Genomic DNA, 44,750 nt, shown 5'->3' with positions numbered 1-44,750 from the left:
GTCCCGGGGCCGAGGCCGGAGGCCGCAGGGCTGCCGGCGCAGGCGCGGTGGGCGGTGGAACTGGTCGCCGCGGACGGGGAGTTGCTGCCCGCGGTGCGGCGGCTGCTGGACGGGATCGTCGTCGTGGAGTCGCTGGAGGAGGCCGAGGCGCTGGTCGGACGGCGTCCTGAGCTGACCGCGGTGACCGCGGAGGGTGATGTGCTGTCCGCGCACCTCGCGCAGGGCGGCTCGGCGAAGGCGCCCAGCCTGCTGGAAGTGCAGGCGCAGGTCGACGAGGCGACGGCCGAGCTGGAGCGGCTCGACGCGCGCTGTGCGGCGCTGGCGGCCGAGCAGCAGGACGCCAAGGAGCGGCGGGCGGTGGCGACGCGCGAGGTCGAGGCGCTGACGCAGCTCCGCCGCGCGGCGGAGAAGGAGAAGTCGTCGGTCGCGCAGCAGTTGGGCCGGTTCGGCGGCCAGGCCAGGGCGGCGGCGGGGGAGGCGGACCGGGCCGCCGCGGCCGTGGGCCGCTCCGAGGAGGCGCTGGCGGCGGCCCGCGAGGAGTTCGAGGAGCTGTCGTACCGGCTGAGCGAGGCCGAGGAGGAGCCCGGCGAGGAGGAGCCGGACACCTCCGTACGGGACCGGCTGTCCGCCGACGGCGCGAACGCCCGGCAGACCGAGATGGAGGCGCGGCTCCAGGTCCGTACGCACGAGGAACGGGTCAAGGGCCTTGCGGGCCGGGCCGACGGCCTGGACCGGGCGGCGCGCGCCGAGCGCGAGACCCGGGCCCGCGCCCAGCAGCGCAGGGCCCGGCTCGCCTATGAGGCGTCCGTCGCGGCGGCCGTGGCGGAGGGCGCCCGCGCGCTGCTGGACTGCGTCCAGATCTCGCTGGGCCGCGCCGAGCAGGAGCGGGCCGCCGCCGAGCGGGCGAGAGCGGAGCGCGAGGCGGAGCTGGGCCAGGAACGGCGGCGCGGCCGGGATCTGAAGAGCGAGCTGGACCGGCTGACCGGCGACGTCCACAAGGGCGAGGTGCTGGGCGCGGAGAAGCGCATGCGGATCGAGCAGTTGGAGGCCAAGGCGCTGGAGGAGCACGGCATGGAGCCCGCGGGGCTCGTCGCCGAGTACGGCCCCGACCAGCTCGTGCCGCCGTCGCCGCCCGCCGAGGGCGAGCTCCTGCCCGAGGACCCGGAGGACCCGCGCAACCAGCCGCGCCCGTACCACCGCCCCGAACAGGAGAAGCGGCTGAAGGCGGCGGAGAAGGCGTACGCGCAGCTCGGCAAGGTCAACCCGCTGGCGCTTGAGGAGTTCGCGGCGCTGGAGGAGCGGCACAAGTTCCTCACCGAGCAGTTGGAGGACCTGCGCAAGACACGGGCCGACCTGCTCCAGGTGATCAAGGACGTGGACGAGCGGGTGGAACAGGTCTTCACGGCCGCCTTCCACGACACCGCCCGCGAGTTCGAGGGCGTCTTCTCGCGGCTCTTCCCCGGCGGGGAGGGCCGGCTGCTGCTCACCGACCCGGACAACATGCTGACCACAGGTGTGGAGGTTGAGGCGCGTCCGCCCGGGAAGAAGGTCAAGCGGTTGTCGCTCCTGTCGGGCGGTGAGCGCTCGCTGACCGCGGTGGCGATGCTGGTGTCGATCTTCAAGGCCCGGCCGAGTCCGTTCTACGTGATGGACGAGGTCGAGGCCGCGCTGGACGACACCAATCTCCAGCGGCTCATCCGGATCATGGAGGAGCTCCAGGAGAGTTCGCAGCTCATCGTGATCACGCACCAGAAGCGGACGATGGAGGTCGCTGATGCCCTGTACGGCGTATCGATGCAGGGTGACGGTGTGTCCAAGGTGATCAGCCAGCGGCTGCGGAACGGCAAGCAGCCGACCGCGTAGGGCTCCGGGTCACGCCCGGTTCCCGAGTGGTGGCGACCGGCGCGTCGGCTGACACTCGAAGATCCAGACCCTCATGTGAGGGCTCACCGCCGAGCCCGAGGAGCCATCTTGACCAGCACCCCACGATCCTCCGCGCCGGCAGACCACAACGCACTGCCGGAACACCTCGGCCACATCATCTTCATCACGGCCGCCGCCGCCATGGGCGGCTTTCTCTTCGGCTACGACAGCTCCGTCATCAACGGCGCCGTCGAGGCCATCCGTGACAAGTACGACATCGGCTCCGGCACGCTCGCGCAGGTCATCGCCATCGCCCTGATCGGCTGTGCCATCGGCGCGGCGACCGCGGGCCGGATCGCCGACCGGATCGGCCGAATCCGCTGCATGCAGATCGCCTCCGTCATGTTCACCGTCAGCGCCGTCGGCTCGGCACTGCCCTTCGCGCTGTGGGACCTGGCCCTGTGGCGGATCATCGGCGGTTTCGCGATCGGCATGGCCTCGGTCATCGGCCCGGCCTACATCGCCGAGGTCTCGCCGCCCGCCTACCGCGGCAGGCTCGCCTCGTTCCAGCAGGCCGCCATCGTGCTCGGCATCGCCGTCTCGCAGCTCGTCAACTACGCCATCCTCAAGGGCGCCCACGGCGACCAGCGCGGCCACATCATCGGCCTTGAGGCGTGGCAGATCATGCTCGGCGTGATGGTCATCCCCGCGGTGATCTACGGGATGCTGTCGTTCGCGATCCCCGAGTCGCCGCGCTTCCTGATCTCCGTGAACCGGGAGAAGGACGCCAAGGCCGTACTCGCCGACATCGAGGGCGCGGACACCGACCTGGACGCCCGTGTCGCCGAGATCCAGACCGCCATGCGCCGCGAGCACAAGTCGACCTTCAAGGACCTGCTCGGCTCGCGCGGGGGCTTCCTGCCGATCGTCTGGATCGGCATCGGCCTGTCCATGTTCCAGCAACTCGTCGGCATCAACGTGGCGTTCTACTACTCGTCCACGCTGTGGCAGTCCGTCGGCATCGACCCCAGCAGCTCGTTCTTCTACTCCTTCACCACGTCGATCGTGAACATCATCGGCACGGTGATCGCGATGATCTTCGTGGACCGGATCGGCCGCAAGCCGCTGGCCCTGATCGGCTCCACGGGCATGGCCGTCGCGCTCGCCCTGGAGGCGTGGGCCTTCTCGGCCAAGTCCGGCGCCACCCTGCCGAACACCGAGGGCACGGTCGCCCTGATCGCCGCCCACTGCTTCGTGCTCTTCTTCGCCCTGTCGTGGGGTGTCATCGTCTGGGTCTTCCTCGGCGAGATGTTCCCCAACAAGATCCGGGCCGCGGCGCTCGGCGTCGCCGCCTCCGCGCAGTGGATCGCCAACTGGGCCATCACCGCGAGCTTCCCGAGCCTGGCGGACTGGAATCTGTCGGGCACGTACGTCATCTACGCGTGCTTCGCGGTGGCCTCCATCCCGTTCGTACTGCTGTTCGTGAAGGAGACGAAGGGCAAGACGCTGGAGGAGATGGGGTGACGCCGCACCCGGCGTCCGCGACGCGTCACGCGGCCAGCTTGGGGAGCACCTGTTCCGCCAGCAGCCGCAGGCTCCGCCAGCCCTCGTCGACGGGCATGCCCCCGCACAGCGGGTGCAGCACCAGGCTCGCCTGGTCACCGCCCGCCTCGGCGAGGGCGACGCACTGCGCCGGTGTGACGATCCGGTAGACGCCCTCCGCGCGCAGTTCCGCCACGCCCGACGCGGCCGAGCGGACCGCCGAGTGGATGTCGCCCGACTGCCAGGACGCGTACGTGCGCGCCTCGTGCAGCAGGTGCCCGCCGTACTCGGCCCAGGCCCGGTCCGGGTCCTCCGCGATGTGCAGCAGCGGCACGTCGGCCGGGGGCATCAGGCACCAGCCCTCCGTGCCGTACGCGGCCAGCCGCTCCTCGTAGTACGCCGCCAGTTCCGGCAGGTGCGCGCTGGGGAAGAACGGCAGGCCGAGCCGGGCCGCCCTGCGGGCCGCGGCCCGTGAGCTGCCGCCGATCAGCAGCGGCGGATGCGGCCGGGAGTACGGGCGGGGCGTGACGCGTACGGTACGGCCGCGGTAGTCGAAGGGCTCGCCGGTCCAGGCCGCGATCAGCGTGTCGAGCACCTCGTCCTGGAGGGCGCCGCGCCGGTGCCAGTCCTGGCCGAAGGCCGCGTACTCCTCCGGGCGGTAGCCGATCCCGGCCACCGTGACCAGCCGCCCGCCGCTGACCAGGTCCAGTACGGCCAGGTCCTCCGCGAGCCGCAGCGGGTCGTGCAGCGGCCCGATCAGCGCGGACACGGTCACCGAGATCCGGCTGGTGGCGCCGAGCACGGCCCCCGCGAAGGCCAGCGGCGCCGAGAGCCAGTTGTTCTCCGCGCCGTGGTGCTCCTCGGTCTGCACGGTGGTGACACCGTGCTCGTCGGCGTACCTGGCCATCTCCAGGGCCGCCCGGTACCGGGCTCCGAGTGCCTTCGGTTCGGCCCCCGGATCGATCAGATTCATGCGCACGACGGTCACGGTCATGGCGGACGGCCCCCTTCGCCGGATGCGGGCGACCGGAGATTAGCTGACGTAGCGTCAGATTCACAGGGCTGTGGCGGGCCGGGCCGGGCCGGACCTGGCAGGGGAAAGCCGCCGTCCGTCGCTCGCGCGGCGCGGATACGGGCGCGGATACGGGCGCGGGTCCTGGGCGGACGGGGGGTTTCCCGTACGGTTGACGTGCGCGTGTGCCTGACCGAGCCGTGACGCCTCGGTGGTCCCGAGGGTCGGTGGGCTAGCATGCACACGCCCTGACCTGGTGAAAGGCTCCGAAAGAAACCATGGAAATCGTCGTCCTTGCCGTAGTCATCGCCCTGGTCGTGATCCTCGGCGCCGGTGGACTGGTCGTCGGCAGCCGCCGCAAGAAGCGGCAGCTCCCGCCGACGCCGCCGAGCAGCCCGTCCGTCACCGCGCCTCCCGCGGAACCGCACGTCGGTGACGAGGCCGAGACCCCGCGGGAGGAGCCCCGCAGGACCATCGAAGAGGTCGAGCTGCCCGGCGCGACCGCCGCGCCCGACGCCGTGGAGGAGGTGCAGGTCCCCCAGGCGCCGGTGATCGAACAGCCGGAGCCCACGGCGGGACGCCTCGTCCGGCTGCGCTCACGGCTGTCGCGCTCGCAGAATTCGCTGGGCAAGGGCCTGCTCACGCTGCTCTCCCGTGAACGGCTCGACGAGGACACCTGGGAGGAGATCGAGGAGATCCTGCTCACCGCCGACGTCGGCGTCGCGCCCACCCAGGAGCTGGTCGAGCGGCTGCGGACCCGCGTGCGGGTGCTCGGCACCCGGACGCCGGACGAGCTGCGCGGGCTGCTCCGCGAAGAGCTGATCACGCTCCTCGACCCGGAGCTGGACCGCACCCTGCGCACCGAGAGCCACGAGGAGTCCCCGGCCGTCCTGATGGTCGTCGGCGTCAACGGCACCGGCAAGACCACCACCACGGGCAAGCTCGCCCGCGTGCTGGTCGCCGACGGCCACAGCGTCGTGCTCGGCGCGGCCGACACCTTCCGCGCCGCCGCCGCCGACCAGCTCCAGACCTGGGGCGAGCGCGTCGGGGCGCGTACGGTACGCGGCCCCGAGGGCGGCGACCCCGCCTCCATCGCCTTCGACGCGGTCAAGGAAGGCATCGCCGAGGGCGCCGACGCGGTGCTCATCGACACCGCGGGCCGCCTGCACACCAAGACCGGCCTGATGGACGAGCTGGGCAAGGTCAAGCGGGTCGTCGAGAAGCACGGCCCGGTCGACGAGGTGCTGCTCGTCCTCGACGCCACCACCGGCCAGAACGGCCTCGTCCAGGCCCGCGTCTTCGCCGAGGTCGTCGACATCACCGGCATCGTCCTCACCAAGCTCGACGGCACGGCCAAGGGCGGCATCGTCGTCGCCGTCCAGCGCGACCTGGGCGTCCCGGTCAAGCTCATCGGCCTCGGTGAGGGCGCCGACGACCTGGCCCCGTTTGAGCCGGGCGCTTTCGTAGACGCGCTCATCGGGGACTGAACGGGGACTCATCGGGGACTAGGCCCCGTCGTACGGCTGCGGTAAGGGGCGCTCACCCAGGTGAGCGCCCCTTACTCGTACCTGGTTGTGTACGGCAGGCGGCAGGCGGCAGGCGGCAGGCGGCAGGCGGCAGGCGGCAGGCGGCAGCGGCAGCGGCAGCGGCAGGGCTCAGGCGAAGGCGCTGTCGCGGTGGCTGACGTACGCCAGAGTGCCGAGCAGGAGGCGGGCCTCGGGGGGCTGGGCGGCCGAGTCGAGGACCGGCTCGCGGAGCCAGCGGACCGGGCCGTGGCCGCCGAGGTCGGACGGGGGAGCGGTCACATGGTCGCCGGGGCCCAGGCACCACAGGTCGAGGCGCGCGTCGTCCCAGCCCATCCGGTAGAGCAGGTGCGGCAGTTCGGCGGCGGCGCCCGGCGCGACGAAGAACTGCGCGCGCCCCGTCGGCGTCAGCAGGACCGGGCCCAGCCGCAGCCCCATCCGCTCCAGCCGTACCAGCGCCCCGCGCCCGGACGCCTCGGCCACGTCGAGCACGTCGAAGGACCGCCCCGCGGGCAGCAGCACCGCGGCCCCCGGCACCTGTGACCAGGCATGGGCGGCCCGCTCAAGCGTGGTCCCCGCCGGGATCTCGTCGGCGAAGGGCAGCGGATGCGCGCCGGGCTCCTTGCAGTCGTCCGCGCCGCACGAGCACGAACCGCCGCCGCGCGAGGCCCGCGCACCGGGCACCACGGCCCAGCCGCACAAGCCCGTGTACTCCGCGACAGTGGTGCACACGGCGGCGCGCGTTCGCCGGCGCGCGCCGGGCCGAACCCCGGACCGCCCTCCGGTCCGCTGCTGCCGGATCTCCCGCATGCTGCCGATCGTGAACACCATGACACCTCCAACGGATCGCCGCGCCCGATGGTTACGCACCCGCCTGACCTCGTCCGACCGGCATGTGTCAAGTGAATCGCCTGTCGCCATAGTCGAGTTCATTCGAAGGGGTGGCGAATGGTGGCGTTTCCGCAACAACGGTCGCGGACGGGTGATCGTAGGATTACTTTCGGTTCGTAGGCCGACGAGGGCCGCCCGCACGCCTGCTCGGTTATGCCGGAGGCATGCGTACGGCGGTGCGTGCGGTGTCGACAGGACTCAACCAGCCCTGGTATCCAAAGGGTTGAGCTAGTTCGGATGGGGGCTTGACCGTGGGCGGCACACAAGAGAAGCAGCCCAACGCGCAGTTGACCTCTTGGTTCGTGCGCAGTGGCTGGTCCAAGGGCGAGCTGGCCCGTCAGGTGAACCGCAGGGCACGGCAGTTGGGCGCCCACCACGTCAGCACCGACACCTCACGCGTGCGCCGCTGGCTCGACGGCGAGCAGCCCCGCGAGCCCATCCCGCGCATCCTGTCCGAGCTGTTCTCCGAGCGCTTCGGCTGCGTGGTGCCCGTCGAGGACCTGGGGCTGCGCTCCGCGCACCAGCCCGCCGCGGGCGGCGACGTGGACCTGCCGTGGGCGGGCCCGCAGACCGTCCAGTTGATCAACGAGTTCTCCCGCAGCGACCTGATGCTCGGCCGCCGCGGCTTCCTCGGCGCCTCGCTCGCGCTGTCCGCGGGCCCCGCGCTCGTCGAGCCCATGCAGCGCTGGCTGGTGCCCACCGGCACCGCCGCGGCCGGCCCGCAGGGCCCCGCACCCGCCGACGGCCCGCTGCTCACCGCGCCCCGCGACGCCGCGGGGCGCCCCTCACGGCTGTCGGAACAGGAGTTGCAGCTCCTGGAGTCCACCACCGTGATGTTCCGCGAGTGGGACAACCAGTGCGGCGGCGGTCTGCGCCGCAAAGCCGTCGTCGGCCAGCTCCACGAGGTCACCGACCTGCTCCAGGAACCGCAGCCCGAGGCCGTGGCCCGCAGGCTGTACCGGATCACCGCCGACCTCGCCGCGCTCGCCGGATGGATGAGCTACGACGTCGGACTCCAGCCCACCGCCCAGAAATACCTGGTGCTCGCGCTGCACGCCGCAAAAGAAGCGGGCGACCGGCCGCTCGGCGCCTTCATCCTGTCCTCGATGAGCCGTCAGATGATCCACCTGGACCGGCCGGACGACGCCCTGGAGCTCATCCACCTCGCCCAGTACGGCAGTCGGGATTCGGCCACCGCCACCACCCAGGCGATGCTGCACTCGCTGGAGGCCCGCGCGTACGCCAACATGGGCCAGGTCAACAAGTGCCACCGCGCCGTCCGGATGGCCGAGGACACCTGGAGCGACTCCCGCCCGGCCGAGGACCCGTCCTGGATCAGCTTCTTCAACGAGGCCGAACTGAACGCGGAGAACGCGCACTCCTACCGCGACCTCGCCTACATCGCGGGCCGCAGCCCCACGTACGCCTCCCTCGCGCACCCCGTCATGGAGCGCGCCGTCGAGCTGTTCAGCAACGACCCGGTGCACCAACGCGCGTACGCGCTCAACCTGGTGGGCCTGGCCACCGTGCACCTGCTCCAGCAGAACCCCGAGCAGGCGGCCCACTGCACCGAGGACGCCATCACCGTCGCCAAGCGGGTCCGCTCCGAGCGCGTCAACACCCGCATCCGCAAGACCACCCAGTCCGCGGTACGCGACTACGGCGGTGTCGCCGAGGTCGTCGCGCTCTCCGACCGGCTCTCGGTGGAACTCCCGGAAGTCGCCGCGTCCGCGTAAACGTCGGCGCGGCCGTCCCCGTGACGCGGCAATACCGTCACGCCTGTCCCGGCCGTCCCGTATACCGACGGGTATCCGACCGGCTTCCCTGACTCGTGGCCGGTCCGTATCCGCTTCGTATCCCATCCCACGTCACACGCGTATACAGCCTTCCGGTCACGTACGGCCGGTTCACCTTTACGTAACACGCGCGACTTCTTCGTCACGGCGCCGAAACACCGTGCGGCATCGTCGGAAACCCGCCTGAGCGAATCTCTTGGCGAAAACCGGCCCAACCCTTGCACCGCCCGCACGGGCCGTTCGGATGACGAGGAGACGCCGATGGCACCAGCCATCATCACGCTGGCCGCGGATGCGCCCAAGCTCGATACCGGAAGTACGGCGTTCATGCTGATCAGCGCCGCCCTAGTGATGGTGATGACCCCAGGTCTCGCCTTCTTCTACGGCGGCATGGTGCGCGTCAAGAGCGCCCTGAACATGCTGATGATGAGTTTTATCAGTCTGGGCATCATCACCATTCTCTGGACGCTGTACGGATTCAGTTTCGCCTTCGACAGCGGTAGCGGCTTCATGGGCGGCACCGACTGGGTGGGCATGCGCGGTATCGGTATCTCGGAGCTCTGGCCGGGATACGGGATCCCGGTCTATGTCTTCGCCGTCTTCCAGCTCATGTTCGCGATCATCACACCGGCGCTCATCAGCGGCGCCCTCGCCGACCGCGTCAAGTTCACCGCATGGGCGCTGTTCATCACCCTGTGGGCCACGGTCGTCTACTTCCCGGTCGCGCACTGGGTGTGGGCCTCCGACGGCTGGCTGTTCAAGAAGGGTGTCATCGACTTCGCCGGTGGTACCGCGGTGCACATCAACGCCGGCGCCGCGGCCCTCGGAGTCATCCTTGTGATCGGCAAGCGCAACGGGTTCAAGAAGGACCCGATGCGCCCGCACAGCCTCCCGCTGGTCATGCTCGGCTGCGGCCTGCTGTGGTTCGGCTGGTTCGGCTTCAACGCGGGCTCCTGGCTCGGCTCCGACGGCGTCGCCGCCGTGGCCTTCACCAACACCCAGGTCGCCACCGCCGCCGCGATGCTCGGCTGGCTGATCTACGAGCGGATCAGGCACGGCTCCTTCACCACCCTGGGCGCCGCGTCCGGCGCGGTCTCCGGCCTGGTCGCGATCACCCCGGCCTGCGGCTCGGTCTCCCCGCTCGGCGCCATCGCCGTCGGTGTGATCGCCGGTGTCGCCTGCGCCGCGGCCGTCGGCCTGAAGTACCGCTTCAACTACGACGACTCGCTCGACGTCGTCGGCGTCCACATGGTCGGCGGCATCGTCGGCTCCCTGCTGATCGGCTTCTTCGCCACCGGCGGCGTCGGCCAGACCGCCAAGGGCGTCTTCTACGGGGGCGGCTGGCACCAGCTCGGCCTCCAGTTCATCGGTGTCGGCGCGGTCCTCGGCTACTCCCTGGTGGGCGCCGCGGTCCTCGCCAAGCTCATCGACGTCACCATGGGCTTCCGGGTCACCGACGACGAAGAGGTCACCGGCGTCGACCAGGTCCTGCACGCCGAGACCGCGTACGACTTCGCGGGTGTCGGCGGCCGGTCCTCCGTTCCCGCCCCCGGTGCGACCAGCGAGGCGGACGCCGCCAGCAAGAAGGTGGACGCGTGAAGCTCATCACCGCCGTCGTGAAGCCCCACCGGCTCGACGAGATCAAGGAAGCGCTCCAGGCGTTCGGCGTCCACGGCCTCACGGTCACCGAGGCCAGCGGCTACGGTCGGCAGCGTGGACACACCGAGGTCTACCGGGGCGCGGAGTACACCGTCGACCTGGTGCCGAAGATCCGCATAGAGGTGCTGGCGGAGGACGCGGACGCCGACCAGCTCATCGAAGTGATCGTGAAAGCGGCCAGAACCGGCAAGATCGGTGACGGCAAGGTGTGGAGTCTGCCGGTCGACACGGCCGTCAGGGTCCGCACCGGCGAGCGCGGCCCGGACGCGCTCTAGACCGACGGGCGCGGCCCCGACGCGCTCCAGGACCATTCCATTGGCCCCCAGCGTGGAGAACGAGTGACCGACAGCGTCGAAGCGCAGGACAGCAGTTACGCGGCGGCCCGGCTGCGCCTCCTCACCGAGGAGGCGCGGTCCGGGCCGCCGCGCCGTGCGGCCCTGGCCGCCCTCACCGACCAGTGGCTCGCGCAGCTCGCCACCGAGGCCGCGGCGGCCACCGGCACCACGGGCTTCGCCCTGCTGGCCGTCGGCGGCTACGGGCGCGGCGAGCTGTCACCGCGCAGCGACCTCGACCTGGTGCTGCTGCACGACTCGCAGAAGACCGTCGCGGCCCTCGCCGACCGCCTCTGGTACCCGGTCTGGGACCTCGGCCTGGCCCTGGACCACTCGGTACGCACCCCGGCGGAGGCCCGGCAGACCGCGGCGGAGGACCTCAAGGTCCAGCTCGGCCTGCTCGACGCCCGGCACATCGCGGGCGACTCCGCGCTCACCGCGGCCCTGCGCAGCAGCGTCCTGGCCGACTGGCGCAATCAGGCACCCAAACGGCTGCCCGCGCTGCACGAGATGTGCCAGGAGCGCGCCGAACGCCAGGGCGAGCTGTCGTACCTGCTGGAACCCGACCTCAAGGAGGCCCGCGGCGGCCTGCGCGACGCCACCGCCCTGCGGGCCGTCGCCGCCTCCTGGCTCGCCGACGCGCCCCGCGAGGGCCTCGAAGAGGCCCGCACCACCCTGCTGGACGCCCGCGACGCCCTGCACCTGGCCACCGGCCGCGCCACCGACCGGCTCGCCCTCCAGGAGCAGGACCAGGTCGCCGACGCGCTCGGCCTGCTCGACGCCGACGCACTGCTGCGCCAGGTCTACGAGGCGGCCCGGCGGATCGCGTACGCCTCCGACGTCACCTGGCGCGAGGTCGGCCGCGTCCTGCGCTCACGCCAGCAGCGGCCCCGCCGCCGCGGACTGCTCGGCCGCGGCCGTACCTCCCCCAGAGCCTCCGGCCCGGGAGGCGCCCCCGCCGCCGTCCACACCCCCGAGCGCGTACCGCTGGCCGACGGCGTCGTGGAGCAGGAGGGCGAGGCCGTGCTGGCACTGGCCGCCAGACCCGACCGCGACCCCGTACTGGCCCTGCGCGCGGCGGCGGCAGCGGCCCAGGCCGGGCTGCCGCTGTCGCTGCACGCCGTCCGCAGGCTCGCCGCGTCGGCCAAGCCGCTGCCCGTGCCGTGGCCGGGGGAGGCCCGCGAACAGTTCGTGACACTGCTGGACGCCGGCGAGTCCACCGTCCAGGTCTGGGAGGCGCTGGAGGCCGAAGGGCTGATCACCCGGCTGCTGCCCGACTGGGAGCGGGTCCGCTGCCGCCCGCAGCGCAACGCCGTACACCGCTTCACCGTCGACCGGCACCTGGTGGAGACCGCCGTGCAGGCCGCCGGGCTGACCCGCCGCGTCGGCCGCCCCGACCTGCTGCTGACCGCCGCGCTGCTGCACGACATCGGCAAGGGCTGGCCCGGCGACCACAGCGAGGCGGGCGAGGTCATCGCCCGCGACGTCGCCACCCGGATCGGCTTCCACGAGGCCGACGTCGACACCCTCGCCCTGCTGGTCCGCCACCACCTGCTGCTCATCGACACCGCGACCCGCCGCGACCTCGACGACCCCGAGACCATCCGGTCGGTCGCCGAGACCGTACGGGACACCTCCACCCTGGAACTGCTCGCCGCCCTCACCGAGGCCGACGCGCTGGCCACCGGGCCCGCCGCCTGGAGCACCTGGCGGGCCTCGCTCCTGGCCGACCTGGTGGACCGGGTCGCCGGGGCCCTCGACAGCGGCGCGCTCCCGCAGGTCGCCGAGCGCGAGCCCACCGCCGAGGAGGAACGCCTGGTCATCGAGGCCGCCCGCACCGGCGGCCCGGTGCTGGCGCTGCACGCCCACACCGAACCCGAGGCCGAGGGCGACGCCCAGGACGAGGCGCTGGGCGTGGAACTCGTCCTCGCCGTCCCCGACCGGCCCGGCCTGGTCGCCCAGGCCGCGGGCGTCCTCGCCCTGCACCGGCTCACCGTCAGGGCCGCAGACCTGCGCGCCGTCGACCCCATCGACGAGGGCCCGATCGCGCTGCTGACCTGGCGGGTCTCCGCCGAGTACGGCGCGCTGCCCGAGGCCGCCAGGCTCCGCGCGGACCTCGCCCGCGCCTTCGAGGGCACCCTGGACATCGAGGCCAGGCTCGCCGAGCGGGAGGCCGCCTATCCGCGGCGGCGCGGCATCACCCCGCCGCCGCCCCGCGTCTCCGTCGCCCCCGGCGGCACCTCGCAGACCGCCACCGTCCTCGAAGTCCGCGCCCACGACGCCCCCGGCCTGCTGCACCGCATCGGCCTCGCCCTGACCGCCGCCGCCGTCACCGTCCGCTCCGCGCGGATCTCCACCCTGGGCGCCAACGCGGTCGACGCCTTCTACGTCGTCGGCAAGGACGGCGATCCGCTGCCCCCCGCCCGCGCGGCCGAGGTGGCCCGACAGGTCGAGAAGGCGCTGAGGTGAGTCGAGAAGGCGCCGCGGTGAGGGGGCGGCCGGGGCGGCGACTATGAATCCGGGGCGAACCGAACGGGGGTCGGCCAAGTACCCTTGAGGACGACCACCGCCCACCCCCGACGCGAGGATCCACGACCGACGTGTTCGATACCCTCTCCGACCGCCTTGCAGCAACCTTCAAAAACCTCCGGGGCAAAGGCCGTCTGTCCGAGGCGGATATCGATGCCACCGCGCGCGAGATCCGGATCGCGCTGCTCGAAGCCGACGTCGCCCTCCCCGCCGTGCGCTCCTTCATCGCGAACGTCAAGGAGCGCGCCCTGGGCGCGGAGGTCTCCAAGGCGCTCAATCCCGCGCAGCAGATCGTCAAGATCGTCAACGAGGAACTGGTCGGCATCCTCGGCGGCGAGACCCGCCGCCTGAGGTTCGCCAAGCAGCCGCCGACCGTGATCATGCTCGCGGGCCTCCAGGGCGCCGGCAAGACGACGCTCGCCGGAAAGCTCGGCAAGTGGCTCCAGGGCCAGGGACACACCCCGCTACTGGTCGCCTGCGACCTCCAGCGCCCCAACGCCGTCAACCAGCTCAGCGTCGTCGCCGAGCGCGCGGGCGTCGCCGTCTACGCGCCCGAGCCGGGCAACGGGGTGGGCGACCCGGTCAAGGTCGCCGGGGACTCCCTGGAGTTCGCGAAGACCCAGCAGTACGACATCGTCGTGATCGACACCGCGGGCCGCCTCGGTGTCGACGAGGAGCTGATGCGGCAGGCCGCGGACATCCGCGACGCCGTACGCCCCGACGAGATCCTCTTCGTCGTCGACGCGATGATCGGCCAGGACGCGGTCAACACCGCGGAGGCGTTCCGCGACGGCGTCGGCTTCGACGGCGTGGTGCTGTCCAAGCTGGACGGCGACGCCCGGGGCGGCGCCGCGCTGTCGATCGCGCACGTCACCGGCAAGCAGATCATGTTCGCGTCGAACGGCGAGAAGCTGGACGACTTCGACGCGTTCCACCCGGACCGGATGGCCTCCCGGATCCTGGGCATGGGCGACATGCTGTCGCTGATCGAGAAGGCCGAGCAGACCTTCAGCCAGGCCGAGGCCGAGAAGATGGCCGCCAAGCTGCAGAGCAGCAAGGGCGGCAAGGACTTCACGCTGGACGACTTCCTGGCCCAGATGGAGCAGGTCCGCAAGATGGGCTCCATCTCCAAGCTGCTCGGCATGCTGCCGGGGATGGGCCAGATCAAGGACCAGATCAACAATCTGGACGAGAAGGACGTCGACCGCACCGCCGCGATCATCAAGTCGATGACGCCCGGCGAGCGGCAGGACCCGCACCTCATCAACGGCTCGCGCCGCGCCCGTATCGCCAAGGGCTCCGGCGTCGAGGTCAGCGCGGTCAAGGGCCTGGTGGAGCGGTTCTTCGAGGCGCGCAAGATGATGTCGCGGATGGCCCAGGGCGGCGGCATGCCGGGAATGCCGGGGATGCCGGGCATGGGCGGCGGCCCGGGGCGGCAGAAGAAGCAGCAGAAGCAGGCCAAGGGCAAGCGGCAGAGCGGCAACCCGATGAAGCGCAAGGCGGAGGCCGAGGCTGCCGCCGCCCGCCGCGAGCAGCAGGGCCAGGGGCAGGAGGGCGACAGCCCGTTCGGTCTGCCCCCGGGCGGCGAGAACTTCGAACTGCCCGACGAGTTCAAGAAGTTCATGGGCTGAGCCCGGCGACGGGACCCGGCGGCGTGCGCATCCCGCGGGCGCGCACGCCGTACGGGAGGCGATGATGGGCCTATGCGCGTTTCCATTCGAGAGCCCAGGCCCGCAGACGCCGAAGCACACCGCGCGGCGGTGCTGCGCTCAGCGGAACACCTCAGGCCGTGGAATCCGGTGGACCCGGACGGTTTCCACGAGCTGCTGCGGCAGCAGGGCGGCGAGCTGCGGACCTTCCTCATCTTCAACGACGAGGACGGCGGCCTGGTCGGCAAGTGCAATGTCGCCAACATCGTGCGGGCCCGGTTCCGCAACGCCGCGCTGGGCTATGACAGTTACCTGCCGTACAACGGCACCGGCCGGATGAGCGAGGGGCTGCGGCTGGTGGTGGACCGCTGCTTCACCAGCTATCCGAACGGCCTCGGGCTGCACCGCCTGGAGATCAACGTCCAGCCGGACAACGGCCGTTCGGTGGCGATGGCCAGGCGGCTCGGCTTCCGTCACGAGGGCTTCTCCCCGCGCATGCTCTTCATCAACGACGCGTGGCGCGACCACGAGCGGTTCGCGCTCACCGCCGAGGAGTGGCCGGGTCTGCCGGCCGACTGACGTATCCGACAGGGTGCGCATCCCTCAGGCCAGCAGCCCGCGCAGTCCTCCGGCCCGTGCCAGCGCCTCCAGTTCGTCCAGCGCGCGGACGGCCCGCCCCGCGGCCTCGGGGTCGGTGCCAGGCAGGCCGCTCGCCGCGAACTCGTCCTCGTCCAGGCGCAGTACGGCCGTGCCGTCGGCGGACACCCACAGGTCGAGGTCCAGATCCTCGACGGTGAGGCCGTCGGCGGCCACGAGCGCGGGCCTGGCGATGTCGCAGTACCAGCCCTTGAGCGAGCCGCGCCCGTCGCGCACCTCCTTCACGGCGTACCAGCGGTCGCGCCAGTAGGTCTCGGTGAACACGTCACCGGGCTCGAAGCGGACGAAGCCGAAGTCCCTGGCCTCGGGCGCCGCCCAGTCGGCGCGTACGGTCACGCGTACGCCGTCGTCGTGCAGCACGGTCGCGGGATAGCGGCGCTTCTCGCGGCCGGCCTTCGTCAGACGGACGGTGGTCGGGGCGGCGGCCGGGAGCGCTGGGGAGGTGTCGGGCACGCTGCCGACCCTGTCCGACGCGCGGCGGGGCGGTCCACCGAATTTCCGCGGGCCGCCTGGTTTTCCGCGGGCCGCGTGCGCCGTTTCGTATACGACGCCGCCGCGGGATCAGATGCCGGCCCGTTGCCGGAGCGGGGCAAGATTTTACCTACGCCCGCCTGCCCGCGCCTGCCCGCGCCCACCTGTGCCCGCCCGCGCCCGGCCTGCCCGCCGGGCCGGTTTCCCTCCGGTCACCGCGCGTCAGAGGCGTCTCACGCGCGGACGATCAGATACCGGAAGACGTTTTCCATCCGCACCGAGCCGTCCGGCCGCCGGTACGGGTGCAGCGCCTCGGCGATCTCCTTGTCGACCTGCTGCCGGTCGGTGGCCTCGACCGCCGCGTCGAAGAGCCCGGTGGAGAGCAGACCGCGCACCGCGCTCGGCAGATCCGGGTAGCCGAAGGGGCAGGACACCCGCCCCGAGCCGTCAGGGCGCAGCCCCGCGGCGAGTGCCAGATGCTCCAGGTCGTCCCGGCCGCTGAGCCGCACCTCCCGGGCGGCGGGCCCGCGCGGCTCCGCCAGCCGGGTCGCCACCCGCAGGACTCGCGAGGTCGCGCAGCGCTCGGGCGGACCCCAGCCCGCCAGGACGATCGCGGTGTCCGGGTCCGCCGTGGCCGCCGCGGCGCACAGCGACGGCAGCGACTCGGCCGCGGGAGCCGCCGGGTCGAAGGCCGTGACCAGGTCGAAGCCGCCGGAGAGCCGGTGCGGAACCCCCGACGTCAGCCGCGTCCTGCCGCGGGCGCGGGCCGGGCCGCCCCAGGGATGCGCGGGAAGCAGCCGTTCACGGGCCAGCGCCAGCCGCTGCTCGTCCGTCTCGAAGCCGGTGACGGTCGCGCCCCGGTCCGCCGCCAGCAGCAGCGCGAGCCCCGCGCCGCAGCCGAGGCCCAGTAACCGGGTGTCCGGGCCGACCTCCAGCCGGTCGTACACGCTCTCGTACAGCGGGACGAGCATCCGTTCCTGGATCTCCGCCCAGTCCCGCGCCCTGCTCTCCGCGTCGGACCTGGTTCCGCGATAGAGCGTAGAAGCCATCGACCGCCCCAATCAGATGTGCGCCGTCGTTTTGCCCCCGTGGTGCCGTACCTGCCGCTTGCGTCCCCGAAAGCCAGACAACTGCTGAATCCCGACGCCGTCCAGGGTCCGGAGTGCCCATTTTTGGAACTACCCGCCCAGGCGCCGCACCGGTCCCGGGCCCGACCGGACCGATTCACGCTCGGGGCGGGCGGGGCCGTAACATCTGCGTCATGGCAAAGGCTCCCGTTCTCACCCCCCAGGCGGATGATTTCCCGCGCTGGTACCAGGACCTGATCAGCAAGGCCGAGTTGGCCGACAACGGCCCGGTGCGCGGCACCATGGTCATCCGGCCTTACGGCTACGGCCTGTGGGAGCGGATGCAGCAGGACATGGACGCGCGGATCAAGGAAGCGGGCGCGCAGAACGCGTACTTCCCGCTCTTCATCCCGCAGTCGTACCTGACGCGCGAGGCCGAGCACGTCGAGGGCTTCGCGCCCGAGCTGGCGGTCGTCACGCACGGCGGCGGCAAGGAGCTGGAAGAGCCGATCGTCGTCCGGCCCACGTCCGAGACGATCATCAACGAGTACTTCTCCAAGTGGGTGCAGAGCTACCGCGACCTGCCGCTGCTGATCAACCAGTGGGCGAACGTGGTCCGTTGGGAGCTGCGCCCGCGGCTGTTCCTGCGCACCACCGAATTCCTCTGGCAGGAGGGCCACACCGCCCACGCCACGTACGAGGACGCGCGCGCCTACGCCGCCCGGATCCAGAAGGACGTCTACGCGGACTTCATGGAGAACGTGCTGGCGATGGACGTCGTCCTCGGCCGCAAGACCGCCAAGGAGCGGTTCGCGGGCGCGATCAACACCCTCACCCTGGAAGGGATGATGGGTGACGGCAAGGCGCTCCAGCTCGGCACCAGCCACGAACTGGGGCAGAACTTCGCCAAGGCGTTCCACACGCAGTACCTGTCGAAGGACGGCACGCAGGAGCACGTCTGGCAGACGTCCTGGGGCAGCACGACGCGGATGATCGGCGCCCTGGTGATGATGCACGGCGACGACAACGGGCTGCGGGTGCCGCCGCGGCTGGCGCAGACCCAGGTCGTGGTGCTGGCGATCAAGGGCGACGAGGCGGTCGTCGCCAAGGTGCGGGAGATCGGCCAGACGCTGCGCGCGGCCGGGCTGCGCGTGCACGTGGACGACCGCACCGACACCCCCTTCGGCCGCCGCGCGGTCGACTGGGAGCTGAAGGGCGTGCCCGTCCGCGTCGAGATCGGGCCGCGCGACCTGGAGGCGGGCACCGCGATGCTGGCCCGCCGGATTCCCGGAGGCAAGGAGCCGGTCGCCATCGACACCCTGGCCGACCTGCTGCCCAAGGTGCTCGAAGAGGACCAGGCGACGCTGCTGCGCGAGTCCCGCGAGCGCCGGACGTCCCGCACCGTGGACGTCGCGACGATCGAGGAGGCCGCCGAGGCCGCCGCCACCGGCTGGGCCCGCATCCCGTGGGCCGATCTCGGTCCCGAGGGCGAGGCCAAGCTCGCTGAGCAGGGCGTTTCCGTACGCTGCCTGGTCGCGCCCGACGGTTCGGTGCCGGACGCCGACGACGCTCCTGGCACGCTGGCGATCGTCGCGCGCGCCTACTGAGGCCGCTCGCGTCCGCTGACCGAAAAGCGGCGTGCGTTATATGTGAATCGTCCGTCGATGGGGCGGGTGCGCGGGTTCTCCACAGACCTGCACACCCGCCCTTCGTCATGCGCATCATCCGGAACTGACCGATCAGTGCAAATTATTTACGGTAGCCCGGTATCGGAACACCGGGAGCGCCCGGCTCGTTGTCACGGCGTGAGCACGACACCACCTGTTCTCGCCGCCGAGCTGGCAGTCGCCTGGGCCGATATTCAACGGCACCATCCCGAGCTGCCCGACCTGGCCGCGCCCGAGTCCCTGATCGGAGAGTCGTCGTCCGCCTGCGGCAACGAGCTCTCCTTCGAAAGGCTGCTGCACGAGGCCGTGCACGGGATCGCCGCTGCCCGCGGAATCCGTGACACCTCGCGTGCCGGCCGCTACCACAACCGCCGATTCCTGGCCATCGCCGACGAAATGGGCCTCGATCACGCGGAGGAGCCGCACCCGAGCAGCGGCTTCTCCCTCGTGGTGATGCGCCCTGACACCCGGAAGCGCTACCGGGTCACCATCGACCGGCTACAGCGCGCCCTCAAGGCGCACACCGTGGCCACCACCGCCGACACCGCACGCTCCTTCCGCGGGCCGGCCGCCAGGCACGGCTCGTCGGGCGGCGGGGTGCGGGTCAAGGCCGTGTGCGACTGCGGGCGCAATGTCCGGGTCGTCCCGTCGGTACTGGCTCAGGCGCCCATCATGTGCGGGGCCTGCGGGCAGCCGTTCCGGATCCCGGAGGTCGTCGGGGTCGGCTGAGTGTGGCAGAATGTCCAGTCGAGAACTCGACAGCCGTGCAGGAACCCTCTCTCCTTCGGCTGACGCGTCCACCGGGCGCGACGACTCCCACAACCCCACGTGGAAGTCCGCTGCGCCCAAACACGTCAATTCCAGGAGAACCCACTCCCGTGGCAGTCAAGATCAAGCTGAAGCGTCTGGGCAAGATCCGTTCGCCTCACTACCGCATCGTCGTCGCCGACTCCCGTACCCGCCGTGACGGCCGGGCCATCGAGGAGATCGGCCTGTACCACCCGGTGCAGAACCCCTCGCGCATCGAGGTCGACTCGGACCGCGCGCAGTACTGGCTCTCCGTCGGCGCCCAGCCGACCGAGCCGGTCATGGCCATCCTGAAGCTCACCGGTGACTGGCAGAAGTACAAGGGCCTCGAGGCCCCGGCTCCGCTGCTCGTCGCCGAGCCGAAGGCCGACAAGCGCGCCCTCTTCGAGGCCGCCGCCAAGGACAGCGCGGACGAGCCCAAGGGTGAGGCGATCACCCCGAAGGCGAAGAAGTCCGAGAAGTCCGAGAAGTCCGAGAAGAAGGCCGATGACACCGCCGAGGCTCCGGCCGCGGCCGAGTCGACCGAGGTCTGAGCATGCTCGAGGAGGCCCTTGAGCACCTTGTGAAGGGCATCGTCGACAATCCCGACGATGTGCACGTGGGTATGCGCACCCTGCGGCGCGGCAGCGTGCTCGAGGTCCGGGTGCACCCCGACGACCTCGGCAAGGTGATCGGCCGCAACGGCCGTACCGCCCGCGCGCTGCGTACCGTCGTGGGCGCCCTCGGCGGCCGTGGTGTCCGCGTCGACCTCGTCGACGTGGACCAGGCTCGCTGAGCGGGCCGACACAGAGAACACCGGCGCGGGCCGGGGGTGGCAGTCGCCGCTCCCGGCCCGCGCCGCGTTCGTAGCCCTGACCCTTCCTGACCCTTCCTGTTTTCCCGTCCCTTCCTTTTCCGGAGCCGGAGAGTGAGCCGCACATGCAGTTGGTAGTCGGCAGGATCGGCCGCGCCCACGGCATCAAGGGCGAGGTCAGCGTCGAGGTGCGGACCGACGAGCCGGAGCTGCGGCTCGCGCCCGGTGCCGTCCTCGCCACCGACCCGGCCGCCACGGGCCCGCTGACCATCGCCACCGGACGCGTGCACAGCGGCCGGCTGATGCTGCGCTTCGAGGGCGTCGCCGACCGCACCGCCGCCGAAGCGCTGCGCAATACGCTGCTGATCGCCGAGGTCGACCCGGAGCAGACGCCGGAGGACCCCGAGGAGTTCTACGACCATCAGCTCATCGACCTCGACGTGGTGACGGTCGACGGGCGCGAGGTCGGCCGGATCGCCGAGATCAGCCATCTCCCGTACCAGGACCTGCTGATCGTCCGGCGGCCGGACGGCACCGAGGTGCTCATCCCGTTCGTCGGCGAGATCGTGCCGGAGATCGACCTGGAGGAGCAGCGCGCGGTGATCGACCCGCCGCCGGGGCTGCTGGACGAGGCCGAGGCGGAAGTGGCGGGCTCCCGCGCGGCCGAGCCGGTCGGCGCGGCCGACGACGCGGACGGCGTCTGACATGCGGATCGACGTCGTCACGATCTTCCCCGAGTACCTGGAGCCGCTGAACGTCTCGCTGGTCGGCAAGGCGCGGGCGAGCGGGCGGCTGGACGTCCGGGTGCACGACCTGCGCGGGTGGGCGTACGACCGGCACAACACGGTGGACGACACCCCGTACGGCGGCGGACCCGGCATGGTCATGAAGACCGGCCCCTGGGGCGAGGCGCTCGACCAGACACTCGCCGACGGCTACGAGGCGGGCGCCCACAGCCCGGCGCTCGTCGTCCCCACCCCCAGCGGCCGGCCCTTCACCCAGGCGCTCGCCGTCGAACTCTCCGCCAGCCCCTGGCTGATCTTCACACCCGCCCGATACGAGGGCATCGACACCCGGGTCACCGACGAGTACGCGACCCGGCTGCCGGTCCACGAGGTCTCCATCGGCGACTACGTGCTGGCCGGCGGCGAGGCGGCGGTCCTGGTGATCACCGAGGCGGTGGCCCGGCTGCTGCCCGGCGTCCTCGGCAACGCCGAGTCGCACCGCGACGACTCCTTCGCGCCGGGACCGATGGCCAATCTGCTGGAAGGCCCGGTCTTCACCAAGCCGCCGCGGTGGCGCGGGCGCGGCATCCCCGACGTGCTGCTCAGCGGCCACCACGGCAAGGTCGCGCGCTGGCGCCGGGACGAGGCGCTGCGCCGTACCGTCGCCAACCGGCCCGATCTGGTGGAGCGTTGCGACCCCGCTGCCTTCGACAAGAAGGACCGGGAGATGCTCTCCATCCTCGGCTGGGGACCCGGCCCCGACGGCCGATTTGGGCCCAGCCCGGAGGCCGTGGAAGAATAAGCCGCTGCTGTCCGTCCGGCGCGCGCCCCTGCCACAGGGGGAACGACGTCCGTCCGACGCGGTGGCACCCCATTTTTTGGCAAATCCGCACCGCGACATTCCGTCGATGACCTGTGGCATCGGCGAGGAAGCAGAATCTCATGCCCAACCTGATCGACAGCGTCAACAGCGCCTCGCTGCGCACCGACGTCCCGGCCTTCCGCCCCGGCGACACCGTCAACGTCCACGTGCGTGTCATCGAGGGCAACCGCTCCCGTGTGCAGCAGTTCAAGGGTGTTGTCATCCGCCGCCAGGGCGCGGGCATCAGCGAGACCTTCACGGTCCGCAAGGTCAGCTTCTCCGTCGGCGTCGAGCGCACGTTCCCCGTGCACACCCCGATCGTCGAGAAGATCGAGGTCGTCACCCGCGGTGACGTCCGTCGCGCGAAGCTGTACTACCTCCGTGAGCTGCGCGGCAAGGCCGCGAAGATCAAGGAGAAGCGCGACAACTGATCCATGGGAAGGCCGGATAAGCTCTGGCCTCGATGGACAGCGAAGCGACACTTCCGGAACGCGACCGTTCCTCTCCCGCCGACCAGGCGGATACGGAGGAGCGGTCGCGTTTCGTCGTGTCGGGACCCGGCGTGCCAGGACCCGGGTCCCGGTCCTTCCTGAGCGACTCGCTGCCGCGCTGGTGGGCGGAGTGGCGGCGTACCGTGCTGCTCGCGGTCGGCTGCGTCGTCGCGCTGCTGCTGGTGAGCACGTATGTCGTGCAGCCCTTCCAAGTGCCCAGCGGCTCCATGGAGAACACCCTGCGGGTCGGCGACCGGGTGCTGGTCAACAAACTGGCGTACCGTTTCGGCGGCCATCCGCGGCGCGGGGACGTGATCGTCTTCGACGGTGACGGATCGTTCACTCAGCAGGGTGGGACGGACTACGTGAAGCGCGTCATCGGCATCGGCGGCGACCGCGTCACCTGCTGCGACAAGCAGGGCAGGCTGCTGGTCAACGGCCGCCCGCTGGACGAGGGCTATCTCTTCCCCGGCGATGTGCCCTCGCAGGTACCTTTCGACATCGTGGTGCCGGACGGAAGGCTGTGGGTGATGGGCGACCACCGCGACGACTCCCGCGACTCACGGGACCACCTCGGGGAACCGGGCGGCGGGACCGTACCGCTCGGCAAGGTCATCGGCCGCGCCGAGTGGATCGGCTGGCCGTTCGGCCACTGGACCCGGCTCAACCGCCCCGCGACCTTCGCCGCCGTCCCCGCACCCGCCGCGGGTCACCATGGGTAACCGCGGGCGGCCCCGCTACGGCCACCACCGCGCCGCCCCGGTGACGGGCGCGGCGGGCACCGGCGCGGGCGGCGCCCCGGGAAGCGGTACGGGCGACGGGGCGTACGGCGGACCGCCCGGCGGCGGCAGCACCCGTATCGAGCGCCGCAAACTGGCCCGCAAGGTCAAGCGCAAGCGCCGCCGCTCGCTCGCCAGGGAGGTGCCGCTGCTGGTCATGGTGGCCCTGCTGATCGCGCTGGTGCTCAAGACGTTCCTGCTCCAGGCGTTCGTCATCCCGTCCGGTTCGATGGAGCAGACCATCAAGATCGGCGACCGGGTGCTGGTCGACAAGCTCACCCCGTGGTTCGGCGCCGAGCCGCACCGCGGTGACGTCGTGGTCTTCAAGGACCCCGGCGGCTGGCTGCCGCCCGAGGAGCAGAAGAAGCCCGACCCCGTGGTGATCAAGCAGGTGAAACAGTTCTTCACCTACATCGGCCTGCTGCCGTCCGCCGACGAGCAGGACCTGATCAAGCGGGTCATCGGCGTCGGCGGCGACACCGTGAAGTGCTGTGACGCCGACGGGCGCATCACCGTCAACGGCGTGCCCCTCAGCGAGCCGTATCTTTACGCCGGTAATCCACCCTCAATGATGAAATTCACCGTGCACGTACCGCAGGGCAGGCTGTGGGTGATGGGCGACCACCGGTCGGATTCGGCCGACTCGCGCTACCACACGGACAAGCCCGGAGGCGGCACGATTCCGCTGAATCTGGTGGTGGGAAGGGCCTTCGTCATCGCCTGGCCGTTCGGTCACTGGGAGCGACTGAAGGAACCCGGCACGTTCGCGTCCGTCCCCGACGCGCAGGTGGCGGCGACCGCGGCCACAGCCGGGACGGCTAGGGTGGCCCAGGCCAACAACGGCCAAGGAACGAGCCAGACACCGACTCCTGCGGAACTCCCGCTCGTTATGGGAGTGGCGGGCCTGCGCCGGAAACGGGGCAGGCGGCGGACTGGAGTGAGGAGTGGATGTGGGGGACCTGGTGGTCGGCGCACGGTCTGGATCCGGCGAGCCCGAAAAAGGGGATGTCACGGTGCCGTCTGTCGACAAGTCGGAGGCCGATGGCCGAGTCCCCGAGCCCGCGGACAGTACGGAGTACGGCGGCGGGCAGTACCCGGGCGGCGGGTCGTACCCCGGCAGCCACGCCGATGCGGGTCAGGTCCCCGGCCAGGCTCCGGAGGCCCCCGTGGGACCGGCGGACGGCACGGACCCGCAGGACCCCGCGGCGGGCGGTCCCGCTGACCGCCCCCAGGGCCCCGGCGGCCCCGGGGACCCCGGCCCGGGTGACGGGCCGCCGTCCCACTCCTCGGGCGGCTCCGCGAGCAAGAACCGGTCGTTCTGGAAGGAACTGCCGCTCCTGATCGGCATCGCGCTGGTCCTGGCGCTGCTGATCAAGACCTTCCTGGTGCAGGCGTTCTCCATCCCGTCCGACTCCATGCAGCACACGCTGGAGCGCGGCGACCGCGTCCTGGTCGACAAGCTCACCCCCTGGTTCGGCTCCAAGCCGAGCCGCGGCGAGGTCGTCGTCTTCCACGACCCGGGCGGCTGGCTAGGCGAGAATCCGCCCGCCAGCGGCAACGCGGTGACCAGGGGCGTGCAGAAGGGCCTCAGCTTCATCGGCCTGATGCCGTCCGCCGAGGAGAAGGACCTGATCAAGCGGGTCATCGGCGTCGGCGGTGACACGGTCGAGTGCAACGGCACGGGACCGGTGAAGGTCAACGGCAAGGCGCTGGACGAGCCGTACGTCTTCGCGGGCAACACTCCCTGCACCCCCGACCGGCCGTTCAAGGTCACCGTGCCCAAGGACCGGATCTGGGTCATGGGCGACCACCGCCAGGACTCCCTCGACTCCCGGTACCACATGACGCTGCCCGGCGGCGGCACGGTGTCCGACAACGAGGTCGTCGGCCGCGCCGTCACGGTGGCCTGGCCGGTCAACCGCTGGGACTGGCTCTCCATCCCCAGCACCTTCAGCCAGCCGGGCATCAACGCGGCGGGCACCGCGGGCCCGGCCGCCGTGGGCCTCCTCGGTGCCGCGCCGCTGGTGCTGATGCGCCGCCGCAAGCTGCTGCGCGCACAGCCGCCGGTCACCGCGGAGTCGGAAGAGGACTGACGGACGTTCCCGAGCCCGCGGCGTCGGGCGCCCGATCGAGCACCGACGGGCGTCCGGGCCTACGGCCCGGGGCGTACCGCCGGGTAGGGTTCCGGTCCATGAGCAGCAGCAGTGCGATACGCAAGGGTGAGGGCCGGTTCGGACGTACGGTGTCCGGGCTGGCCATCGCTCTTGGCTGTGCCCTGTTCCTCGGCGGATTCGCCTGGGGAGCGGTCGAGTACCGGCCGTACACAGTGCCCACCAATTCCATGCAGCCGACCGTGCGGCCGGGGGACCGGGTGCTGGCCCAGAAGGTCTCGGGCTCCGATGTGCGCCGCGGTGACGTGGTGGTCTTCCAGGACAAGCTCTGGGGCGACCTGCCCGAGGTCAAACGGGTCGTCGGCGTCGGCGGCGACGTCGTCAAGTGCTGCGACACCCAGAGCCGCCTCACGGTGAACGGCACGGCGGTCGACGAGGAGGGCTATCTCGAGGGCTCCGGCGGCTCCGACGCTTCTGCTGGCTCTGACGCCTCTGCCGGCTCTGACGCCTCCGCCGCGCCCGGTGGCTCCGGCCTTCCCGGCGTTCCCGCCTCCGTGACGAAATTCAGCACCACGGTGCCGCGCGGCTCGCTCTTCCTGCTCGGTGACAACCGCGCGGTCTCCCAGGACTCCCGTATCCGCCTCACGGACGCCCAGCACGGCGCGGTCCCCGTGAGCGCCGTGAAGGGCCGGGTGGACGGCACGGTGTGGCCCCTGGGCCGGGTGGGGACGCTGTCGCCCACGACCGCTTTCAAGGCCGTGCCGGGCGGCGGTACGTCCGCCGAGGGGCCGCTGCGCTGGATCGTCGTCATGGTGGTCGTGGGAGCCGTGCTGATTCTCGGCGGCGCGGCGTACGGACCGCTGGCCGGGCTGCTGAGGCGGCGCAGGTGACCGTGGTGCGTCGGCGCGTCGCCCGTGTGGTGCTGCTCGACCCGGCGGACCGGATTCTGCTGCTGAACGGCGTCGATCCGGCCGATCCGGCGGTGGGCTCGTGGTTCACGCCGGGCGGCGGGGTCGAGGGCGGTGAGAGCCTGGAGGAGACGGCGCTGCGCGAGCTCGCCGAGGAGACCGGCATCACCGATGTACGGCTCGGCCCCGTGCTGTGGGAGCGGAGCAGCTCCTTCAGCTTCGACGGGCGGCGCTGGGAGCAGGACGAGTGGTACCACCTGGGCCGTACCGACACCGTCGATGTCGACACCAGCGGCCAGACGGACCTGGAACGCAGAAGTGTCTCGTCGTTGCGCTGGTGGACCTGCGGGGAACTTTTGCGCACTCGTGAGACGGTGTACCCCATCAGACTCGCTGAGCTGCTGCGTACGCTGCTCGACGAAGGCCCCCCGCAATCCCCGATCCCCCTGGGGACGGAGCGCGACTGACGCACAATGGGGGGCACGTACGGCTGAAGGGGAACATGCCATGAGCGCCGAGGACCTCGAAAAGTACGAGACCGAGATGGAGCTGAAGCTCTACCGGGAGTACCGCGATGTCGTTGGCCTGTTCAAGTACGTGATCGAGACCGAGCGGCGCTTCTACCTCACCAACGACTACGAGATGCAGGTGCACTCGGTCCAGGGTGAGGTCTTCTTCGAGGTCTCGATGGCCGACGCCTGGGTCTGGGACATGTACAGGCCCGCCCGCTTCGTCAAGCAGGTCCGCGTCCTCACGTTCAAGGACGTGAACATCGAGGAGCTGAACAAGGCGGATCTGGATCTGCCGTCGGACGAGTCGGGCTTCAATAGCTGAAGCTGAGGCCCGTCGGGGGCTTGAGTGTGGGCTCCGGTGCGCCTTCGGTGCGGGGTGCCGGGTGCCGGGTGCCGGGTGCGGGATGCGGGTCGCCGGGAGTTATCCACAGGCTGGGACCAAGATCATCTTTGGCGGCCGGACTCTGTCACAGTGAGTGACGGAGGTGGTACGCATGAACGCACGAGGTGCGCTGGGGCGGTACGGCGAGGGGCTGGCGGCCCGCAGGCTGGAGGACGCGGGACTGACCGTGCTCGACCGGAATTGGCGGTGCGGGCGCGACGGGGAGATCGACATCCTGGCGTCCGAGGGGGACGCCCTGGTGGTGTGCGAGGTGAAGACGCGCCGTGACGGCGGCTTCCAGCACCCCATGGCGGCGCTCGGGCCGCGGCAGATCCACCGACTGCGGTCGCTCGCCGACCGCTGGGCGGCGGAACACGGCGGCGCGCCACCGGGCGGCGTGAGAATCGACCTGGTCGGCGTCCTGCTGCCCGCCCGCGGCGCGGCCCGCGTCGAGCATGTGCGGGGGGTGGCGTGATGGGCTTCGCCCGTACGTGCTCGGTCGCGCTGATCGGCGTCGAAGGCGTCGTGGTCGAGGTCCAGGCCGACCTCGAACCCGGTGTGGCGGCCTTCGCCCTGGTCGGCCTGCCCGACAAGAGCCTCACCGAGAGCCGCGACCGGGTGCGCGCCGCGATCGTGAACAGCGGCGAGGTCTGGCCGCAGAAGAAGCTCACCGTCGGCCTCAGCCCGGCCTCGGTGCCCAAAGGCGGTTCGGGGTTCGATCTCGCCGTGGCGTGTGCGATCCTCGCCGCCAACGACCGCATCGCCCCCGGATCCATCGCCGACCTCATGATGATCGGCGAACTGGGACTCGACGGACGGGTCCGCCCGGTCCGCGGGGTGCTGCCCGCCGTCCTGGCGGCGGCCGACGCCGGATACCGGCACGTCGTGGTGCCGGAGCGCACCACGGCCGAGGCATCCCTGGTCCCCGGCGTCTCCGTCCTCGGCATCCGCACCCTGCGGCAGCTCGTCGCCCTCCTCAACGACGAGCTGGCCCCCGAGGAGGACCCGGACCCGGCGAGGGCGGACGGTCGCCCCGACCCGATGCTCGCCGGGCTGACCGTGCCGGGCGGCGGCGTCGGGACCGGACTGGCCGGCGGCCTCGGCGACGCCTCGCTCACCGGGCACGGCCCCGACCTGGCCGACGTCGCCGGACAGCGGACCGCCCGCACCGCGCTGGAGGTCGCCGCCGCGGGCGGACACCATCTGTATCTGAAGGGCCCGCCGGGCGCGGGCAAGACGATGCTCGCCGAGCGGCTGCCCGGCATCCTGCCGCCGCTCACCCGCCAGGAGTCCCTGGAGGTCACCGCCGTCCACTCGGTGGCGGGCATCCTCCCGCCCGGACGGCCCATGGTCGACGCCCCGCCGTACTGCGCGCCGCACCACTCGGCCACCATGCCCTCGCTGGTCGGCGGCGGCAGCGGACTGCCCCGACCGGGCGCGGTCTCGCTCGCCCACCGTGGGGTGCTTTTTCTGGACGAGGCTCCGGAATTCAGCGTGCGGGCGCTGGAGGCGCTGCGGCAACCGCTCGAATCGGGCCATGTCGTGGTCGCCCGCTCGGCGGGCGTGATGCGGCTCCCGGCCCGCTTCATGCTGGTGCTGGCCGCCAACCCCTGCCCCTGCGGGCGCTACTCGATGCTGGGGGAGGGCTGCGACTGCTCGCCCACCGCCGTCCGCCGCTATCAGGGCAGGCTCTCCGGGCCCCTGCTGGACCGTGTCGACCTGCGTGTCGAAGCCGAATCCGTCAGCAGATCCGACCTCCTCGGCCAGGGCCCGGGTGAATCCACCGCCACCGTCGCCGCCCGGGTCCGCGCCGCCCGCGAGCGCGCCGCGACCCGCTACCGGGACACCCCCTGGAGGCTGAACAGCGAGATCCCCGGCCACGAGATGCGCACCCGCTGGCACGTCGCCGCCGGCGCCCTGCACCCCGCCGAGCGCGACATGGAACGCGGCCTGCTCACCGCGCGCGGCCTGGACCGCGTCCTGCGCGTCGCCTGGTCCCTCGCCGACCTCGCGGGCCACGACCGCCCCGATGTCGACGACGTCTTCCAGGCCCTCCATCTCAGGACCGGCGTCAGCCGCGGCGTGCCCGTACCGGGAGGAGTGTGATGCGGCGGCGGAGCGGGTCGCCGGGCGCCGATGGGGCCCGGCCGACGGGGGAGGAGACGGCCACCGGATCAGCCGCCGAGGGGGGCGGCGCGACGGTCCGGGGTTCGCGGGCCGCTGATGACTCCCAGGTCGTCGCCGAGGCAGGTGGGGTCGGGCCACCGGCGCTGGCGGTACCCGCGCTGGCGGTACCTGCCCTGGCGGCTGCGGTGCCGGAGGCGGAGCGGTTGGCGCGGGTGGCGATCACGCGGATCGCCGATCCCGGGGACGAGGCGGTGGGGCGGGCGCTGCGGGAGAGGGGAGCGGAAGAGGTGCTGCGCGCGCTGCGGGAGGGGGAGGCGCTGCCCGGGGCCAGTCCGCGGCGGACCGACGGATACCGGACGCGGTCGGCTCGGGCCGACCCCGAGGTGGATCTGGAGGCCGCGCGCCGGGCCGGAGGACGGTTCGTCTGTCCCGAGGACGCCGACTGGCCGGGGCAGTTGGACGACCTCGGGCCGCAGCGCCCGTACGGCCTGTGGGTACGCGGGCAGCCGTCGCTACGGCTGTGGGCGCTGCGCTCGGTGGCCGTGGTCGGCGCACGGGCCTGCACCGACTACGGCGCCCACATGGCGGCGCGGCTCGGCGGGGGACTGGCGCGGGCGGGCTGGGTGGTGGTCTCGGGAGCCGCCTACGGGGTGGACGGTGTGGTGCACCGGGGTGCGCTGCGGGCGGGCGGCGCCACCATCGGCGTGGTGGCCAGCGGCGTCGATGTGCCGTACCCGCCGGGCAACGCCCGGTTGATCGGTGAGATCGCCGAACGCGGCCTGCTCGTCGGCGAACTGCCGCCGGGCGACCACCCCACCCGCAGCAGATTCGTGCTGCGGAACCGGGTGATCGCCGCCCTGACCCGCGGCACTGTGGTGGTCGAGGCGCGCTACCGCAGCGGTTCCCTGGTCACCGCGCGGCGGGCCGCCCAGTTGGGGCGGGTGACGATGGGGGTGCCCGGTCCCTGCACGAGCGGTCTGTCGGAAGGGGTGCACGAACTGCTGCGCGGGGACGCCGTGGTGGTGACCGACGCGGCCGAAGTCATCGAGATGGTGGGGGAGATCGGCGCCGACCTCGCGCCCGCCCGCCGCGGACCCGTGCTGCCGCGCGATCTGCTCGACCCGGCGGCGGCCCGCGTACTGGAAGCGCTCCCCGGTCAAGGGGACTCCTGCGAAGGGGAGATCGCCCTCGCCGTGGGGTCCACCAGCGACGACACGCTGAGACGGCTCTACGAATTGCAGGCCCTCGGCTTCGTCGAACGGGACGACGGGCGGTGGAAGTTGGTCCGTACCGCGCACGACGGCGCGCCGCGTCGGGAGGGTTGACACCATCGACACACCATCAGGTGACAGGAAAACGCCGTGACCTGGGACGATCGTAGGACCGGCCGTGGGCGGCCCGGCGCGCCGCCATCATGACCCGAGGGGCTCCCGCGCGGGCCCCGTACCGGGCGGTATAGCCGGTCCGGCGAGCGCGCACCGGTAGAGGAACGTATCTGCGCATGTCCCATACGGATGATGTAGCAATAAGCGACACTATGGTCACGCTACGCTCGCGGAGGCTCGATTTCCCGCCCACATCTCGGCAGAACGGCTCAAAACGGCACATGCCCCAGTACACCCCCGGGTCCGAGCGGGCGACGGCGGCGACCGCCCCCCGCACCTCCCCTCGGCCCGCCGCCCCCACGTCGCTCGACGCACTGTGGCGGACCTATAAGTCCACGGGGGACGCCAGGCTCCGGGAGCAGTTGATCCTGCACTACTCGCCGCTGGTGAAGTACGTGGCGGGCCGGGTCAGCGTCGGACTCCCGGCCAACGTCGAGCAGGCCGACTTCGTCTCCTCCGGGGTGTTCGGACTCATCGACGCGATCGAGAAGTTCGACCCGGAACGCGCGATCAAATTCGAGACCTACGCGATCACCCGTATCCGCGGCGCCATGATCGACGAACTGCGCGCGCTCGACTGGATTCCGCGCTCCGTCCGACAGAAGGCGCGCGCCGTCGAACGCGCCTACGCCACCCTTGAGGCCAAGCTGCGCCGCACCCCGAGCGAGCCCGAGGTGGCGGCGGAGATGGGCGTCGGGCTCGAAGACCTGCACGCGGTGTTCAGCGCGCTGTCCCTGGCCAACGTCGTCGCGCTGGAGGACCTCCTGCACGCGGGCGGCGAGGGCGGAGACCGGCTCAGCCTCGGCGACACCCTGGAGGACACCGGCGCCGACAATCCCGTCGAGGTCGCCGAGGACCGTGAGCTGCGCCGACTGCTCGCCCGCGCGGTCAACACCCTTCCCGAACGGGAGAAGACCGTCGTCACCCTCTACTACTACGAGGGCCTGACACTCGCCGAGATCGGCCAGGTACTCGGCGTCACCGAAAGCCGGGTCAGCCAGATCCACACCAAGTCCGTACTCCAACTACGGGCAAAGCTGGCCGACGTCGGGCGGTGACAGGCGCGGCACAGTGTCTACAGTGGTGGGATGCCCAGGATTCGAGCGGCCTCGGTGGCCGAACACCGGACGATGCAGCGCCAGGCCCTGCTGGACGCCGCGCGTTCGCTGCTGTCCGAGGGCGGCACGGAGGCACTGACCTTCCCCGCCCTGGCCGAGCGCACCGGACTGGCGCGCTCCTCGGTCTACGAGTACTTCCGCTCCCGCGCCGCGGTGGTCGAAGAGCTGTGCGCCGTGGACTTCCCCGTCTGGGCCGCCGAGGTCGAGGCCGCCATGCAGGCCGCCGACACCGCCGAGGGCCAGATCGAGGCCTACGTACGCAGCCAGCTCGCGCTGGTCGGTGACCGCCGCCACCGCGCCGTCGTCGCGATCTCCGCCGGTGAACTGGACGCGGGCGCCCGCGAGAAGATCCGCGCCGCCCACGGCGGTCTGGTCACCATGGTCGGCGCCGCCCTCGCGGCCCTCGGTCACACCGAGCCCCGCCTGACCGCCATGCTCCTGCAAGGCGTGGTCGACGCCGCGGTCCGCCGGATCGAGCTCGGCGCGGCCGAAGACCCCGTCCACATCACCGAGTCGGCCGTCACCATGGCCCTGCACGGCGTCACCGGCTGACCCGCCCCGCCCCGAACACCGGCAGCAGTCGGGAGGGCCCCGCGCGCAGCAGCCAGGGCGGCAGCAGGGTCAACGGGTCGAGGTAGACATCACCCCGCAGGAGGCCCCAGTGGAGGCAACCGGGTGAGCAGTGGACGGGGGAGCCGGTCACCACTCCCAGCGGCTCGCCCGCGGCGAGCCGGGTGCCGACCGCGACTGTGCCCCGTACCGGCTCATAGGTGACGCGCAGGCTCGCGTCGGGGCGGTCGAGCCGCAGCACGACGACATCGGTGCCCGCCACCTTTCCCGCGAAGGTCACCTCGCCGGGCGCCGCCGCCCGCACCACGCTCCCCGGCCCCGCGCGTAAGTCGACCCCGCGGTGTCCCGCGGCATAGGGCGTCGCGGGCGGCTCGAAGGCGCGCAGAACCGCCGGCCGCCCCCGTACTCCCGGCCCTGCCACGGGCCAGCAGCGCGCGTCCGGGCCGGCGCCCGCGCACCCCGCGCCCGCCGTACCCGCGCCGCCCGCTGAACCCGCGCCGCCCGCCGTGCTCGCCGTACCCGCGCCGCCCGGGAGGACCGTCAGCAGAGCCGTCATCACCACCGTCAACCACATGTGAAGTGCCATGGCACGAGCATCCCGGATCCGGGCGCCGAAAGATGATCATGGTCCTGGCCTGTGGATAACTCGGGTGTCGCCTGGCACTCCGCCGGTCCCGTACACTTTCTCTGGCGATCCGGGTCACCGGGTCGACTTCGCACGCCCCGCCACCCACTCCCCTCACCGGGACGGTGGCCGCGCCCCTCGGTCCCTTGTGGCACGGCGCGTCGGGACGTCAGGCGCGACCGCCGTCCGGTGGTCGCGACAACCGAGTACCTCAAGGAGTACGGCCATGGCCGTCGTCACGATGCGGGAGCTGCTGGAGAGCGGCGTCCACTTCGGGCACCAGACCCGTCGCTGGAACCCGAAGATGAAGCGCTTCATCTTCACCGAGCGCAATGGCATCTACATCATCGACCTGCTCCAGTCGCTGTCGTACATCGACCGCGCCTACGAGTTCGTCAAGGAGACCGTCGCGCACGGCGGCTCCATCATGTTCGTCGGCACCAAGAAGCAGGCGCAGGAAGCCATCGCGGAGCAGGCCTCCCGCGTCGGCATGCCCTACGTCAACCAGCGCTGGCTGGGCGGCATGCTCACCAACTTCTCGACCGTCTACAAGCGCCTCCAGCGCCTGAAGGAGCTCGAGGAGATCGACTTCGACGACGTGGCCGCGTCCGGCCTCACGAAGAAGGAGCTGCTGGTCCTCTCCCGCGAGAAGGACAAGCTGGAGAAGACCCTCGGCGGCATCCGCGAGATGCAGAAGGTGCCGAGCGCCGTCTGGATCGTCGACACCAAGAAGGAGCACATCGCCGTCGGTGAGGCGCGCAAGCTCCGCATCCCGGTCGTCGCGATCCTCGACACCAACTGCGACCCCGACGAGGTCGACTACAAGATCCCGGGCAACGACGACGCGATCCGTTCCGTCACGCTGCTCACCCGTGTGATCGCCGACGCCGTCGCCGAGGGCCTCATCGCCCGCTCCGGTGCCGCCACCGGTGACAAGAAGGCCGAAGGCGTCGCCGAGCCGCTCGCCGAGTGGGAGCGTGACCTGCTCGAGGGCGAGAAGAAGGCCGACGAGGCGCCCGCCGCTGACGCGCCCGCCGCCGCTGCCGAGGCTCCCGCCGCCGAGACCGAGGCTCCGGCCGACGCCGCTCCGGCGGATGCCGCTCCGGCCGACGCCGCCGAGACCCCGGCCGCCGCCGAGACCGCCGAGGCTCCGGCCGACGCCGCCCCGGCCGCCACGGAGGGCGAGTCCGAGCAGGTCTGAGCCTGTTCCGACCCGTACCGACGGCACACCGGCGCCACCGGTCAACCGCACAGCAGCAGGACGCGTATCGCGTACGACGCGTACGACGTGAACCACGCGTGACGACGGCGGGGGCCCATGCCCCCGCCGTCCACCCGTAGATCCACCGACCATTCGGGAAGAGACGTAAACCCATGGCGAACTTCACCGCCGCTGACGTCAAGAAGCTCCGCGAGCTGACCGCCGCGGGCATGATGGACTGCAAGAACGCCCTTGTGGAGGCCGAAGGCGACCTGGACAAGGCCGTCGAGATCCTTCGGGTCAAGGGCCAGAAGGGCGTCACCAAGCGCGAGGGCCGCTCGGCCTCCAACGGCGCGGTCGTCTCCCTGATCGCCGCCGACAACTCCGAGGGTGTCCTCGTCGAGCTGAAGTGCGAGACGGACTTCGTCGCCAAGGGCGACAAGTTCGTGGCCGTGGCCGACGTCATCGCCGCCCACGTCGCCGCCAGCAAGCCGGCCGACATCACGGCGCTGCTCGGCTCCGAGATCAAGGACGGCCAGACCGTCCAGGCGTACGTGGACGAGGCGAACGCCACCCTCGGCGAGAAGATCGTGCTCGACCGCTTCGCCCAGTTCTCCGGCGCCTACGTGACCTCCTACCTGCACCGCACCAGCCCCGACCTGCCCCCGCAGGTCGGCGTCCTGGTCGAGCTGGACAAGGCCGACGCGCAGGTCGCCAAGGACGTCGCCCAGCACATCGCCGCCTTCGCGCCGACCGCACTGTCCCGCGACGACATCCCGGCCGACACGGTCGAGAACGAGCGTCGCCTCGCCGAGGCCACGGCCCGCGAGGAGGGCAAGCCCGAGGCCGCCCTGGCGCGCATCGTCGAGGGCCGGGTGAACGGCTTCTTCAAGGAGAACGTCGTCCTGGAGCAGGCCTTCGCGAAGGACTCCAAGAAGACCGTCCAGAAGGTGCTGGACGAGGCCGGCGTCACGCTGAAGCGCTTCGCGCGTTTCCGCGTCGGCGTCTGATCGCGCTGGACACGAAAGCAGCGAATGACCGACGGCCCGGCTAGGGTCGTACGCGGTCGGCCGCCCGCCGACCGGCCGCAGATGTGACGAGGAGGCCATTGCCGTACTGGGAACCCACGAGGACCCGCGGCAATGGCCTCCTTCGTACGTGCACGAGGAGATCTCCATGGACAAAGGCGCCGATACGGCCCACCACACCACCGCCCACCGCCGCTATCTGCTGAAACTGTCCGGCGAGGCGTTCGCCGGGGGAGGCGGCCTCGGAGTCGATCCCGACGTCGTGCACGCCATCGCCCGCGAGATCGCCGCGGTCGTCGCGGACGGCTACGAGATCGCGCTCGTCGTCGGCGGCGGCAACTTCTTCCGCGGCGCCGAACTCCAGCAGCGCGGCATGGACCGGGCCCGCTCGGACTACATGGGCATGCTCGGCACGGTCATGAACTGCCTGGCCCTCCAGGACTTCCTGGAGAAGGAGGGCGTCGAGACCCGCGTGCAGACCGCGATCACCATGGGCCAGGTCGCCGAGCCGTACATCCCGCTGCGGGCCGTACGGCACCTGGAGAAGGGCCGCGTCGTCATCTTCGGCGCCGGTATGGGCATGCCGTACTTCTCCACCGACACCACCGCGGCCCAGCGGGCCCTGGAGATCGACGCGGCGGCCATGCTGATGGGCAAGAACGGGGTCGACGGGGTCTACGACTCCGACCCCAAGCTGAACCCGGACGCGGTGAAGTTCGACGCCCTGGAGTACGCCGAGGTCATCACCCGCGACCTGCGGGTCGCCGACCTCACCGCGATCACCCTCTGCCAGGACAACAAGCTGCCGATCCTCGTCTTCGAGCTGCTCGCCGAAGGAAACATCGCGCGGGCCGTGAAGGGTGAGAAGATCGGCACGCTGGTCAACGACCGGGGCTCCAGGGCTTAGTGACCGCCCGAGCGCCGGGTGGTGACACGTCCCGGTTCGCCCGGTACGGGGATGGACAACAGGCTGCCGGTCGGACACCGTGCAGGAAAGACGCGCGCAGGGGCCCGACCGTCAGGCTCCGCCTTCTGAATACCAGGAGCACATGGTGATTGAAGAGACCCTCCTCGAGGCCGAGGAGAAGATGGAGAAGGCCGTCGTCGTCGCCAAGGAGGACTTCGCGGCGATCCGCACCGGCCGGGCGCACCCCGCGATGTTCAACAAGATCGTGGCCGAGTACTACGGCGCGCCCACCCCGATCAACCAGCTCGCCTCGTTCGCGGTGCCCGAGCCGCGGATGGCGGTGATCACCCCCTTCGACAGCAGCAGCCTGCGCAACATCGAGGAGGCGATCCGCAACTCCGACCTCGGCGTCAACCCGAGCAACGACGGCCGGATCATCCGGGTGGCGTTCCCGCAGCTCACCGAGGAGCGGCGCCGGGAGTACATCAAGGTCGCCAAGACCAAGGGCGAGGACGCCAAGATCTCGATCCGCAGCGTCCGCCGCAAGGCCAAGGAGACCCTCGACAAGCTCGTCAAGGACGGCGAGTCGGGCGAGGACGAGGTGCGCCGCGCGGAGAAGGAGCTGGACGACACGACGTCGAAGTACGTCGCCCAGGTCGACGAGCTGCTCAAGCACAAGGAAGCCGAGCTGCTGGAGGTCTGACCGGCCGGGCCCGCGGGCCCGCCCCGGAGCTCTCGCTCCGTCCGGACACCAGCAGTACGACCGTATGCACGATCCCGCCCTCAGCCCTTCCCGGCCGACACACGACGACGCGAGGCGAAGCTCAGTGAACGACTCTTCCTGGGGCGCTTCGCCACGCGCCGGTCACTGGGGAGCGCCCGAGGACACGGTGACGAACGGCGCGGCCGACGGCTCGACTGTGGATGACACGATCATCTATCCGGCGGGTTCCGCACACGATTCCGGGCGCGGCAGGAAGACTCCTCCTATGCCCACCGCCCCGGAGCCGACACCGCCGCCGCAGCCCCCCGCGAAGAAGTCCGCAGGGCGGAATCTGCGCGCGGCGATAGGGGTCGGTCTCGGCCTCGGCGCGGTCATCGTCGCCTCGCTCTTCATCGTGAAGGCGGTGTTCGTCGGCGTCGTGGTCGCCGCCGCGGCCGTCGGCGTCTGGGAGCTCACCTCGCGTCTGGCGGAACGCAAGGGCATCCGTGCCCCGCTGATCCCGATCGCGGCCGGCGGTACGGCGATGATCATCGCCGGGTATCTGCGCGGTGCGGACGGCGCCTGGGTGGCGATGGCCCTCACCGCGCTCGCCATCCTCGTGTGGCGCATGACGGAGCCGCCCGAGAACTATCTGCGCGACGTCACCGCCGGCGTCTTCGCCGCCTTCTACGTGCCCTTCCTGGCCACCTTCGTGGTCATGATGCTCGCCGCCGACGACGGCCCGCGCCGCGTCCTGGTCTTCCTGCTGCTCACCGTGATCAGCGACACCGGCGCCTACGCGGTCGGCTGGCGCTTCGGCAAGCACAGGCTCGCGCCCCGCATCAGCCCCGGCAAGACCCGCGAGGGCCTGCTCGGCGCGATCTCCTTCGCCATGGTCGCGGGCGCCCTGCTCATGCAGTACGTCATCGACGACGGCCGCTGGTGGCAGGGCCTCCTCCTCGGCCTCGCCGCCGCCGTCAGCGCCACCCTCGGCGACCTCGGCGAATCCATGATCAAGCGTGACCTCGGCATCAAGGACATGGGCACCCTCCTCCCGGGCCACGGCGGCATCATGGACCGCCTCGACTCCCTCCTGCCCACCGCCCCCGTCGTCTGGCTCCTCCTGACCGTCTTCGTCGGCACCGGCTGACCCCGAGGGCTCCGCCCGGCCGAAGGACGGCCCCCGACCAGCGGGCGACCAGCCGACCCGTTTCGATCTGCGACACTTGTCAGATCATGCCTGTACCCGGAGAACTCACTTTTGCCGCGCCGCGTGGGGCCAAGAAGCCGCCGCGGCACCTTGCCGACCTCACTCCCGCCGAGCGGCGGGAGGCGGTGGCCGCGCTCGGGGAGAAGCCGTTCCGGGCGAAGCAACTGTCGCAGCACTACTTCGCGCGGTACGCCGACGATCCGGCGGCGTGGACGGACATCCCGGCCGCGGCGCGGGGGAAGCTGGCGGAGGATCTGCTGCCGGAGCTGATGACGGTGCTGCGGCACGCGTCGTGCGACGACGGGGACACCCGTAAGACGCTGTGGAAGCTGTTCGACGGGACGCTCGTCGAGTCGGTGCTGATGCGGTATCCGGACCGGGTCACGATGTGCGTCTCCTCGCAGGCGGGCTGCGGCATGAACTGCCCGTTCTGCGCGACCGGGCAGGCCGGTCTCGACCGGAATCTGTCCACCGCCGAGATCGTGCACCAGATCGTCGCGGGCATGAAGAGCCTGCGCGACGGCGAGGTGCCCGGGGGGCCCGCACGGCTGTCGAACATCGTCTTCATGGGGATGGGCGAGCCGCTGGCCAACTACAACCGCGTGATCGGCGCGATCCGCCGCCTCACCGACCCCGAGCCGGACGGCCTCGGCCTGTCGCAGCGCGGCATCACCGTCTCCACGGTCGGCCTGGTCCCGGCCATCCACCGGTTCGCCGACGAGGGGCTGAAGTGCCGCCTCGCGGTCTCGCTGCACGCGCCCGACGACGAGCTGCGCGACACCCTGGTGCCGGTCAACACCCGCTGGAAGGTCCGCGAGGTGCTGGACGCGGCCTGGCACTACGCCGAGGTCTCCGGCCGCCGGATCTCCATCGAGTACGCGCTGATCCGGGACATCAACGACCAGGCGTGGCGCGCGGACCGGCTCGGCCGGATGCTGAAGAACCACCGGGTGCACGTCAATCTGATCCCGCTCAACCCCACGCCCGGCTCCAAGTGGACGGCCTCCCGGCCGCAGGACGAGCGGGCGTTCGTCGCCGCGCTCGAATCCCACGGCGTGCCCGTGACCGTACGGGACACCCGCGGCCAGGAGATCGACGGGGCGTGCGGCCAGCTCGCGGCCTCGGAGCGCTGAAGCGCCAGGCGCTCACAGGCCGGGCCCTGAGGGTCAGGCGCTGACCAGCCCTTTCGCACCTGCTGCTATCGTGCTCGTGCAATCACACAAGTACGTACAAGTGAACATTCCGACAGGGGAGCGCCTGAGACGGCGCTGAGAGTGCGGCCCACGAGACCGCAGACCCTCGGACCTGATCCGGGTCATACCGGCGTAGGGAGTCTGCACATGAACACCATCCGTCGGCGTGCCGTCGGCGCGCTCGTCCTGGCCACGGTCGGCGCCACCGCGCTCGCCGCGTGCGGCAGCGACTCGGGCGACAGCGCCTCGGGCGGCACCAAAACGAGCGGCGGCAGCACGTCCAAGACCGTGACGCTGGTCAGCCACGACTCCTTCGCGGCGTCCGACGCCGTGCTCAAGGACTTCACCAAGGAGACCGGCTACACGGTCAAGGTGCTGCGCGGCGGAGACGCGGGCGCGGCCGTCAACCAGGCGATCCTCACCAAGGACCACCCGCAGGGCGACGTCTTCTTCGGCGTCGACAACACCCTGCTGTCCCGCGCGCTCGACAACGGCCTGTTCACCCCGTACGCGGCCAAGGGCCTCGACCAGGTGCCCGCCGACCTCCAACTCGACGCGGCGAAGCACCGGGTGACGCCCATCGACTCCGGTGACGTGTGCGTCAACTACGACCGGGCGTACTTCACCGCGCACAAGCTGGACCCGCCCGCCACCTTCGCGGACCTGGTCAAGCCGGAGTACAAGAACCTGCTGGTCACCGAGAACGCCGCGACGTCCTCGCCCGGTCTGGCCTTCCTGCTCGGCAGCGCCGCCGCCTACGGGGACGCCGACTGGCAGTCGTACTGGAAGAAGCTCAAGGCCAACGGCGTCGAGGTCGTGGACGGCTGGGAGCAGGCGTACAACGACCGCTTCTCCGGCTCCTCGGCAGGCAAGAAGGCCAAGGGCGACAAGCCGCTGGTCGTGTCGTACGCGTCCAGCCCGCCCGCCGAGGTCGTCGGCGTCACCCCCGCGCCCGCCCAGTCCCCGACCGGGGTCTCCACCGGCACCTGCTTCCGGCAGATCGAATTTGCCGGACTGCTGCACGGCGCGAAGAACACCGCGGGCGGCCAGGCGCTGATCGACTTCCTGCTGAGCAGGACCTTCCAGGAGGACATGCCTCTCCAGATGTACGTCGACCCGGTGCGCAAGGACGCCACCGAGCCCGACGTGTTCACCACGTACGGCGCGAAGATCACCGACCCGAAGACGCTGGCGCCCGACAAGATCGCCGCCAAGCGCGACGAGTGGGTCAAGGCATGGTCGTCGATCGTCCTCAAGTGAGGCCCGGGGCCGATACAGCGGACACGACCGACACGACGGACCCGCCCGATACGGCGGACAGGCTCGGCACAGCGGACACGACCGGCACGGCACCGGCGGTACGCGGCAAGGGCCGGTCGCTCGTACCCGGTCGCGGCACCGCGATCCGGCTCGCCCTGATGGCCGTGCCCGCCGCCTTCTTCGGGGTGTTCTTCGCCTACCCCGTGCTCTCCATCGTCGGCCGCGGCCTGCACCAGGGCGGGCGGTGGCAGCTCGGCCGGATCGGCGACGTCCTCGGCGACGGCTCCGTCCGGCACGTGCTGTGGTTCACCTGCTGGCAGGCCGCCGCGTCCACCGCGCTGACCCTGGCCGTCGCCCTGCCCGGCGCGTACGTCTTCGCGCGGCTCGACTTCCCCGGCAAGCGGCTGCTGCGGGCCGTCGTCACCGTGCCCTTCGTGCTGCCGACCGTGGTCGTCGGCTCGGCCTTCCTCGCGCTGCTCGGCCGCGGCGGCTTCACCGACTCGCTGTGGGGCGTCCGCCTGGACACCACCGTGTGGGCGATCCTCATCGCGCACGTCTTCTTCAACTACGCGGTGGTCGTCCGCACCGTCGGCGGCCTGTGGGCGCAGCTCGACCCGCGCCAGGAAGAGGCCGCGCGGATGCTCGGCGCGAGCCGGCTCGCCGCCTGGCGGCGGGTCACGCTGCCCGCGCTCGGCCCCTCGGTGGCCGCCGCCGCGCTGATGGTGTTCCTGTTCACCTTCACCTCCTTCGGCGTGATCCAGATCCTCGGCGGCCCCCTGTACTCCACCCTCGAAGTGGAGATCTACCGGCAGACCGCGGAGCTCCTCGACCTGCCGACCGCCGCCGTGCTGACCCTGCTGCAATTCGCCGCCGTCGCCGCGATCCTCGCCGTGCACGCCTGGACCGTACGCCGCCGGGAGTCCACGCTGCGGCTGGTCGACGCGGCCACCACCGCGCACCGGCCGCGCGGCAGGGGGGAGCGGACGCTGCTCGCCGGGGTGCTCGCTGTCATCGCGCTGCTGATCCTGCTGCCGCTCGGCGTGCTCGTCGCCCGCTCGCTTGACGGCCCCGACGGCTACGGCTTCGCCTTCTACCGCTCGCTCGGCTCGGTCGGCTCGGGCCAGAGCGGCGGCACCTTCACCGTCGCCCCGCTGGAGACGGTCTGGAATTCGCTGCGGTACGCCGCCGTCGCCACCGTCATCGCCCTGGCCGTCGGCGGGCTGGCCGCCGCGGCCCTGGTCCGCAGGGCGGGACGGCTGGTCCGCGGTTTCGACGCGCTGCTGATGCTGCCGCTTGGCACCTCCGCCGTCACCGTCGGCTTCGGCTTCCTGATCACCCTCGACAAGCCGCCGCTCGACCTGCGGTCCTCCTGGATCCTGGTGCCGCTCGCCCAGGCGCTGGTCGGTGTGCCGTTCGTCGTACGCGTCATGCTGCCGGTGCTGCGCGCCGTGGACGACCGGCTCCGGGAGGCCGCCGCGGTGCTCGGCGCGTCACCGCTACGGGTCTGGCGCGAGGTGGAACTCCCGCTCGTCGGGCGGGCGCTGGCCGTCGCCGCGGGCTTCGCCTTCGCCGTGTCGCTCGGCGAGTTCGGCGCCACCGTCTTCATCGCCCGCCCCGACAGCCCCACCCTCCCGGTCGCCGTCGCCCGCCTGCTGGGCCGCGCGGGCTCGTCCACGTACGGCCAGGCCATGGCACTGAGCACCATCCTCATGCTGGTCTGCGCCGCGTCGCTGCTGGTGCTGGAGAATCTGCGCCCGCGCGGCCGGGGCGCCGACCCCTCACCCGGAGAGTTCTGATGACGCCGACACGGGCACTGCTGCGGGTCGAGGACGCGACCGTACGGTTCAGTGCGAAGTCCGAGCCGGCCGCGCTGGACGCCGTCACGCTTGAGGTGGCCGCGCGCGAGACGGTGTGCGTGCTCGGGCCCAGCGGCAGCGGCAAGTCCACGCTGCTGCGGGCCGTCGCCGGACTCCAGCCGCTGGACGGCGGCCGGGTGCTGCTCGACGGCGCCGACCAGGCGGGCGTTCCCGCGCACCGGCGCGGCGTCGGCCTGATGTTCCAGGACCACCAGCTCTTTCCGCAGCGCGACGTCGGCGGCAACGTCGCCTTCGGGCCGCGCATGCACAAGGTGTCGCGCGAGCGGCGCGACGAGCGGGTACGCGAACTGCTCGACCTCGTCGGGCTGCCCGGCGCGGGCGGGCGCGGCGTCGCCACGCTCTCCGGCGGGGAGCAGCAGCGGGTCGCCCTGGCCCGCGCGCTGGCCCCCGAGCCGCGGCTGCTCATGCTCGACGAGCCGCTGGGGCAGCTCGACCGGGCGCTGCGCGAACGGCTCGTCGTGGAGCTGCGCGAACTCTTCCGGCGTCTGGGGACGACGGTCCTGGCCGTCACGCACGACCAGAGCGAGGCGTTCGCTCTCGCGGACCGGGTCGTGGTGATGTGCGACGGGCGCATCGCGCAGTCCGGCACGCCGCTCGAGGTCTGGCAGCGGCCGGCGTCGCCGTTCGTGGCCCGCTTCCTCGGCTTCGAGAATGTCGCTGACGCGGTGGTCGCCGGGGACCAGGCCGACACGGTGTGGGGCAAGGTCCCGGTCCCTCCGGGCACCCCCGAAGGCCCCTGTCGCCTCCTCATCCGTCCCACCGGCGTCCGCCTCACCTCGCCCGAGTCCGGGCTTCGCTGCACCGTCGTCGCCCGCACGTTTCGTGGTGACCACATCACGCTCGTCCTGGCGCCGGAGGCGGGACCGCGCCTCGAAGCCGGGTGCCCTTGGCGGGCGGCACCCGAGGTCGGTGCCGAGGTCGCCGTGACCTTCGCCCCCGAAGAGGTGGTCCTCCTCGCGGAGGAGGCCAAGCGCCCTTAGGGGCCCGGCCCCGAACGGTTCCTCTGCCGTGGGCGGTAGGCCGGTCCTTTAGGGGCGTGGGGAACTGCGCGGCCGGCCACGACGATGGCCGCACGTCACCACCGGCCCCAGTGGGGCAGATCGGTGGTTCTCGGACCACCGGCCGGTGGGGGCTGAGCGCGCAGTTCCTCCCCCAGCCTTCGGCCGGGAGGTGCCCCCAGCGCCCCTAAAAGATCGGCTTGCCGTCCTGGTGAAGAGCCAGGGCGGCGGGGACTTCCGCGACGGAGTCGACGAGGGTGAGGAGGGGGGCCATGGGGCGGCCGGAGGCGAGGGCGGTGAGGAGGGGCCAGGCGGGGAGGGTGGTGGTCCAGTGGGCGCGGTCGACGAGGACGAGGGGAACGGGAACCCCTCGGGAGGAGTAGTAGTTGGGGGTGACGGCGTCGAAGATCTCCTGGACGGTCCCGGCGGCGCCGGGGAGGAAGACGACCCCGCCGGTGCAGCGCGAGAGCAGCCCGTCCTCGCGGGTCGCGTTGGCGAAGAACTTGGCGATGCCGGAGGCGAAGGCGTTCGGCGGCTCGTGGCCGTAGAACCAGGTGGGCAGCCCGTACGAGGGCCCGCCGTCCGGCCAGCGGTCGCGGACCTCGAAGGCGGTACGGGCCCAGTCGCCGACGGAGGGCGCGAAGGACGGGACGCGGGCCAGGACGGCGAGGGCTTTGCGGAGCATCAGGTCGTCGTAGGGCGCGGCGTAGGCGCCGAAGTTGGCGGCCTCCATCGCGCCGGGGCCGCCGCCGGTGGCGACGGTGTGCCCGGCCCTGGCGAGGTCGCGGCCGAGCCGAGCGGCGCCCGCGTAGGCGTCGGAGCCGCGCTCCATGGCGTGGCCGCCCATGACGCCGACGACGCTGAGGCCGCGCAGGCGTTCGTCGAGTGCGTCGGACACGGCGTCGTCGTGGATCGAGCGCAGCATCGAGGCGAGTATGTCGCGCTCCGCCGCGGCGGAGCGCGCCCAGGCGTAGGTACGGGCGTCCGGCGTCCGTTCGTCACCGTCCTCGTCGAGGCCCGCGTACAGCTCGTCGGGGCTGTAGAGCGTGCCCCGGTACGGGTCGAAGGGCAGGCCGGGGACGGGCGGGAAGACCAGCGCGCCGCCCGCGCGCACATGCGCCAGGGCCTGCGGCTCCATCGGGCAGCCGAGGAAGACGGCCCGCGAGGTGTCGGTGACCAGGAGCGCGAACGTACGGTCCGTCAGGTCGACGGCCTGGACGCGGTATCCGGCGAAGGAACCGCTCAGGGCGACCTGGTCGAATTCGGCCAGTGACTCAACTTCCCTGTCCCGTCCGGGAGTTGGGGGAGTGTCGGGCGCTGCGGGCGGGATGTCGGCGGGCACGCCTGAACGATAGTCCTCGGTGCGGCTCACCGGCCCGGCGGGACGGTGGTGAGTACGGCGACCAGGGCCGTGAGGGGGACGGCGGCGGCCAGCAGGACGCCCGCCCGCAGCGCGACAGCGCCGCGCAGGAGCGCGGGGGAGGCGCCGACCTGGCGCAGGGCGGCCATCGCGGGCTCGC

The 44,750-nt window shown here is 71.7% G+C and carries 41 protein-coding genes, 1 pseudogene and 1 riboswitch; of the genes and pseudogenes, 36 read left to right on the top strand and 6 right to left on the bottom strand.

The features are described 5' to 3' along the window. Together BGM09_RS10560 and BGM09_RS10555 are read left to right on the top strand one after the other, a co-directional pair. The coding region (locus tag BGM09_RS10560) for an AAA family ATPase (protein WP_188281235.1) at positions 1–1,863 on the top strand (1,863 nt) is incomplete at its 5' end. A 108-nt stretch (positions 1,864–1,971) separates the two neighbouring features. Next, positions 1,972–3,387 (top strand): sugar porter family MFS transporter, encoded by a 1,416-nt coding sequence (locus BGM09_RS10555; RefSeq protein WP_223186626.1) that lies wholly within the window; start codon positions 1,972–1,974, stop codon positions 3,385–3,387. A 25-nt stretch (positions 3,388–3,412) separates the two neighbouring features. On the opposite strand, the gene BGM09_RS10550 is transcribed toward BGM09_RS10555, so the two are convergent. Next, a complete protein-coding gene (locus BGM09_RS10550; RefSeq protein ID WP_188281234.1) occupies positions 3,413–4,399 on the bottom strand; it encodes an LLM class flavin-dependent oxidoreductase in 987 nt (328 codons plus the stop codon). 296 nt (positions 4,400–4,695) lie between these two features. Here BGM09_RS10550 and ftsY point away from each other — a divergent pair, with 296 nt between their 5' ends. Then, complete coding sequence (gene ftsY / locus BGM09_RS10545; protein WP_188281233.1) at positions 4,696–5,904, top strand: signal recognition particle-docking protein FtsY; 1,209 nt, start codon at positions 4,696–4,698, stop codon at positions 5,902–5,904. A 168-nt stretch (positions 5,905–6,072) separates the two neighbouring features. Here the strand turns inward: ftsY and BGM09_RS10540 are convergent, their stop codons facing one another. Then, on the bottom strand, positions 6,073–6,771 hold the full coding sequence (locus BGM09_RS10540) for a bifunctional DNA primase/polymerase (protein ID WP_188281232.1): 699 nt from the start codon (positions 6,769–6,771) through the stop codon (positions 6,073–6,075). A 311-nt stretch (positions 6,772–7,082) separates the two neighbouring features. On the opposite strand from BGM09_RS10540, the gene BGM09_RS10535 reads away from it, so the two are divergent. The 6 genes from BGM09_RS10535 (at position 7,083) to BGM09_RS10510 (ending at position 15,375) form a co-directional block, all read left to right on the top strand. After that, the gene (locus BGM09_RS10535) at positions 7,083–8,567 is read left to right on the top strand and encodes a hypothetical protein (protein WP_317452633.1); all 1,485 of its coding nucleotides are present in this window, start codon (positions 7,083–7,085) and stop codon (positions 8,565–8,567) included. A 321-nt stretch (positions 8,568–8,888) separates the two neighbouring features. Then, a complete protein-coding gene (locus BGM09_RS10530) occupies positions 8,889–10,226 on the top strand; it encodes an ammonium transporter (RefSeq protein WP_188281230.1) in 1,338 nt (445 codons plus the stop codon). Beyond that, positions 10,223–10,561 carry a P-II family nitrogen regulator gene (locus BGM09_RS10525; protein WP_188281229.1) on the top strand — a complete coding sequence of 113 codons (339 nt, stop codon included), beginning with the start codon at positions 10,223–10,225 and terminating at the stop codon, positions 10,559–10,561. The genes BGM09_RS10530 and BGM09_RS10525 overlap by 4 nt, the downstream gene beginning before the upstream one ends. Positions 10,562–10,624: 63 nt before the next feature. Beyond that, entirely contained in the window at positions 10,625–13,087 is a 2,463-nt protein-coding gene (locus BGM09_RS10520) for a [protein-PII] uridylyltransferase (RefSeq protein ID WP_188281228.1), read from the top strand. 131 nt (positions 13,088–13,218) lie between these two features. After that, the gene (gene ffh, locus BGM09_RS10515; RefSeq protein ID WP_188281227.1) at positions 13,219–14,778 is read left to right on the top strand and encodes a signal recognition particle protein; all 1,560 of its coding nucleotides are present in this window, start codon (positions 13,219–13,221) and stop codon (positions 14,776–14,778) included. Between the two features lie 72 nt (positions 14,779–14,850). Then, the gene (locus BGM09_RS10510; RefSeq protein WP_188281226.1) at positions 14,851–15,375 is read left to right on the top strand and encodes a GNAT family N-acetyltransferase; all 525 of its coding nucleotides are present in this window, start codon (positions 14,851–14,853) and stop codon (positions 15,373–15,375) included. Between the two features lie 24 nt (positions 15,376–15,399). Here BGM09_RS10510 and BGM09_RS10505 read toward each other — a convergent pair whose 3' ends face one another. Both BGM09_RS10505 and BGM09_RS10500 read right to left on the bottom strand, forming a co-directional pair. Then, on the bottom strand, positions 15,400–15,906 hold the full coding sequence (locus BGM09_RS10505; RefSeq protein WP_188281225.1) for a DUF402 domain-containing protein: 507 nt from the start codon (positions 15,904–15,906) through the stop codon (positions 15,400–15,402). 251 nt (positions 15,907–16,157) lie between these two features. Next, a complete protein-coding gene (locus tag BGM09_RS10500; RefSeq protein WP_188281224.1) occupies positions 16,158–16,973 on the bottom strand; it encodes an SAM-dependent methyltransferase in 816 nt (271 codons plus the stop codon). A gap of 212 nt (positions 16,974–17,185) precedes the next feature. Between BGM09_RS10500 and proS the strand changes: the two genes are divergently transcribed. The 18 genes and pseudogenes from proS to BGM09_RS10410 all read left to right on the top strand — a co-directional run bounded on the left by proS (position 17,186) and on the right by BGM09_RS10410 (position 32,210). Then, on the top strand, positions 17,186–18,598 hold the full coding sequence (gene proS / locus BGM09_RS10495) for a proline--tRNA ligase (RefSeq protein ID WP_188281223.1): 1,413 nt from the start codon (positions 17,186–17,188) through the stop codon (positions 18,596–18,598). Positions 18,599–18,796: 198 nt separating this feature from the next. Further along, positions 18,797–19,387 (top strand): hypothetical protein, encoded by a 591-nt coding sequence (locus BGM09_RS10490; protein ID WP_188281222.1) that lies wholly within the window; start codon positions 18,797–18,799, stop codon positions 19,385–19,387. A 149-nt stretch (positions 19,388–19,536) separates the two neighbouring features. Continuing rightward, complete coding sequence (rpsP, locus tag BGM09_RS10485; RefSeq protein WP_188281221.1) at positions 19,537–19,998, top strand: 30S ribosomal protein S16; 462 nt, start codon at positions 19,537–19,539, stop codon at positions 19,996–19,998. A gap of 2 nt (positions 19,999–20,000) precedes the next feature. Continuing rightward, entirely contained in the window at positions 20,001–20,240 is a 240-nt protein-coding gene (locus BGM09_RS10480; protein ID WP_188281220.1) for an RNA-binding protein, read from the top strand. Positions 20,241–20,383: 143 nt separating this feature from the next. Continuing rightward, positions 20,384–20,962 carry a ribosome maturation factor RimM gene (rimM, locus tag BGM09_RS10475; protein ID WP_188281219.1) on the top strand — a complete coding sequence of 193 codons (579 nt, stop codon included), beginning with the start codon at positions 20,384–20,386 and terminating at the stop codon, positions 20,960–20,962. A 1-nt stretch (position 20,963) separates the two neighbouring features. Continuing rightward, positions 20,964–21,785, top strand: a complete 822-nt coding sequence (gene trmD / locus BGM09_RS10470; protein WP_188281218.1) for a tRNA (guanosine(37)-N1)-methyltransferase TrmD — start codon at positions 20,964–20,966, stop codon at positions 21,783–21,785. A gap of 140 nt (positions 21,786–21,925) precedes the next feature. Further along, complete coding sequence (rplS, locus tag BGM09_RS10465; RefSeq protein WP_093716565.1) at positions 21,926–22,276, top strand: 50S ribosomal protein L19; 351 nt, start codon at positions 21,926–21,928, stop codon at positions 22,274–22,276. A 32-nt stretch (positions 22,277–22,308) separates the two neighbouring features. After that, complete coding sequence (gene lepB / locus BGM09_RS10460; protein ID WP_188281217.1) at positions 22,309–23,058, top strand: signal peptidase I; 750 nt, start codon at positions 22,309–22,311, stop codon at positions 23,056–23,058. Beyond that, the gene (gene lepB, locus BGM09_RS10455) at positions 23,051–24,337 is read left to right on the top strand and encodes a signal peptidase I (protein WP_188281216.1); all 1,287 of its coding nucleotides are present in this window, start codon (positions 23,051–23,053) and stop codon (positions 24,335–24,337) included. The genes lepB (BGM09_RS10460) and lepB (BGM09_RS10455) overlap by 8 nt, the downstream gene beginning before the upstream one ends. After that, positions 24,282–25,208, top strand: a complete 927-nt coding sequence (gene lepB, locus BGM09_RS10450) for a signal peptidase I (protein ID WP_188281215.1) — start codon at positions 24,282–24,284, stop codon at positions 25,206–25,208. The genes lepB (BGM09_RS10455) and lepB (BGM09_RS10450) overlap by 56 nt, the downstream gene beginning before the upstream one ends. Positions 25,209–25,306: 98 nt before the next feature. Beyond that, complete coding sequence (gene lepB / locus BGM09_RS10445) at positions 25,307–26,116, top strand: signal peptidase I (protein ID WP_188281214.1); 810 nt, start codon at positions 25,307–25,309, stop codon at positions 26,114–26,116. Next, complete coding sequence (locus tag BGM09_RS10440; protein WP_317452632.1) at positions 26,113–26,601, top strand: NUDIX hydrolase; 489 nt, start codon at positions 26,113–26,115, stop codon at positions 26,599–26,601. Before lepB (BGM09_RS10445) ends, BGM09_RS10440 begins: the two co-directional genes overlap by 4 nt. A gap of 40 nt (positions 26,602–26,641) precedes the next feature. Further along, positions 26,642–26,968: a DUF2469 domain-containing protein gene (locus tag BGM09_RS10435; RefSeq protein ID WP_188281213.1), complete on the top strand. Its 327-nt coding sequence runs from the start codon at positions 26,642–26,644 to the stop codon at positions 26,966–26,968. 150 nt (positions 26,969–27,118) lie between these two features. Beyond that, positions 27,119–27,503 (top strand): annotated as a pseudogene (locus tag BGM09_RS10430) (YraN family protein). Then, complete coding sequence (locus BGM09_RS10425; protein ID WP_188281211.1) at positions 27,503–29,134, top strand: YifB family Mg chelatase-like AAA ATPase; 1,632 nt, start codon at positions 27,503–27,505, stop codon at positions 29,132–29,134. Before BGM09_RS10430 ends, BGM09_RS10425 begins: the two are co-directional and overlap by 1 nt. Then, positions 29,134–30,480, top strand: coding sequence for a DNA-processing protein DprA (gene dprA, locus BGM09_RS10420; RefSeq protein WP_188281210.1), 1,347 nt, complete (start codon positions 29,134–29,136; stop codon positions 30,478–30,480). Before BGM09_RS10425 ends, dprA begins: the two co-directional genes overlap by 1 nt. Positions 30,481–30,761: 281 nt before the next feature. After that, positions 30,762–31,598 carry an RNA polymerase sigma factor WhiG gene (gene whiG, locus BGM09_RS10415; protein WP_188281209.1) on the top strand — a complete coding sequence of 279 codons (837 nt, stop codon included), beginning with the start codon at positions 30,762–30,764 and terminating at the stop codon, positions 31,596–31,598. Positions 31,599–31,628: 30 nt separating this feature from the next. Beyond that, the gene (locus BGM09_RS10410) at positions 31,629–32,210 is read left to right on the top strand and encodes a TetR/AcrR family transcriptional regulator (protein ID WP_188281208.1); all 582 of its coding nucleotides are present in this window, start codon (positions 31,629–31,631) and stop codon (positions 32,208–32,210) included. Here the strand turns inward: BGM09_RS10410 and BGM09_RS10405 are convergent. Further along, the gene (locus tag BGM09_RS10405) at positions 32,200–32,814 is read right to left on the bottom strand and encodes a M23 family metallopeptidase (protein WP_223186625.1); all 615 of its coding nucleotides are present in this window, start codon (positions 32,812–32,814) and stop codon (positions 32,200–32,202) included. The two genes, BGM09_RS10410 and BGM09_RS10405, sit on opposite strands and share 11 nt — an antisense overlap. 265 nt (positions 32,815–33,079) lie before the next feature. Between BGM09_RS10405 and rpsB the strand changes: the two genes are divergently transcribed. From rpsB to BGM09_RS10360, 9 genes are all read left to right on the top strand, one after another. Further along, positions 33,080–34,054, top strand: coding sequence for a 30S ribosomal protein S2 (gene rpsB, locus BGM09_RS10400; RefSeq protein ID WP_188281207.1), 975 nt, complete (start codon positions 33,080–33,082; stop codon positions 34,052–34,054). Positions 34,055–34,227: 173 nt separating this feature from the next. Continuing rightward, entirely contained in the window at positions 34,228–35,064 is an 837-nt protein-coding gene (gene tsf / locus BGM09_RS10395) for a translation elongation factor Ts (RefSeq protein ID WP_188281206.1), read from the top strand. Positions 35,065–35,230: 166 nt separating this feature from the next. Then, the gene (gene pyrH, locus BGM09_RS10390; protein WP_188281205.1) at positions 35,231–35,989 is read left to right on the top strand and encodes a UMP kinase; all 759 of its coding nucleotides are present in this window, start codon (positions 35,231–35,233) and stop codon (positions 35,987–35,989) included. A gap of 145 nt (positions 35,990–36,134) precedes the next feature. Next, on the top strand, positions 36,135–36,692 hold the full coding sequence (gene frr / locus BGM09_RS10385) for a ribosome recycling factor (protein WP_188281238.1): 558 nt from the start codon (positions 36,135–36,137) through the stop codon (positions 36,690–36,692). Positions 36,693–36,816: 124 nt separating this feature from the next. Next, the gene (locus BGM09_RS10380) at positions 36,817–37,842 is read left to right on the top strand and encodes a phosphatidate cytidylyltransferase (RefSeq protein WP_188281204.1); all 1,026 of its coding nucleotides are present in this window, start codon (positions 36,817–36,819) and stop codon (positions 37,840–37,842) included. Positions 37,843–37,928: 86 nt separating this feature from the next. Next, positions 37,929–39,035 (top strand): 23S rRNA (adenine(2503)-C(2))-methyltransferase RlmN, encoded by a 1,107-nt coding sequence (rlmN, locus tag BGM09_RS10375; RefSeq protein WP_188281203.1) that lies wholly within the window; start codon positions 37,929–37,931, stop codon positions 39,033–39,035. A gap of 104 nt (positions 39,036–39,139) precedes the next feature. Next, a riboswitch (TPP riboswitch) is annotated at positions 39,140–39,251 on the top strand. Then, the gene (locus BGM09_RS10370; RefSeq protein WP_188281202.1) at positions 39,243–40,355 is read left to right on the top strand and encodes a thiamine ABC transporter substrate binding subunit; all 1,113 of its coding nucleotides are present in this window, start codon (positions 39,243–39,245) and stop codon (positions 40,353–40,355) included. (Overlaps the previous riboswitch by 9 nt.) A 158-nt stretch (positions 40,356–40,513) precedes the next feature. Continuing rightward, entirely contained in the window at positions 40,514–42,151 is a 1,638-nt protein-coding gene (locus tag BGM09_RS10365; protein ID WP_188281237.1) for an ABC transporter permease, read from the top strand. Next, on the top strand, positions 42,151–43,212 hold the full coding sequence (locus BGM09_RS10360) for an ABC transporter ATP-binding protein (RefSeq protein ID WP_188281201.1): 1,062 nt from the start codon (positions 42,151–42,153) through the stop codon (positions 43,210–43,212). The genes BGM09_RS10365 and BGM09_RS10360 overlap by 1 nt, the downstream gene beginning before the upstream one ends. 205 nt (positions 43,213–43,417) lie before the next feature. Here BGM09_RS10360 and BGM09_RS10355 read toward each other — a convergent pair whose 3' ends face one another. Beyond that, positions 43,418–44,572, bottom strand: coding sequence for a Rossmann fold nucleotide-binding protein (locus tag BGM09_RS10355; RefSeq protein WP_317452631.1), 1,155 nt, complete (start codon positions 44,570–44,572; stop codon positions 43,418–43,420). Positions 44,573–44,750 lie beyond the last annotated feature (178 nt).

The sequence above is a fragment of the Streptomyces sp. CBMA29 genome, from assembly GCF_014596445.1.
Taxonomy (GTDB): domain Bacteria; phylum Actinomycetota; class Actinomycetes; order Streptomycetales; family Streptomycetaceae; genus Actinacidiphila.
This window is presented reverse-complemented; position numbering and strand designations above follow the sequence as displayed.

Bases quoted from the DNA above. Each gene is read 5' to 3' on its own strand.
- BGM09_RS10550 (WP_188281234.1), bottom strand. From the start codon at position 4,399: ATGACCGTGACCGTCGTGCGCATGAATCTGATCGATCCGGGGGCCGAA.
- ftsY (WP_188281233.1), top strand. From the start codon at position 4,696: ATGGAAATCGTCGTCCTTGCCGTAGTCATCGCCCTGGTCGTGATCCTC.
- BGM09_RS10540 (WP_188281232.1), bottom strand. From the start codon at position 6,771: ATGGTGTTCACGATCGGCAGCATGCGGGAGATCCGGCAGCAGCGGACC.
- BGM09_RS10530 (WP_188281230.1), top strand. From the start codon at position 8,889: ATGGCACCAGCCATCATCACGCTGGCCGCGGATGCGCCCAAGCTCGAT.
- BGM09_RS10510 (WP_188281226.1), top strand. From the start codon at position 14,851: ATGCGCGTTTCCATTCGAGAGCCCAGGCCCGCAGACGCCGAAGCACAC.
- BGM09_RS10500 (WP_188281224.1), bottom strand. From the start codon at position 16,973: ATGGCTTCTACGCTCTATCGCGGAACCAGGTCCGACGCGGAGAGCAGG.
- proS (WP_188281223.1), top strand. From the start codon at position 17,186: ATGGCAAAGGCTCCCGTTCTCACCCCCCAGGCGGATGATTTCCCGCGC.
- BGM09_RS10480 (WP_188281220.1), top strand. From the start codon at position 20,001: ATGCTCGAGGAGGCCCTTGAGCACCTTGTGAAGGGCATCGTCGACAAT.
- rimM (WP_188281219.1), top strand. From the start codon at position 20,384: ATGCAGTTGGTAGTCGGCAGGATCGGCCGCGCCCACGGCATCAAGGGC.
- trmD (WP_188281218.1), top strand. From the start codon at position 20,964: ATGCGGATCGACGTCGTCACGATCTTCCCCGAGTACCTGGAGCCGCTG.
- rplS (WP_093716565.1), top strand. From the start codon at position 21,926: ATGCCCAACCTGATCGACAGCGTCAACAGCGCCTCGCTGCGCACCGAC.
- lepB (WP_188281217.1), top strand. From the start codon at position 22,309: ATGGACAGCGAAGCGACACTTCCGGAACGCGACCGTTCCTCTCCCGCC.
- lepB (WP_188281216.1), top strand. From the start codon at position 23,051: ATGGGTAACCGCGGGCGGCCCCGCTACGGCCACCACCGCGCCGCCCCG.
- lepB (WP_188281214.1), top strand. From the start codon at position 25,307: ATGAGCAGCAGCAGTGCGATACGCAAGGGTGAGGGCCGGTTCGGACGT.
- BGM09_RS10435 (WP_188281213.1), top strand. From the start codon at position 26,642: ATGAGCGCCGAGGACCTCGAAAAGTACGAGACCGAGATGGAGCTGAAG.
- BGM09_RS10425 (WP_188281211.1), top strand. From the start codon at position 27,503: ATGGGCTTCGCCCGTACGTGCTCGGTCGCGCTGATCGGCGTCGAAGGC.
- dprA (WP_188281210.1), top strand. From the start codon at position 29,134: ATGCGGCGGCGGAGCGGGTCGCCGGGCGCCGATGGGGCCCGGCCGACG.
- whiG (WP_188281209.1), top strand. From the start codon at position 30,762: ATGCCCCAGTACACCCCCGGGTCCGAGCGGGCGACGGCGGCGACCGCC.
- BGM09_RS10410 (WP_188281208.1), top strand. From the start codon at position 31,629: ATGCCCAGGATTCGAGCGGCCTCGGTGGCCGAACACCGGACGATGCAG.
- BGM09_RS10405 (WP_223186625.1), bottom strand. From the start codon at position 32,814: ATGGCACTTCACATGTGGTTGACGGTGGTGATGACGGCTCTGCTGACG.
- rpsB (WP_188281207.1), top strand. From the start codon at position 33,080: ATGGCCGTCGTCACGATGCGGGAGCTGCTGGAGAGCGGCGTCCACTTC.
- tsf (WP_188281206.1), top strand. From the start codon at position 34,228: ATGGCGAACTTCACCGCCGCTGACGTCAAGAAGCTCCGCGAGCTGACC.
- pyrH (WP_188281205.1), top strand. From the start codon at position 35,231: ATGGACAAAGGCGCCGATACGGCCCACCACACCACCGCCCACCGCCGC.
- rlmN (WP_188281203.1), top strand. From the start codon at position 37,929: ATGCCTGTACCCGGAGAACTCACTTTTGCCGCGCCGCGTGGGGCCAAG.
- BGM09_RS10370 (WP_188281202.1), top strand. From the start codon at position 39,243: ATGAACACCATCCGTCGGCGTGCCGTCGGCGCGCTCGTCCTGGCCACG.
- BGM09_RS10365 (WP_188281237.1), top strand. From the start codon at position 40,514: ATGGCCGTGCCCGCCGCCTTCTTCGGGGTGTTCTTCGCCTACCCCGTG.
- BGM09_RS10360 (WP_188281201.1), top strand. From the start codon at position 42,151: ATGACGCCGACACGGGCACTGCTGCGGGTCGAGGACGCGACCGTACGG.